At 51.4% G+C, this 57,671-nt stretch carries 53 protein-coding genes (2 of these 53 cut by a window edge); 2 read left to right on the forward strand and 51 right to left on the reverse strand.

The annotated features are described in order from the left end of the window. Positions 1–161, reverse strand: partial view of a CDP-alcohol phosphatidyltransferase family protein gene (locus tag AB4Z33_RS08255; protein WP_442049471.1) — the start only. It extends 397 nt beyond the left edge of the window; the window shows 161 of its 558 coding nt (coding positions 1–161); it begins with the start codon at positions 159–161; its stop codon lies off the left edge, out of view. A gap of 246 nt (positions 162–407) precedes the next feature. On the opposite strand from AB4Z33_RS08255, the gene AB4Z33_RS08260 reads away from it, so the two are divergent. Further along, a complete protein-coding gene (locus AB4Z33_RS08260; RefSeq protein ID WP_442049472.1) occupies positions 408–2,612 on the forward strand; it encodes an Ig-like domain-containing protein in 2,205 nt (734 codons plus the stop codon). Between the two features lie 72 nt (positions 2,613–2,684). Here AB4Z33_RS08260 and AB4Z33_RS08265 read toward each other — a convergent pair whose 3' ends face one another. The 14 genes from AB4Z33_RS08265 to AB4Z33_RS08330 form a co-directional block, all read right to left on the reverse strand. Further along, positions 2,685–3,935 (reverse strand): glycosyltransferase family 39 protein, encoded by a 1,251-nt coding sequence (locus AB4Z33_RS08265; protein ID WP_442049473.1) that lies wholly within the window; start codon positions 3,933–3,935, stop codon positions 2,685–2,687. Between the two features lie 122 nt (positions 3,936–4,057). Then, on the reverse strand, positions 4,058–4,345 hold the full coding sequence (locus tag AB4Z33_RS08270) for a DNA-directed RNA polymerase subunit beta (RefSeq protein ID WP_442049474.1): 288 nt from the start codon (positions 4,343–4,345) through the stop codon (positions 4,058–4,060). Between the two features lie 17 nt (positions 4,346–4,362). Beyond that, positions 4,363–5,202: a flagellar hook-basal body protein gene (locus tag AB4Z33_RS08275; protein WP_442049475.1), complete on the reverse strand. Its 840-nt coding sequence runs from the start codon at positions 5,200–5,202 to the stop codon at positions 4,363–4,365. Between the two features lie 31 nt (positions 5,203–5,233). Further along, complete coding sequence (locus AB4Z33_RS08280; RefSeq protein ID WP_442049476.1) at positions 5,234–6,094, reverse strand: flagellar hook-basal body protein; 861 nt, start codon at positions 6,092–6,094, stop codon at positions 5,234–5,236. Between the two features lie 167 nt (positions 6,095–6,261). After that, complete coding sequence (gene mreB / locus AB4Z33_RS08285) at positions 6,262–7,254, reverse strand: rod shape-determining protein MreB (protein WP_442049477.1); 993 nt, start codon at positions 7,252–7,254, stop codon at positions 6,262–6,264. 166 nt (positions 7,255–7,420) lie between these two features. Then, complete coding sequence (spoIIID, locus tag AB4Z33_RS08290; RefSeq protein ID WP_307204834.1) at positions 7,421–7,708, reverse strand: sporulation transcriptional regulator SpoIIID; 288 nt, start codon at positions 7,706–7,708, stop codon at positions 7,421–7,423. Positions 7,709–7,888: 180 nt separating this feature from the next. Continuing rightward, positions 7,889–8,632: a peptidoglycan DD-metalloendopeptidase family protein gene (locus AB4Z33_RS08295; RefSeq protein ID WP_442049478.1), complete on the reverse strand. Its 744-nt coding sequence runs from the start codon at positions 8,630–8,632 to the stop codon at positions 7,889–7,891. A gap of 83 nt (positions 8,633–8,715) precedes the next feature. After that, a complete protein-coding gene (gene spoIID / locus AB4Z33_RS08300; RefSeq protein ID WP_442049479.1) occupies positions 8,716–9,978 on the reverse strand; it encodes a stage II sporulation protein D in 1,263 nt (420 codons plus the stop codon). A gap of 134 nt (positions 9,979–10,112) precedes the next feature. Continuing rightward, positions 10,113–11,303: an ABC transporter permease gene (locus AB4Z33_RS08305; RefSeq protein WP_442049480.1), complete on the reverse strand. Its 1,191-nt coding sequence runs from the start codon at positions 11,301–11,303 to the stop codon at positions 10,113–10,115. Continuing rightward, positions 11,245–12,012, reverse strand: a complete 768-nt coding sequence (locus AB4Z33_RS08310; RefSeq protein WP_442049481.1) for an ABC transporter ATP-binding protein — start codon at positions 12,010–12,012, stop codon at positions 11,245–11,247. Before AB4Z33_RS08310 ends, AB4Z33_RS08305 begins: the two co-directional genes overlap by 59 nt. After that, complete coding sequence (locus AB4Z33_RS08315; RefSeq protein ID WP_442049482.1) at positions 12,009–13,607, reverse strand: efflux RND transporter periplasmic adaptor subunit; 1,599 nt, start codon at positions 13,605–13,607, stop codon at positions 12,009–12,011. Before AB4Z33_RS08315 ends, AB4Z33_RS08310 begins: the two co-directional genes overlap by 4 nt. 710 nt (positions 13,608–14,317) lie before the next feature. Then, positions 14,318–15,727, reverse strand: a complete 1,410-nt coding sequence (murA, locus tag AB4Z33_RS08320) for a UDP-N-acetylglucosamine 1-carboxyvinyltransferase (RefSeq protein ID WP_442049483.1) — start codon at positions 15,725–15,727, stop codon at positions 14,318–14,320. 293 nt (positions 15,728–16,020) lie between these two features. Next, positions 16,021–16,284: a DUF1146 family protein gene (locus tag AB4Z33_RS08325; protein WP_442049484.1), complete on the reverse strand. Its 264-nt coding sequence runs from the start codon at positions 16,282–16,284 to the stop codon at positions 16,021–16,023. Positions 16,285–16,323: 39 nt separating this feature from the next. Further along, the gene (locus AB4Z33_RS08330) at positions 16,324–19,344 is read right to left on the reverse strand and encodes a S8 family peptidase (protein ID WP_442049485.1); all 3,021 of its coding nucleotides are present in this window, start codon (positions 19,342–19,344) and stop codon (positions 16,324–16,326) included. 254 nt (positions 19,345–19,598) lie between these two features. On the opposite strand from AB4Z33_RS08330, the gene AB4Z33_RS08335 reads away from it, so the two are divergent. After that, the gene (locus AB4Z33_RS08335; protein WP_442049486.1) at positions 19,599–20,795 is read left to right on the forward strand and encodes an acyltransferase family protein; all 1,197 of its coding nucleotides are present in this window, start codon (positions 19,599–19,601) and stop codon (positions 20,793–20,795) included. Positions 20,796–21,193: 398 nt separating this feature from the next. Here the strand turns inward: AB4Z33_RS08335 and AB4Z33_RS08340 are convergent, their stop codons facing one another. The 36 genes from AB4Z33_RS08340 to AB4Z33_RS08515 all read right to left on the reverse strand — a co-directional run. Next, a complete protein-coding gene (locus AB4Z33_RS08340) occupies positions 21,194–22,756 on the reverse strand; it encodes an NADH-quinone oxidoreductase subunit N (RefSeq protein WP_442049487.1) in 1,563 nt (520 codons plus the stop codon). Between the two features lie 3 nt (positions 22,757–22,759). Continuing rightward, on the reverse strand, positions 22,760–24,394 hold the full coding sequence (locus AB4Z33_RS08345; RefSeq protein ID WP_442049488.1) for a complex I subunit 4 family protein: 1,635 nt from the start codon (positions 24,392–24,394) through the stop codon (positions 22,760–22,762). Then, on the reverse strand, positions 24,391–26,265 hold the full coding sequence (nuoL, locus tag AB4Z33_RS08350) for an NADH-quinone oxidoreductase subunit L (protein WP_442049489.1): 1,875 nt from the start codon (positions 26,263–26,265) through the stop codon (positions 24,391–24,393). Before nuoL ends, AB4Z33_RS08345 begins: the two co-directional genes overlap by 4 nt. Before the next feature lie 9 nt (positions 26,266–26,274). Continuing rightward, a complete protein-coding gene (nuoK, locus tag AB4Z33_RS08355; RefSeq protein ID WP_442049490.1) occupies positions 26,275–26,577 on the reverse strand; it encodes an NADH-quinone oxidoreductase subunit NuoK in 303 nt (100 codons plus the stop codon). Positions 26,578–26,581: 4 nt separating this feature from the next. Continuing rightward, positions 26,582–27,097 (reverse strand): NADH-quinone oxidoreductase subunit J, encoded by a 516-nt coding sequence (locus tag AB4Z33_RS08360; RefSeq protein WP_442049491.1) that lies wholly within the window; start codon positions 27,095–27,097, stop codon positions 26,582–26,584. Further along, positions 27,098–27,547 carry an NADH-quinone oxidoreductase subunit NuoI gene (gene nuoI, locus AB4Z33_RS08365; RefSeq protein ID WP_337103918.1) on the reverse strand — a complete coding sequence of 150 codons (450 nt, stop codon included), beginning with the start codon at positions 27,545–27,547 and terminating at the stop codon, positions 27,098–27,100. 15 nt (positions 27,548–27,562) lie between these two features. Next, the gene (gene nuoH, locus AB4Z33_RS08370; protein WP_442049492.1) at positions 27,563–28,579 is read right to left on the reverse strand and encodes an NADH-quinone oxidoreductase subunit NuoH; all 1,017 of its coding nucleotides are present in this window, start codon (positions 28,577–28,579) and stop codon (positions 27,563–27,565) included. Then, positions 28,579–29,679 (reverse strand): NADH-quinone oxidoreductase subunit D, encoded by a 1,101-nt coding sequence (locus AB4Z33_RS08375; protein WP_442049493.1) that lies wholly within the window; start codon positions 29,677–29,679, stop codon positions 28,579–28,581. The genes nuoH and AB4Z33_RS08375 overlap by 1 nt, the downstream gene beginning before the upstream one ends. Positions 29,680–29,685: 6 nt before the next feature. Continuing rightward, complete coding sequence (locus tag AB4Z33_RS08380) at positions 29,686–30,465, reverse strand: NADH-quinone oxidoreductase subunit C (RefSeq protein ID WP_442049494.1); 780 nt, start codon at positions 30,463–30,465, stop codon at positions 29,686–29,688. Then, positions 30,366–30,884, reverse strand: a complete 519-nt coding sequence (locus AB4Z33_RS08385) for a NuoB/complex I 20 kDa subunit family protein (protein ID WP_337103914.1) — start codon at positions 30,882–30,884, stop codon at positions 30,366–30,368. Before AB4Z33_RS08385 ends, AB4Z33_RS08380 begins: the two co-directional genes overlap by 100 nt. Continuing rightward, positions 30,869–31,291 carry an NADH-quinone oxidoreductase subunit A gene (locus tag AB4Z33_RS08390; protein WP_442049495.1) on the reverse strand — a complete coding sequence of 141 codons (423 nt, stop codon included), beginning with the start codon at positions 31,289–31,291 and terminating at the stop codon, positions 30,869–30,871. The genes AB4Z33_RS08385 and AB4Z33_RS08390 overlap by 16 nt, the downstream gene beginning before the upstream one ends. 49 nt (positions 31,292–31,340) lie before the next feature. Continuing rightward, the gene (locus tag AB4Z33_RS08395) at positions 31,341–32,582 is read right to left on the reverse strand and encodes a GerAB/ArcD/ProY family transporter (RefSeq protein WP_442049496.1); all 1,242 of its coding nucleotides are present in this window, start codon (positions 32,580–32,582) and stop codon (positions 31,341–31,343) included. A 7-nt stretch (positions 32,583–32,589) separates the two neighbouring features. Further along, positions 32,590–32,829 carry a hypothetical protein gene (locus AB4Z33_RS08400; RefSeq protein ID WP_442049497.1) on the reverse strand — a complete coding sequence of 80 codons (240 nt, stop codon included), beginning with the start codon at positions 32,827–32,829 and terminating at the stop codon, positions 32,590–32,592. Between the two features lie 9 nt (positions 32,830–32,838). Further along, positions 32,839–34,089 (reverse strand): Ger(x)C family spore germination protein, encoded by a 1,251-nt coding sequence (locus tag AB4Z33_RS08405; protein ID WP_442049498.1) that lies wholly within the window; start codon positions 34,087–34,089, stop codon positions 32,839–32,841. Then, positions 34,086–35,699: a spore germination protein gene (locus tag AB4Z33_RS08410; protein ID WP_442049499.1), complete on the reverse strand. Its 1,614-nt coding sequence runs from the start codon at positions 35,697–35,699 to the stop codon at positions 34,086–34,088. Before AB4Z33_RS08410 ends, AB4Z33_RS08405 begins: the two co-directional genes overlap by 4 nt. 257 nt (positions 35,700–35,956) lie before the next feature. Beyond that, on the reverse strand, positions 35,957–38,179 hold the full coding sequence (locus AB4Z33_RS08415; protein WP_442049500.1) for a methyl-accepting chemotaxis protein: 2,223 nt from the start codon (positions 38,177–38,179) through the stop codon (positions 35,957–35,959). 157 nt (positions 38,180–38,336) lie between these two features. Next, positions 38,337–40,358, reverse strand: a complete 2,022-nt coding sequence (gene fhuB / locus AB4Z33_RS08420) for a Fe(3+)-hydroxamate ABC transporter permease FhuB (protein WP_442049501.1) — start codon at positions 40,356–40,358, stop codon at positions 38,337–38,339. Positions 40,359–40,396: 38 nt separating this feature from the next. Further along, complete coding sequence (locus AB4Z33_RS08425) at positions 40,397–41,437, reverse strand: ABC transporter substrate-binding protein (protein WP_442049502.1); 1,041 nt, start codon at positions 41,435–41,437, stop codon at positions 40,397–40,399. A gap of 158 nt (positions 41,438–41,595) precedes the next feature. Continuing rightward, a complete protein-coding gene (locus AB4Z33_RS08430) occupies positions 41,596–41,997 on the reverse strand; it encodes a F0F1 ATP synthase subunit epsilon (protein WP_442049503.1) in 402 nt (133 codons plus the stop codon). 24 nt (positions 41,998–42,021) lie between these two features. After that, on the reverse strand, positions 42,022–43,428 hold the full coding sequence (gene atpD / locus AB4Z33_RS08435; RefSeq protein WP_442049504.1) for a F0F1 ATP synthase subunit beta: 1,407 nt from the start codon (positions 43,426–43,428) through the stop codon (positions 42,022–42,024). A gap of 85 nt (positions 43,429–43,513) precedes the next feature. Then, a complete protein-coding gene (atpG, locus tag AB4Z33_RS08440; RefSeq protein ID WP_442049505.1) occupies positions 43,514–44,374 on the reverse strand; it encodes an ATP synthase F1 subunit gamma in 861 nt (286 codons plus the stop codon). Between the two features lie 121 nt (positions 44,375–44,495). Next, a complete protein-coding gene (gene atpA / locus AB4Z33_RS08445) occupies positions 44,496–46,010 on the reverse strand; it encodes a F0F1 ATP synthase subunit alpha (protein WP_442049506.1) in 1,515 nt (504 codons plus the stop codon). 25 nt (positions 46,011–46,035) lie between these two features. Further along, positions 46,036–46,575 carry a F0F1 ATP synthase subunit delta gene (locus AB4Z33_RS08450; protein ID WP_442049507.1) on the reverse strand — a complete coding sequence of 180 codons (540 nt, stop codon included), beginning with the start codon at positions 46,573–46,575 and terminating at the stop codon, positions 46,036–46,038. Then, positions 46,572–47,054 (reverse strand): F0F1 ATP synthase subunit B, encoded by a 483-nt coding sequence (gene atpF / locus AB4Z33_RS08455; protein ID WP_442049508.1) that lies wholly within the window; start codon positions 47,052–47,054, stop codon positions 46,572–46,574. Before atpF ends, AB4Z33_RS08450 begins: the two co-directional genes overlap by 4 nt. 134 nt (positions 47,055–47,188) lie before the next feature. Continuing rightward, complete coding sequence (atpE, locus tag AB4Z33_RS08460) at positions 47,189–47,404, reverse strand: F0F1 ATP synthase subunit C (protein WP_307204792.1); 216 nt, start codon at positions 47,402–47,404, stop codon at positions 47,189–47,191. A gap of 85 nt (positions 47,405–47,489) precedes the next feature. Beyond that, the gene (atpB, locus tag AB4Z33_RS08465) at positions 47,490–48,257 is read right to left on the reverse strand and encodes a F0F1 ATP synthase subunit A (protein WP_442049509.1); all 768 of its coding nucleotides are present in this window, start codon (positions 48,255–48,257) and stop codon (positions 47,490–47,492) included. A 22-nt stretch (positions 48,258–48,279) separates the two neighbouring features. Continuing rightward, positions 48,280–48,648: an ATP synthase subunit I gene (locus AB4Z33_RS08470; RefSeq protein WP_442049510.1), complete on the reverse strand. Its 369-nt coding sequence runs from the start codon at positions 48,646–48,648 to the stop codon at positions 48,280–48,282. Then, complete coding sequence (locus AB4Z33_RS08475; RefSeq protein WP_307204789.1) at positions 48,641–48,874, reverse strand: AtpZ/AtpI family protein; 234 nt, start codon at positions 48,872–48,874, stop codon at positions 48,641–48,643. Before AB4Z33_RS08475 ends, AB4Z33_RS08470 begins: the two co-directional genes overlap by 8 nt. 190 nt (positions 48,875–49,064) lie before the next feature. Continuing rightward, on the reverse strand, positions 49,065–50,213 hold the full coding sequence (gene wecB, locus AB4Z33_RS08480; protein WP_442049511.1) for a non-hydrolyzing UDP-N-acetylglucosamine 2-epimerase: 1,149 nt from the start codon (positions 50,211–50,213) through the stop codon (positions 49,065–49,067). A gap of 37 nt (positions 50,214–50,250) precedes the next feature. Further along, positions 50,251–50,880: a uracil phosphoribosyltransferase gene (gene upp, locus AB4Z33_RS08485; protein ID WP_442049512.1), complete on the reverse strand. Its 630-nt coding sequence runs from the start codon at positions 50,878–50,880 to the stop codon at positions 50,251–50,253. 349 nt (positions 50,881–51,229) lie between these two features. Next, the gene (locus AB4Z33_RS08490) at positions 51,230–52,330 is read right to left on the reverse strand and encodes a hypothetical protein (RefSeq protein WP_442049513.1); all 1,101 of its coding nucleotides are present in this window, start codon (positions 52,328–52,330) and stop codon (positions 51,230–51,232) included. A gap of 145 nt (positions 52,331–52,475) precedes the next feature. Further along, the gene (locus tag AB4Z33_RS08495; protein WP_442049514.1) at positions 52,476–53,432 is read right to left on the reverse strand and encodes an ABC transporter ATP-binding protein; all 957 of its coding nucleotides are present in this window, start codon (positions 53,430–53,432) and stop codon (positions 52,476–52,478) included. Continuing rightward, positions 53,429–54,436 (reverse strand): ABC transporter ATP-binding protein, encoded by a 1,008-nt coding sequence (locus AB4Z33_RS08500; protein ID WP_442049517.1) that lies wholly within the window; start codon positions 54,434–54,436, stop codon positions 53,429–53,431. Before AB4Z33_RS08500 ends, AB4Z33_RS08495 begins: the two co-directional genes overlap by 4 nt. Positions 54,437–54,449: 13 nt before the next feature. Beyond that, a complete protein-coding gene (locus AB4Z33_RS08505; protein ID WP_442049515.1) occupies positions 54,450–55,385 on the reverse strand; it encodes an ABC transporter permease in 936 nt (311 codons plus the stop codon). Between the two features lie 3 nt (positions 55,386–55,388). Then, the gene (locus AB4Z33_RS08510) at positions 55,389–56,321 is read right to left on the reverse strand and encodes an ABC transporter permease (protein WP_337103890.1); all 933 of its coding nucleotides are present in this window, start codon (positions 56,319–56,321) and stop codon (positions 55,389–55,391) included. Between the two features lie 293 nt (positions 56,322–56,614). After that, positions 56,615–57,671 carry the 3' portion of a peptide ABC transporter substrate-binding protein gene (locus AB4Z33_RS08515; protein ID WP_442049516.1) on the reverse strand. The gene runs 617 nt beyond the window's last position, so 1,057 of the gene's 1,674 nt are visible here — the last part of the coding sequence; its start codon lies beyond the right edge, outside the window; the stop codon is at positions 56,615–56,617.

A 57,671-nucleotide genomic window follows, 5' to 3' on the forward strand; every position in this document is an offset into this window, starting at 1 on the left:
ACTTGTCCGCTCTTACGAGCGATGTAGCCGTCCAAAATATCGGTAATACCGGCGGCGACCATAATCAGAAAGGCTGGGATCATATAACCGCTTGAGAATACACCTATGTACACCGGAATTAACACAAAGCGTAATGAGGTTAATAGATTCGGCAGATTCAAACGGTCACACTCCTTTGCCTATTCCTGACTTTCGCCTCGGCTCCCAACTATTATACAACTACCATATGCAAATGAAAACCGCGCATGCGTCCCCCTTGGCAGAAGAATGCGCTGCATCCCCATAAATGTTGTAGTTCTCTATACCCATTTGAAATAAGTTGCCCTGTTTATCTTCATTTCCAGCCTTTTCTAACCGTTAATAGTAGAAGACACTATTATTAATGAAGCAGAAAGGAACGGGATGCAGTGAATTTACGTTTACAATGGAACTTGTCGTTCATGCAGGCGCGAAAATGGCTTGCCGCTACTCTGGCACTTATGCTTATTGCTACCTCGATGACAGGAATCGCTTATGCGGCGGAGGATACCGTAACCGGAATCGAATTCGATTATGATGCCTCGGATTTCAATAGCAGCACCAATTCCCTTGATCTAAAGGTCGAGTCGGATAAAATCAATGTCACTTTATTTGCCAATATCTCCGGGAGCACAACGAAAAAAAATGTTACTTCAAGCGCAACATGGAAGTCGTCAAGCGCCTCGATCGTAAAGGTTGAGAGCGGCGTCCTTACCGGTCTCGGTAAAGGCACGGCAACGATTACAGCAACTTATAGCGGATACACGGTCAGCATCAAAGCAACGTCTGACTATGTATACGATCAAATTGTAATCAAGGATTCCGAAGGCGGCGAAGTCGACTCTACTCAAAAGATTAAACTGGGCGAAAAGCTCGTTTATAAACTTGATGGCATCAAAACCAATGCTGAAGACGAGCTCATTACCGATGCGACCTGGTTGACTTCGAACACAGCAGTAGCGACCGTCGTTGACGGTACAATTACGCTTGTTGGTGCAGGCTCAACAACGATTACCGCGAAATACAAGGGCAAGAGCGACACGGTTGTTCTGACTGTCTCTTCGCCCTACAAGTCAATTGAGCTTAACAAGTCAGGACTTTTAGAACTTGAGATCGGTACCGACGACACAGTTTTAACAGCTACAGCAACAGAACAGGATACACTTAAAATTATTCCCGTAACGGATATCGCAAAATGGACGAGCTCTAGCACAGCTGTCGCAACAGTCGATAAAGGCTCCATTACGCCAGTTGGCGCGGGCAAAACGACGATCACCGTCTCGTATCTCGGTGTAACCACTTCCATCGAAGTCGTTGTTCGAGCAGCTTATCAATCGATCAAGCTAACGCCGGAAAAGGAATACCATATGTTCCTCCAAGATCCCAAACTTTCGATTAAGGCGGAAGTTTTAACGAACCAGAACGAAACAGATGACGCAACCCAAGATGCTACATGGACATCCTCCAACGTAATCGTTGCTACCGTTGAATACGGTGTTGTTACACCTAAAGGCGTTGGCACAACGAAAATTACGGCTTCACACAAAGGGGTAAGCCGCAGCATCGAAGTAACCGTATATGCCAGCATCAATGCGGTGAAGACGGAGTCAAAGGAAATTGACGGTTTCGTCTCCGACAGCGCCGAGCTTCCAAAAGTAACCGCTACGATCTTCGACGGCACGGAGACCGATGTCAGCAAGCTTGTGAAATGGACTTCTTCCGATGAGGAAATCGCTACGATCAAGGACGGCAAATGGACAGCGGTCGCAATCGGTGAAGCAGTACTTACGGGTACTGTGCAAGGATATAAAGTAGAAGCTAAGCTGACAGTGCACGTCAAACCGCTTAAACTCATTGCAAGCACGAAGGAAATGAGTGTTATTATCGGTAAAGAAACAGCGTTGCCGAGCGTAACCGTCGTTAATGAGGACGGCGAAGAAGAGGACGTAACGAAGTCCATCAAGTGGAAGACAACGTCCGATAATATCGTATTGAAGGCCGAGACCGTTAAAGGTCTTGAAGCTTCTACCGTTTCCCTGACCGGCACGTACTTGAATAAAACGATAACCGTAAAAGTTCGAATTGAAGAGGAGATCGTGAAGCTCGTCGTAGAGCCTACCTCTCTCGCGCTCAATCCGGGACGCTCGAAGTCGATTAAAGTAACCGGCTATTACAAAGACGGCAAAAAAATCTCACTCGGTTCCAAAATGAACTGGGAGGTCAATCCCGATACAATCGCATCCGTTAACGGCAGCTCCGTTAAAGCAATAGCAGTCGGCAGCGGCAAAGTATCCGGGTCTTACCAAGGCAAGAAGGTTGAGATCGCCCTAGTCGTTACCCCTAAGCTGAAGTCGCTCTCGGTGTCGTCTAAGACGGTATCGCTCAGCCCTGGCGCAGCGTTCGCAATAACGTTAACGGCGAACTACACAACGGGAAGCCCGGTTAATGCAACGGCCAGCGCGATATGGACGAGCTCCAAGCCAAGCGTAGCTACAGTAATCGACGGCAAGATTACAGCGGTAAGCAAAGGTACATCGACGATCAAAGCAAGCTTTGGCGGCAAAACGATTACCATACGCGTTAGCGTTAAATAGAAGCCTCTAAATGAACAAAGCCCTTTCACTTCCGGTCACGGAAGCTGAAAGGGCTTTGTTGTTAAGGTTAAGCTATGCATCAATTGAAGCGGACGCTTTACTCCGTTTGCTATATTTCAGAACGAACCAGTCGTAGAGCCGTTTCCCAGTGTCTGCCGTCAGCAACAGGATGAGCGGGATCAAGGTGAACGTATACCTCGCCTCCGCGACGTAGATAAGTCTCAGCGCGGTCATCGAGACGACCAACAGCGCGATGAAGATCAGCAGCGGCTGCGAACGTTTATACCGCAGCAGCGCATAGATCGTACCAAACGCCGCGAGCAGCATAATGACGAAGTGCAACGGCAAGCCGTTCATCGGTATAATCGTATACCATGGATCATGTCCCGTTCCCGTATAGACCGGGCCGTACAGATAGACTAGCTTGCCTACTGTATACCAGCCAAGGAAGGTCAGCGGATAATGTTTGAAGCCGTATATAATGCGCTCCTTAGCGACCTCCGTCTGTGAATCTTCCGCCTTCGCATGAATCGGAACAATCGTATTCTCATAGTTCTTGTATTCGAACGTGCCGGCGTACAACGGATTCTCCATCGTGGACAGCAAAATGAACTTATCGAACGTCACCATATTGCGAATCCACCATGGACTCATCAGCACGGCGAATACGAGCATCGTCACACCGAAGACGGTCAATACCTTCTTACGGCTTTGCTTCAGTTTCCAGCCGTAGAATACAACGAACAGCAGCGCAACTGGCAGAAATTCCGGACGCGTAAGCACGAGCGCTCCGAGCGCAGCACCTGCCGCTAGCGCCCATGGAAGCGACAGTTTCTCGTAGGAGCGCAGCTGCAGCGTAACGTACAACGCGAGCAGGAACGTCGCCAGCACCTCGGTTAGTATCGCTCCGTTCGCATAAACGAATGGCGGATAGACCGCCGCCAGCAGCAAAGCGATGAGCGCTTGCGCTCTCCCTAGCTGCCGATAGGCAAGTTGGAACAACAACGCCATCGTAGCAAGACTTAAGATAACTTGTATGTATCTGACATAAGGAAAAGGATCATGCTGCTTATAGTCAACCGCTTTATAGATCCCCGCTAGGAAGAGCGGGAAACCCGGCGTCACCTTCGCATTCGGCTGTTCTTCCTTATAGGCGTAAACGCCTTTCTCCAACAATTGTTGAACCATTAGATTGTAATACTTCGTATCATGGTTTTTCATGCTATGCGTCGACGATGCGACAAAGTCGAAGCGCAGAAAAGCGCCTACTATGAATACGACAGCRACAGCGCCCCAGTACCATTTTGCACGAGATTGGTTCATCTTCTCCACCATACCGCCTTCCCCTAAAATTCCACACACAAAAAAAGATCACGCTCAGCAGTCGCTCCTGCAAGAGCATGATCTCATATGCTTATTCGTACGAGCAAATGCGTCGTACACCCTTACGAATCGGCAAACACCAAATCGTATAGATGCTGCCAAGTCGACCAACTGAATACTTCATCCTCCGGCTGCTTGCCAAGTACGACATAACCGGCGTACAGGCCTGCAATGAGCATAATGACCATAATGACTGGCACGATGCTCTTGCGCAAAATCCATAAAGCGATATTCGCACCTTTGGAACGCTGCTTCTTAGCTTTAGCCTTCGTCTTCGAGCCGTCTCGCTTTGGGGGATCTTCTCCTTCGCCCCTATTGCTATTCTCGACTCGCTCATCGGCCATACTCATTCACCATCATCCTATCCTTATGCGCGCAAACTGTTAGCAAGCCCCATCATCGTATCACTGGACGAGAGAGCACGCGCGGCCAACTGGTAAGCGCGCTGTACACTAATAAGCTCCGTAATCTCATCCGTCATTTCGACATTGGATTGCTCCAAATAACCTTGGTTAACAGTAACGCCATTATCGCTGCCAGGCACGATAAGCTGAACGACGTCTCCTTGGTTGATTCCATCAGCAATAATGAACAGATTGTCCGCCACCGCCGTCAACGCTGCAGGACGTGTCGCTTGCAGCAGCTTCACGCTGCCAAGCTCGATCGTCTGCTCGGACGAAACGCCAAGCACAGTGCCATCCGGATTGACGCGCAGGCTGTAGCCCTGCGGTACGACGATCTGCCCGTCTACGAGAGCACCCGTCTGATCCCTGACTCTTCCGACTACAGGGTATCCGTCTTCCGTTGCCAGTATGGTATCACCGTTTGCGTTAGGCGTCAACTGGAAGGCGCCGTTGCGCGTGTACGCACGGTTGCCTGCCGCATCGACTTCGACCTCGAATAGGGCATTTCCTTCAATGGCAAGGTCAGTCTCTTTATCCGTCGCTTTAACCGGTCCTTGCGACAAATTCGGCTGCACCATCGTCATATGCGAACCCCAGCCTTGGTTGAAGTTCATCGGCGACAGCCTGCCCGGCTGATTGAACGCTTCCGGCTGTCTTCTCACGTTCGTGAGCAAATCCTCGAACGTCGCTTCCTTCTTCTTATAGCCTACCGTATTCGCGTTCGCTATATTATCGGCGAGCAAGTCGAGCTTCTGCTGCAGCCCGTTCATCGACACCATCGCATTAATCATTGAACCGTTCATGCATAGCCTCCTGACGCAATTTCGTTATCGGTTAGACGCGGCCAATCTCTGTTACCGCTTTGCCTAAGCTTTGATCGTAAAATTGAATAACCTTCTGATTCGCTTCATAAGCCCGAAGCGCAGCCATCAGATCGACCGAAGCTTGCGCGGCGTCTACGTTGGAGCGTTCGACGTAGCCTTGTCTTACTTCGATTCTCTCGCCTGCATCGATTGCGCGGGCATTGCCGTCTTCGCCTTCGAAGCGGAAGTTGCCGTTGCCGTCGCGCACAAGCTCGTTCGGATTATCTACGCGCGTGATGAGGAGCTGCCCCCGCTCAATGCCTGCGGGATCTAAGAACCGCTGATCGTCGGTCAACATCAGATTCTCAAGGCTTGTCCCGACCGGAAATTGGATAGGCTGACCGTTCGCTCCAAGTACGCTAGAGCCATCGGTCGTCATGAGGAAGCCGTCTTCCGTCAATGTGAACTTGCCTCCGCGCGTATAGCGCACTTCTCCATTCGCGTTCTGAACGGTGAAGAACGCTTGCGGCTGGAACGTCACTTGGCCGTCTTCGCTAACCGACTTGCCTGATTCATCGAACACGAGTCCAGGCACATCGATATTCGAGATAAGAGCGAAGTCAGATGCGTTATTCGTCYGCGTCAGGTCGCCTTGCAGATGAATCGATAAGCTCTCCTCCGCGAATACGCCGCTCGTTAACTTGCCGATCTTCATTTGATCCTTCGGCTCAACGCCTGTAAGCGACAAGAGCATCTCAGGAAATGCGCGCGACACCGAATTGGTCTGCTTGTAGCCCGGTGTATTGATATTCGATATATTATTCGTTACCGTATCATGTCTGCGTTGCTGTGCAATCATGCCGGCAGCTGCGGTATATAGTCCTCTTAACACGATTGTAACCTCCTCGTGGCTTTCATTCCCAGTACCTCTATATATTATCGGTTGAAAGCAAGGCAGGCTGAATAGCATGTCTATGCGACCTTTGACTCATTTGCGCCTCGGCTCGCCCCCCTATGGCTCCCTACCCGCGCAAACGATTCAAATGCCGCTAACCGGCCTTATTTTTTACCGAGCTTGTCCAAGTGATCGAGCAGAATACCCGTACCCTTCACGACGCAATGCATCGGATCCTCAGCGATCAGCACCGGTACCTTCAGTTCCTCTGCGAGCAGAGCATCGAGCCCGTCCAATAACGCGCCGCCGCCTGTCAGAATGACGCCGCGGTCGATAATATCGGCGGACAATTCCGGCGGCGTACGCTCCAGTACCGACTTGGCTGCCGATACGATCGACATCACCGGATCCCATAGCGCTTCGCGAACCTCGTTCGAGCGGATCGTAACCGTAAGCGGCAGACCCGACACCATGTCGCGTCCGCGAATATCGATCTCGTCGCGGCGTCCGTCCTCGAATACCGTGCCAATCTTAATCTTAATATCCTCGCTCGTTCTCTCGCCGATCAGAAGCTTGTACTTGCTCTTAATATATTTCATGATTGCGTCGTCGAACTTGTCCCCTGCGACTTTAATCGAAGAGGCGGTAACGACGTCGCCCATAGAAAGAACGGCTACATCCGTCGTACCCCCGCCAATGTCCACGACCATATTGCCGCTAGGCTGGAATATGTCCATTCCAGCCCCAATAGCGGCAGCCTTCGGCTCTTCTTCCAAAAAAACTTCCTTCGCGCCGCTGCGTTCCGCCGCCTCGCGAATCGCTTTCTGCTCTACCGACGTAATATTCGTTGGCGCGCAGATTAGAATGCGAGGACGGCTGAACCACTTGCGGCCTTCCACACGGTCAATAAACGCTTTCAGCATAATTTCCGTAATTTCAAAGTCTGCGATTACGCCATCTCTTAGCGGACGAATCGCAATGATGTTGCCCGGAGTACGGCCCACCATACGGTGCGCCTCCTCGCCTACGGCAAGCACGCGCTTCGTGTCGCTCTCAATTGCAACGACAGACGGCTCGTCAAGCACAACGCCTCTTCCTTTTACATGAATCGAAACATTGGCTGTTCCAAGATCAATCCCGATATCCTTGCTCAGCATAAGGCTTAAGTCCCCCAACGAATAATGTTTACATAACGTACGTTTAGTCCCTCTTGACAGAGAAACCGCTAGTGTACATTATTCGCCAAAAAGGTCGAAATTCCTCTACAAATCGATGAAAAATTTTCATGCCGTGTCAGCGCGTGTCGACTAATCTTTTATTTGATTACACCTTGCCCGCGGCAATGACTTCACGCTTCTTGGAACTCGTTTTTTTGTATTTGATTTTGGTCGCTTCGCCTCCTCTTAAATGCCTAATCGATTTGTGATACTCGAGAATGTGCTTAACCTGGTCTGCCAGGTCGGGGTTGATTTCCGGCAGTCGTTCGGTCAAATCCTTATGCACCGTACTCTTGGACACACCGAACTCTTTGGCGATCGTTCGCACCGTATGCTTCGTTTCAACGATGCAGCGGCCTATTTTAATGGTTCGCTCTTTGATGTAATCGTGCACGTTCCCGCCTCCCTACTCGAGATAGTTTGGTACATTATATGAGTCGAGCGGGTATATATTCGTTATGGCCAAGCGTGACAAGCCCGATTGCCAATAATTTTTAAATAAAAACAGAAACAGGCAGGGGAATGTCCCCTGCCTGTGCGCCGCTAGCGTAGTATTTACGCCGCTTCTAACGGTTTACTGCTCTTTGATGAAATCATTCGGATTAACCGGATCGCCGTTCACGAGCGTTTCATAATGAAGGTGGATGCCGAGATCGCGTTGGAGATCGTTGCGGCCCGCTTTTGCAATAACCGTGCCTTGCTGCACCTCGTCGCCTTCTTTAACCGCTACTTCCGATACGCTTTGGTAAACCGTCGACAGCTCTTCGCCGTGCGAGATCTCTACCGTCAGACCGTTTTTCGGATGCTGATACACCTTCGTTACTGTACCCGAGAGCGCTGCCGCTACATCGAACGTCTTGCCTGTCGGATCAACGAAGTCCATACCCGTGCTGAGTACGAATTTGTTGTCCTCGATCTCTACAATCGCGTCCTCTTGCTCCGTTGCCGGAAGCTTGTCATCGTAGAACGGCGTCTTCACAGTAAGTGTTTCTGTGTTAACCGGCCATTCCATCGATTCGTTGCCTGCGATAACAGGCAATGCGCCTTCTTCGCCTGCATTTGTTTGACCGTCACCTTGAGTCTCTTCAGTAGGATCGGATGTAACTGCTTTGTCTGTGTTCGTGTCCGCTCCCTGATAGATCCAAAGTAAGGTTACGATAATTGCTGCCGCGGCCATGAAGAGCGCTGGGGATACCCATCTCTTAGCGAATAGGCTTCTCCATCCACTGCTAGACTTGGCGGCAGACGTTCCTCCCAGAGCGTTTTTGGGAGTTTCTTCTGGTCTTTGCTTCGGTTTGTTCTGATTTTGTTCATTCATTTTTATATCACCTCACTAGCCATTGTTGCCAGAACTGCTAGGTTTATACGTGAGGTGAATACTAATTTTTGAAAGATTATAGACTATGACCTTTGGGCCAATTGCGCCGATAGCTTGGAAGCTTGTTCGACTGTCGTACTAGAGTAGTAGTGGCCGAGGATAGCGGCCACGTCCGCCCCTTCCCGAGCCATGCCGTTCGCGCCCCATTGGCTCATGCCGACACCGTGTCCGTAGCCATAGGTCGTAACCGTAATGGAATCTCCCTTAACGCTCCACGTGAATTGCGAGGAAGCCAGCTCTAGCTTCTCTCTTACCTCGCGGCCGGTAAACACTTTATCGCCTATACGAATCTTGCTAATGCGATTGCCTTCCGTTCGCTCTATGACGCGAATGGATGACTTCGCGAACCCTTTTCTCTTAACACCCAGCTTCTTATGAAACTCGGTTAGCTTAAGCTTCACCGTCTCTTTATATTTAGGCGAGATCGCCTTGTCCCACGGACTTTCCACACTGCGCAAATAAGGAATCGGCTGTGTCCAATAGTCTTCCGAGTTTTCCGTATAGCCGTTGCTCGTTGAAAAAAAAGCCGCTTCTATCGGTTCTCCCTCATACGTAATGACCAGACCTCTCGTCTCATCAATGACTTTGCCAAGCTTGGCCATATTCGCCTTGCGCTCCGCCTTCGCCCATTGCCCCTCCAGCTTCGCCAGCGGCGTATACACTTGATGCTGTACCGTATCGGTTACGTCCGCGCCATGCAGGGACATATCGGTATCATCGCCTTGTCCTTGTATCAGCCGTCTGACTATATACGTTCTGGCGGCAATCGCCTGCGCCTTAAGCGCCTCTATCTCGAAATCGATAGGCATCTCTGCCGCGACAACGCCGCGCACGTACGTTTCGAGCGGCACGTTCTCGATGCGCTTCTCTTTCGTCAGATAGATATGAATGATCAAATCATCCAGCTCGCTTGACGTTTGCGGAGCGGCAGACGTTACATCTTCTTGGTCTGAAACGTTCTGTTCCTTGCCGATATCATCATTTTTTCCGTTTGGCTCATTCTTCCGCGCAGCTGCCTCATTCTCATTGGTGCGCCGCTGCAGTTGGGCGGCTGTCTCCGTGATACGACTTGCCGCCTGTTCCTTGATTGATGATTGTTGAAATTCGGCCAGACCGGTATCAGCGTAACCTGCGGCGGACGCCGCACGAAGCTCATTCAGCGATAGCTTAATCAGCAGAATAGAAGCTCCCAACATAGCTCCAATACCGAATAGAGCTAACCATCGCTTGACCGATTGCCGGCGCAACAACGATACGACCAGCTGTGTTCTTATCTTTGGGCTCATGCGCTCTCCTTCCACCTAGGCCGGTGAGAGCGAGCATGCTGGCGTTATTGATCCTATCGCTTATGCCGCTCTCTTAAATCGACCCTGATGGTTCATTCTATGAGAACGAATAATAGGGTAGAACCTCTTGTCTCCTAATCGTAGCGAAGGGCGTCGACCGGCTTTAAGCCAGCTGCCTTATTCGCGGGCAAATAGCCGAATATAACGCCGACGAGGGCGGAGAACGCGAAGGACAGCAGTACCGTATCGCCCGGCACTTCCGTTTCCGTATGCATAACCTGGCCGATGACGAATGAAGCCACGTAGCCAAGCCCAATTCCAAGGGCGCCTCCCAAACCGCTTATGCAGACAGCTTCTACGAGAAACTGAAACAGAATATCGCGCTTCTTGGCGCCAAGCGACTTGCGTATGCCAATCTCGCGCGTCCGCTCGGTGACTGATACTAGCATAATGTTCATAATGCCTATGCCGCCAACAATAAGGGAAATAATAGCGACATAGATCAATTGCCTATTCATTGTCTCGTTAACCGAGTTCAATGTCTCCATCGCTTCCTCTTGATTGAAGACGCGGTACGCGTTTTCGTTGCCTCTGAACTTCTCATAGAGTACCGCCTCGATTGCCGTGACGGTCGCGGACATGAGATCAGTGTCGGTGACAAGCAAATTGATTGTCGTGACGCCGCTCGTTTGAAATATTTTTTGCGCTGTCGTAATCGGAATCAGTATTTTCTCGTCGTTAGAGCCCGCGATAGACGTTCCTTGCGATTCGAGCAAGCCGACAATCGTAAAGTTATAGCCGTTGATCGTTATTTTTTTGCCAACGGCCTCCGCCGGATTCTCGCCCTCTTCCTCGAATAGGTCGGTCGCCGTATCTACGCCGATCAGCGCTACTCTTGAAGCGTTATTAATATCCGGCGATGCAATGTAGCGGCCGTCCTGCACAGGAAAATCTTTAACCTGCTCATAGGCGGGCGTAATTCCCTCTACGCTAACCGATACTTGCGTCTTACCGTACTTCGCATACGCATTGCTGCTCGTTACAGGCGCAACGCCTTCGATGTTCATGACATCTCCAAGCTCGTTCGCTTCATCGACCGTTAGCGATGTTACCGTCCCGCGTCCTGTAATGGTAGCCGACAGCGAGTTCGGGCTGCCGAGTGATGACACCTGCTCGGCTACCTCGTTGGATGACGCCTTGCCCATCGCAACAAGCGCAATGACCGTCGCAACGCCGATCAATATCCCGAGCATCGAAAGTATCGTTCTAAGCTTGTTCGATAAGACGCTCTTCACGGCCATTAACAAGCCTTGCGTAAGCTTCATCGTCATTCCTCCTTCCGAGCTCCGTCAACACCCCGTCCCGGATGACGACTGTACGTCTGGCCCGCTGGGCCACCTCCATATCATGCGTGATAAGAACGATCGTCTGGCCCGCTTGGTTCAGCTCCTCCATCATGTTCAACACTTCCATGCCCGTCTTGGAATCGAGCGCGCCAGTCGGCTCATCGGCAAGCAGCATAGGCGGATTAGTCGCTAACGCACGCGCGATTGCAACCCGCTGCTGCTGTCCGCCGGACAGCTCGCTMTGCCGATGATGCAGACGGTTGCCAAGACCGACTCTCTCGAGCGCTTCCTTGGCCAGCTGCTTGCGTACCTTGCCTGACAACCCGCGATAGATGAGGGGCAGCTCGCAGTTTTCCAGCGCCGTCAGCTTCGGAAGCAAATGATAGCCTTGAAAAATAAATCCGATTTTTTTGTTTCTCATCACGGTCAGCTTATTGTCGCTTTGGCCGTTCATCTCTGAGCCTTCCAGCTTGTAGCTTCCTTCGCTTGGCGTATCTAGACACCCGATGATGTTCATAAGAGTCGATTTGCCTGACCCCGACGGACCGACGATTGCTAGAAACTCGCCATGCTCGACCCTGAGCGAGACGTTGTGCAGAACAGTCGTTTTCTCCCGTGCCATCATATAATACTTCGTTACGCCTTCCATCTCGATTAGTGGTATGCTGCCATGATCGTTTCCGCTCATCGCATGCCACCGCCGCCAGCACTGCTGCGTACGGTTCCACCGCCGCCGCCCATTTGCATTTGGAAGCCTCCACCGCCGAAGCCGCCTCCCGGGAAGCCTTGCATCTGAACATTCGTTTCTTGCTGACCGCCACCCATGCCAGCCGTTCCGGAAGCAACAGGGATAAGCACGCTGTCACCTTCATTGACTCCCGATACAATTTCAACGAAGTTTTCGTTGCTAAGACCCGTCGTCACTTCGACAAGTTGTCCGCCGAGCGTCAACGTTTCCATCATCGCTTGGCGCATATTTTGACGTTCGCTTGATCCCGCGCCGCCTCCGGTTCCCCCAGTTCCGCCAGCACCGCCCGTCATGCCTTGTCCGCCGCCGCTTGGCCGTTGACCTGTTCCTGCAGTCGCGCCACTATCACCTGACGTGCTTTGTCCGCCGCCGGAAGCCGCTCCATCGCCTGCCGGTGCTTCAGCATCAGTCGTGCCCTTCGTCGCTTCACCCTGCGTATCGCCGCTTGCCGGCGCTTGACCGCCTTCGCCTCCAGGGGACGCTCCGCCTTCTGGAGGTTGACCGCCGCCTTCACCCATTGGCCCGCCTTCGCCTGACCAATCTCCTTGTCCGCGTCCTCCCCCCGTCTGTCCACCGCCAGCCGCGGCTGCGCCATCGCCAGTCGACGGTATGCGAACGAATGATTTGCCGCCCATCTCAACAACCGCATTTACCGGCACGAGAACAATATCTTCTTTGGACTCAATCGTAATCGCGGCTTCACCCGACATGCCTGCCATAACCCCTTCAATATCGTTCAGAAGGATGCTCACCTCGAAGGAGGATGAGCCGTTGCTGGACGAGCCTTCGCGCGCAATCTCCGACACAGTCGCATCAATCGTACGGTCGGCAATCGAGCTAAGCGTAATATCAACCGCTTGGCCTACCTTAAGCGACGGAATGTCGAGCTCATCGACTGATGTAACAAACTCCAGCTTCGTATAGTCAACGATGGTTGCTATCGTCGTATTCGCTTGAACCTCGTCTCCAGCTTCAATATCGAATTCCGTAATCTCGCCTTCGATCGTTGCTGTTACCGTCTTCACCTGCTCGTTCTGTTCTTCATAAATGTCTTGCAGATCGTCATTCAGATCTGCCAATTCCGAGTTGGTGTCCTCGATGCTTTTTTGTATTTTTTTCTTCGTTTCCTCTTCGTCTTCCGTACCGATTGCTGCTTTATAATCTTCTTGATACCCTTCAATCGTATCCTGCAGCTTTTCCTTATTTTTCTCGATCGTTTCGATCTGATCTTCATAGTCGTCCGAATCCTCGAACGTTACGAGCGTTTGGCCCGCCTTTACTTTATCGCCTTTTTTCACATGCACCTCGGCGATCGTTCCGCTCTTGCCGGCGGTCAGCGTTTCGCGAGAATTCGCGGCAACCGAACCTGTCCCGCTAATTTGATTCACGATCGAGCCCTTGGTCGCCGTAACCGTCTGGGCTACAGGATCTTCTCCCGCCGCTTCCTTGTCCTTCGCAAAATAATAGTAATACGCTCCCGCTCCGGCCGCGGCAAGAATGATAACGATGCCTAGCCAAATCGTCCACTTCTTCATTTGCTTTACGCCACCCTCCATCAGACTTGATCGAATAGACTATAGCAAACGAAGATGAACGGGAAATGAACAAGCCGCATGAGACAGTTATCCTTTATCGGCGCATAAACAAGCGTAAAAAGCTTTCGCTACGCATGAATCGTTAGCTGCTTCTTTGCACCGCTCGTTTCTGTGCCGTCTTTGTCAGCATAAGCTTTCGTTTCGCGGAGAAATATAGGCATAAGGATAAGAGTGAAACTTGGCCGTGATCCGTTAAGGACCCTGGCGACACTATTAGGCCACATTCCAATCCTATTGCATGGTTGCGGACCGAGGAGACCCTATCGGTTCCCTTTCTTAACAAACTCATGCTGATTGTCTCAGATAGGGTCCGCTGAGTCCGTAATAAKAAGAAACGGAGGAGAAAATCGCAATAAGGGACTTTATGGTCCGCACTGCGACCAAAAACCTGCTTTTGCATCGATGGGGAGCAACTAGATGTCATGATACCCTTCGCACACCAACTAGGAGACCCGCTCCGCGGATCCACATTACCGAAACCTCTCTGCCTCTTCTATAACCACCGTTCGTATACAATGACGTTCGATTATTTACACGTTTAAAAAAAGAGGACATCTTGCCCGCCAGAGGTTTATTGCTTCCTCATAACGGACAAGATGTCCTCGCTTTATTTTGATTCAATTACGTTTAGTTGGTTCGACTCAAAACGCTTAAGCCCAAGTCGGCTGAACCTTAAGTACGGCAACCTCTTTCTCCCGCTTGTAGCTCGCAGCCTGTTCATGCTCCGATACAGCTGACGTAGCAACAACCGCAGTCGCTCTTGCAGCGACTGCAACCGGTGCAGGAGCTGATTGCTCGTTCTCCGATTCTACGCGGAAGATCGTAGCGCCCAGTGCGGCTAGCTTGCCTGTAATATCGACGTACCCGCGGTCCACATGATGCAGTCCCGTAAGCTCTGTCTCGCCTTCAGCGCGAAGCGCCGCGCAGATAAGCGCCGCTCCCGCGCGTAAGTCAGTCGCACATACCTTCGCGCCTTTAAGCGGCAATCCGCCGCTTACAATAGCGGTACGCCCGTCTACTTTGATCTGAGCGTTCATCTTCTGGAATTCTTCAACGTGCATGAAACGGTTCTCGAATACGGTCTCCGTCACCACGCTCGTACCTTCCGAAACGAGAAGCAGTGCCATCATAGGCGATTGCATATCGGTTGGAAAGCCTGGATGCGGCAAAGTTTTTACATCGACCGATTTCAACTCCGCACCTGCGCGAACGCGAATGCCATTGTCGCTCTCGGTAATCTCGACGCCCATCTCTTCGAGCTTGGAGATGACCGGCGTCAAATGATCGGCAATTGCGCCTTCCACGAATACGTCGCCGCCAGTTATCGCTGCTGCAATCATGTACGTGCCCGCTTCAACGCGGTCAGGGATAACATTATGCGCTGCGCCGTGCATTTTATCCACGCCTTCAATACGGATTAGACCGGTGCCGGCACCGCGCACCTTGCCGCCCATGGCGTTAATATAATTAGCCAAGTCGACGATTTCCGGTTCTTTGGCTGCATTTTCAATGGTGGTCGTTCCAACCGCTAGTGCGGCTGCCATCATAATATTCTCCGTTGCGCCCACGCTGGCAACGTCGAGGTAAATCTTCGCACCCTTAAGACGGGTCGGCGTGCTTGCTTCAATGAAGCCATGACCGAGCGTAATCTCCGCTCCCATCGCCTCAAAGCCCTTCAAATGCTGATCGATCGGACGAGTTCCAATCGCACAGCCGCCTGGCAGCGAGATACGCACTTTGCCTACGCGGGCAAGAAGCGGTCCCATGACAAGGAACGATGCACGCATTTTACGAATGAGCTCGTAAGGTGCCTCGATTGAAGTAATAGCTGGCGCTGATATGCGCATCGTTTCATTATTATAAGTTAATTGTGCGCCCAATGAAGCAAGCACCTTCTGAATCGTCATAACGTCATCGAGGAGGGGTACGTCATAGATGACGCTGTCTCCTTCTGTCGCCAATAATGAGGCCGCTAGAATGGGAAGCACGGCATTTTTTGCACCGCTAACGCGGACCGTTCCCTTCAAACGCTGACCTCCGCGGACGATAATTTTGGTCATCTTATGGTTCCCTCCGCGAACTGCAATTTCTATACCCTCTACGAGCATATAATGGAATTTCTCACTACAACTAAACTTCATCTTATCATTCATCTACATGAATCGACAAGCGCTAAATTACTTCCATTTTATTCTTATCCGTCTTTGGTCCTAGATCGGATTTTCGCCTTGCCTGCCTATCCTGCTTTACCAAAAAAAGTAATCCATTTTCACGTTGGGATCTGCTTGTGCTTCGTGCTCCCCAACTTATCTTATCGTCATTTAATACCCATTGTTGACATCTTTCGCGACTGTTATTCGACAAAGCTGCGAAGCATCGTTGTGAAGCTCCAATATTCCAAAATAAACTTGGCGAACAAGTGTCCCAAAATAACCGCAACAACCACTTGAAACATCCTTGCCTTTGCATTGCGGGGATGCTTGAAGAACGTTTCCCACTTTACCTCCTGCAGCAGCGTCCACACCAACATAATGCTGATCAGAACAACAATAATAGAGAATAACCCGGTAATGCCGGTCATCCGCTGCGCCTCATCGAATACATCATAATTTTCCATAGCTACCCCTTCGCTTCATCCCTCGATCTCTTAATCGGCTTAGTTGCTCAGCAAATGATACAGAAGTACCGAATATTCGGCCCTGCTCGCTTGCTGCTTTGGTTTGAATTGGTTATTCTCTATCCCTTTGATTGCACCGTTCCCCTTAAGCGCGATCAGCATGGGTGCTGCCCAGTGCGCTCTGCTCACATCCGCGAACGGAGCAGCGAGCGGGATTCTCGGCTGCACACCGTCCGCATAACCGATAATAATAGCCATTTCTACGCGCGTTATCGGCTGATCCGGCTTAAAGCTTCCATCGGGGAAGCCTTTTATCCAGCCCTGCTGTACCGCTTTGGCTATTTCGTCATAGGCCCAGTGCGAGGCTGTAACGTCCTTGAATCGCTTCTGGCCGTTGTTAATGCTCCCGCTCGGCTTATAAGCCTTCACAACCATTGCTGCCGCCTCAGCGCGGGTGATCGCCCGCTTCGGCTCGAAGCGATAATTGCCTGTTCCGTTTATGATGCCAAGCTGACTTAACGCGGTTATTTCTTTTTGAGCCCAATGATTTGAAATATCGCGGAAGCCTCCGACCAGCGCCTCCGACTTGATTTTGAAACGATAATATTGGCTGTCTGACGGAGCGCCTGCAGATAGCTTCACATAATAAATGCCCGGCTCAAGTATGAGCTCCGATGTCTGCAGAGAACCGCTCTGCCCGGTTGAAGACGTTGTTAGACGCGACATCCGCTTATCGTAGGCTTCCAGCTTCAAATTTATGGAGGACGGAACGCTTGAGACGGCCATCGATACGACGCTAGCCTTGCTCACACGAAATTGAAACCAATCCAAATCGGTTTTGCTGCCTATTACACCTAGATAATCCGTACCCGGATTTACCATAAATGACTCATACGATTTGTCGTTTGGTTCATTCGGATCTTCGTACTTAGGCGTATATTCCAGCTTCAGCGTATATGTACCTATGACAGGACTTGCTTCGGATGAGATTGCATTGTGGACACGAATATAATATTTCCCTAGAGCGACGGTTATGACAGGAGACTGCTCCGTTTTCCCTTCACCCTCATCATCATACAAGAGCAACTGATCACCTGCGCGCTGTATAGCGAGGCCCGGATCAATTCTTGCTGTATCCGTGCTTAATACAATCTTTAGTTTACCGCCTTGCGTAAAAGATACAACATACCAGTCGCGATCAGCGGTTTGATGAAAGTTGCCAACGACGGTTTGTGTCCGAGGTTGAAGCGTATAGGCTTCATAAGATTTATCGTTCGACTCGTAAGCATCCTGTTTTATTATAAAAGAGGAAGTCAGCATATACGGTAAATCTAAAGTACTATATTTATTCATCAACTCAACTCGAATGAGATGCGCACCCTTCTTCACATCGATATCGATCGAAGTGCTTGCCAGCTTCGTATCGTAGATCATCTGCTGCTGACCGTTAAAATATTGATAAATCCGTACAGGCTGCACCGCTTTGCCCGCTTCAACCATACCTTTGTAATCGATCTTTAGCGTTCCGTCACTCGGCATGTCAACGCGGTACCAGTCTTGGTCTTCTCCGTTCTCAAGCGAGGCGGTGATGCTCGTGCCTAGCTGGAATCGCTTCGCCGTCTTGCTCGTGTCATTCGGTTCGTATATATCCATTACGACATTCGCGTTAACCGCTTTATCGATCTGCAGCAAGCCATAACCCGACTTGCTGTCGACGCCTGCAGTACCGATATCCTTGGCCGTCTGCCGCAGAAGAGCCCTTACCCGGTAAGGCTTCAAATCTGGATTTTGAGCCCAAATAAGACCTGCAGCCGCAGCTACTTGCGGCGCCGCCATCGAGGTGCCCTCTTCCCGCTTGTAGAGCCCGCCCATGCCCGTTGTGAACACGTTCCATGGCGCCATAATATCAAGCTCAGGTCCCGGATTAGAGCGTGCGTCAACTGTTCCATTCGGTTTAATGCCGCCAACTGCGATTACAGTCGGGTAGGCGGCAGGATATTTGACAGCCGCCTTTGTGCCGTACGAAACGCCGTCATTGCCTGCCGCTGCTACGAGCAGTACGCCTTTGGATTCGGCATACTCTACGATATCGAGCATGTAAGGCGAGTAGCGGTGCAGACCAACCGATAGGACGACAATCCGAGCGCCGCTCTTAATCGCATACAAGATCGCGTCGCCAAGCTCCTCTTCCGTCCCGTCTCCGCGATTATCGAGCGCCTTGATAGGCATAATCTTCGCCTTCCATATTATGCCCGCTACGCCTTTGCCGTTATTGCTCTCGGCCGCAATAACGCCGGCCACGCTGGTGCCGTGGCCGTTGTCGTCGTTGGGCGGAAGCTTCGGATCGACCAGATTGACGCCGGGCACCAAGTTATTGATTAGGTCGGGATGATCAAGATCGACGCCCGTATCCACGATCGCTATCGTAAGCTTCGTCTGCTCGCGCATTGTCTCCCACGCTTTAACCGCGCCGATCTGAGCCAAGTAAGGCTGCTGTGCGTATTCAGGGTCGTTCACCGTCACTTTTTGCCCGGTGAACAAGGGGGGGCTGGAGGGCGCGGATAAGGCTTTCGTATCCGCGCCATCATTGCCGCTGCCTGGCGCCGGCGTCTGCGACGCCTCCGGCAGCGCAAGAGCGTGCACCCGGCTGTTCGGGTGCACATATTCGACGCCCGGCTCGCTTAGCAGCCGGGCGAGCCAAGCTTGCACGTCCTCGCCGCTGTCGCCGGCGGGACGCACGACATCGACCGCCGCCTCGCTTTGGCGGCGGAGCACCTCTGTCCCGCGCAGCTCATGCGCCAGCGCGGGGTCGCTCCACTTGAGCAGCCAGCTCTGCGGCTGCTCTTCAGCGGCGACAGCGTCGCCGTCGGCCGCGGATTGCGGCGCGGCCTCCAGCGGCGCTGCCGCCGCATGGCGAGCGAGCCCTGCGGGGGCTATGCCCCCGAGGGCGACGCTCGCAAGCAGCAGCGCGAGCAGCGATTTTCGCGCATAAGCGCGCACCGCTTTATATCTGATTGTCGCTAATTGCTTCAACGTTCGTCCATTTGGTAATATCATCATATTCTGCCTTTTTATAATATTGGCCGCATCTATTTGGCATACTGAAGCAGCATCCTTGATCAACGATACGGGGTTTCTACATATAAGGGTTACTACATAGAACATATTCGATTCCAAACCGTTAAATCCCTTGCAGATGACCGACAACGGTCCAAAAGACCTATGAAGTTCTTTACAATATCCAAGCCCCTAGCCTTGTGTTATCATTAATTAGCGCCATTAACCGCACACCGTGATTAGAGGAGGAAGAAGGTTTGAGCAATAATAATCGCATAGAATCGCTCGACTCGCTTCGAGGAATTGCTTCAATGATCGTTGTTATTTTCCACTGTTTAATTGCTTTCACCGTTTTTGAACAAGCCAATTTCAATCGTTTCGACAACGATTTTCTCAAATATTTCACAATCACGCCTTTGCATACCCTCTGGGCAGGCAGGGAAGCCGTTCTATTATTTTTTGTGTTAAGCGGCTTTGTCCTTGCAATTCCCTTTTTCGAGGGCAAAACCCAGTCCTACGGAGCGTATGCGATAAGACGATTCTGCCGCATATACATTCCTTACATCGTTCTTATGCTAGTATCGGCGCTGCTATTAACCATCTTTTTGGAACACAAAGATATTCAAGGATTAAGCGCCTCCTACGATAACCGTTGGAATCATCCCGTTACCCTTAAAGCGATCGCCTCTTACTTTCTGATGGAGAACTACGATACGACGAATGTGAACGGAGTCGTGTGGACGTTGTTCCATGAGATGAGAATATCGTTAATTTTACCGCTCTTCCTTCTAATAATAAGGAGATTCAATTTCCTCAGCGCCGCCATCCTGTCGCTAGGCTTAAATGTGCTTGTCTATTTGGCGTTGGATAACTGGGCCGCCGTTCTGGATGAAGGTCGTCTATTAATTATGGTAAAAGCCGTTAGATGGAGCATGTATTACTGCACCTGCTTCATACTAGGAGCGCTGCTATCTAAATATCGGAATAAACTGCCTAGACTGAAAACCATTTATACGGCTATTCTTGTGGCAGTCTCGCTCGTATTGATCAATTGCCGCTGGATGGTTGTCGTCTTCCAAGTGAAAGATCAGAAAATAACGGACGTTATAACCATTGCCGGCATCCTGCTGCTGTTCGCGGCCGTTCTTTCTTCGGACCGCCTAAATGCCTTCCTTTCCATAAAGCCTTTAACATGGCTCGGTAAAATTTCGTTCAGCCTGTATTTGGTTCATATTCCGGTTATGATGATGATCACCATTTTGCTGGGCAAAATTATACCGATTGAAGCGGCTTTCATTCTCGTTCCGATCGTAAGCCTTCCTGTCGCCCACTTCACGTACAAATTCGTGGAGCTGCCGAGCAACAAGCTGGGAAGGTCAATTGCGAAAGTAATCGATCGAAATCGAAATTCATCTCGTAAGCAGGCATCCGGCGATATTGCAGAGTCAATATAATCACGTCAGCCATTTAGATTCCACCTCGCGATGGACACCCTTGCCTTAGGCTATGGATGGCTACTACTGCCTTCTCCATTTAGATATTCAGATCGCACATAATAAACAGAGGCTGCCCCGGTCCAAAACCGGTATACAGCCTCTGTTTTTTCTGCGACTTGAACAAATTAACGGGAATTTCTCCCGTTACTTCGGGGTTCCCCGCCTACTTTCGAACAAATAGATGGAATTCCTCCTGTTAATATCACCGCTTTTCAGCCAGATGGGTACTTTCGCTGAAATTAACGTGAGAAACTCCCGTTATTCCACATTTCCGCTTGATACTCTGCGAAATAACGGGAGGAATTCCCGTTATTCCAACAGTAACCAGACTAATGTGTGACGTTGATTGAGCTTCTTTATTCCAATGGAATAAGCAGATCCACCTTCAAAGAAATTACCGACTCGATCCCTTCCATCACCACTCCTGGGAATAAGCCTAACACCAGCGTAGCCGCCACGCACATCCAGATCACAATGCCCGTAGTTGCAGGCACCTTGATTTCATCCTCCTCGCTCGAGCTGCGCATGAACATTTGCCGGATGAAGCCAAAGTAGAAGTAGTAGGAAATGACGCTGCTCACTACCATTATCGCTACGAGCCAATAAGCCTTTGCATTAGCTGCCCCGATCAGGATGAACAGCTTGCCGAAGAAGCCACCCGATATGGGCAGTCCCGCCAACGATAACAGAAGCACGACCATCGCGACAGCCGTCCACGGCGCCCGGTAGTACATCCCAGCAAAATCTTTCATTTCTCCTTCGCCYGGGGTACGGCTTACTGCCGTCAACACGGCGAAGGCGCCGACCGTCATGAACAGATACGCGATCAAGTAATAGATAAATTCGGAGAAGTTACTTCTATGTACGATGGTAATCGAGAGGCCGATCGGCACGAGCAAATATCCGGCATTGGCTACGCCGGACAAAGCAAGCAGCCGCTTCACCTGCTTCTGGCGCAGCGCCGCCGTTGTGCCTACAAGCATACCGGCAGCCGCCAGCACAAGCAGCGCAAAAAATACGTCCTTCGTTATATACGCATCAAGCCCCGTCGTCGCAAAGTAAGCCGTATTATACATGATGCGGAAGACTGCGGCCAACGCCGCACCTTTGGAGACGACAGCGAGGAAAGCGGCCACTGGCGTCGGCGCCCCTTGATAGACATCCGGCGCCCATGCGTGGAACGGCGCTGTCGCGATTTTCAACCCGAAGCCTGCAAGGATGAAGAAGAAGCCTACATACAGCAGCGCCTTGAAGTCTTCTATCGCCTCTGGAATCGCCGCACCTATCTGTCCCAGATCGACCGATCCCGTTACCCCGTACAAATAAGACATTCCGAACAAAATGAAAGCAGACGAGATGCCTCCCGTTACGAGATATTTGAAAGCCGCCTCTGCCGATTTGGACGACTTTTTCCGCATGGCAACCAATATATAACTCGTAATGCTCAACAGTTCAAGTCCAATATACAGGGAAATAAGATTGCCGGAAGAGGCCATCGCCATCGCGCCTACGACCGCAGGCAGCAGCAAGTAAAAATATTCCGCCCGATCCGTAATCGCGTCGTCGTCCTTAGTAGAGCCGATAGCGAGCAGCACGATAAGCGCAGCACCCGCTAGAAACACAAGCTTGAGCAGACTGCTAAAGTCGTCTATGCGGTAGCTGTTCGCAAGCAGCTCAATCGTCTCCGCCGCTGCGTCCCCTCCGCTATTGCGATCAAGCAGCTGCCAAATCACAAGCCCCAGCGATAGAAGCAGCGAGCCTAACGTCAGCCAGCCTCCAATCCATATCCGATTCATCCGCTTCGGCAGAAGGAGATCCAGCAGCACGATCATAACGAATAAGGCGGATAACGATAATTCAGGGGCAAGATGGAGCATATCCGCCCATGTCAGCGGTACTAAAGAATCAGCTTCATGCATCGTCTATCCCCCCGCCCTTGTTGCAAGTAATCGTGCGAATAAATCACCCATGCTGTATTGCACCGTGTCAGTCAATATGGACGGGTAGCAGCCGAGCAACAGGATGAACGCAAGCAATACGATCATCGGTACGGCTTCGATCAGCCGCGCATCCTTAAGCGCAGCATAGGAGTCCGACATTGGACCGAACGTTATCTTTAGAACGCTTCTTAATACGTATACCGCTGTCAAAATAATGCCGAGAACGGCGGCCGCCGCAAGCCACCTCATCGATTCGAACAGCCCGAGCAGCGCCAGCAGCTCGCCCACAAACCCTGATAGACCGGGCAAACCAAGCGACGCAAGTCCCGCAGCCAACAGCACTCCGCTCATGAACGGCAGTGACCTTGCCAGTCCTCCCAGCTCCGAGAGCTCCGTCGTTCCCGTTCGTTCATATAAGCTTCCTACAAGAAGAAATAACAATGCCGATATAAGTCCATGCGATACAAGCTGGAATACCGCGCCTTGCAGTCCAATTTCGTTGAACGCTGCAAAACCTAAAAGTACAATGCCCATATGACTGATCGAGGAGTACGCCAATACAAGCTTCAGCTCCGTCTGTCTGAATGCAAGCACCGCTCCGTACAAAATATTAATGACTCCTAACACGGCGAGTACAGTCGCCCATGCTTTCGCTTGTTCAGGGAAGAGAAGCAAACCAAAGCGCAGCAAGCCGTACGCGCCCATCTTGAGCAATATGCCCGAGTGAATCATAACGACAGACGGCGGCGCTTCCGTATGCACCTTGAGCATCCAAGTATGGAACGGGAAGATCGGCAGCTTAATGCCGAAAGCAACGAGCAGCATAATAAATAACGTCCATTGCATTCCATCCGTCATCGCAAAAGGATTAATCGTCCCCATCATGCTAACGGCCGGTTGATTAACCATCGCTTCTGTATCGGTCATGTTGCGGATGATATCCGCATAGCTGCCGCTGTAGATATATTGTACCTGCTCACCGATTGCCTCCACACGGAAGCCCGCCGTATTCACGAGTATAACAAAGGCTATTAGCATAATCGCCGAGCCAAGCCCATTGTAGATCAAGAACTGGTTCGCAGCCTTTTCCCTGTTGAAGTACCCCCAAATACCGATTAAGAAATACATAGCCACGAGCGTCAGCTCGAAGAATACGAAAAATAAGAACACGTCGCGGGCGAGAAAGACGCCCAGCATTCCGAACTCCAGCAGCAGAAACCAAATGAAGAACGACTTCCATCGTTTCTTCACATGGAAGGCTGCAAGTGCAGCCATGGCAGTAACAAGACTAGTGAGCAAAACAAGCGGCAATGATAGTCCGTCTACGCCCAGCTCATATTGAAGTCTGAACGTAAATGCGCTAACGCTCGGATGCAGCTCCTTATTGAGCGGCATTTCAATCCAGTCCAGCTGCTCCTCATAAACAGCGCCGCTCTGCTGCTTGTCATAATCGGCATACAGCCAGAAGGTGAGGGCAAGCGGGATCAACGTCGTAATGACGGCCGCTATCTTCAATAGACTTCCACGATGCTTAGGGAGGAACAATAGGACAAGCAGCCCTAGCAGCGGTGACAGCAATATGAAGGAAAGAATCGGGATATCGGGCAGGATGCTCATGACCAGAACCTCCTTCCGACAATAGCGAGAACAATGATAACGAGACCTAGGACGGCTGCAATGCCGTACGTTTGTACTTGGCCGCTCTGCAGTCTTACTGCTGCTTTGCCAGCCGAATCGGCAGCTGCTGATACGAGACGGACAGCCCCGCCGATCACATATTCATCAAGAGCCGTAAGGAGTGTGCCGAGACTCTTGAACGGCTTTACAATGATACGCTCATAGCTTTCATCGATATAGTACTTGCGTTCAAGCAGCTTTACCAATCCTGGCGCTTTCTCAGCAACAATGCCGCGGCTCACGCTGCCCTTCACATAGATCAGCCAGCCGAGGTAGATGCCTAATACGCCAACGGCAATAGAAGCAATAATCGCAATGCCGCTGCTATGCGCTTCCTCTACATCCCCTTCGCTTAGCCATGAGCCTAATGTACCGTTCCAAGGCGTCTCCACGAATCCGGATACGACTGCAAGCACTGCGAGCACGATTAGCGGAATCGTCATGACGGATGGCGACTCATGCGCTCCTCCTAATGATGTCCGCGGTTTACCCATAAATACGAGGAAGAACAGTCTCGCCATATATAGAGCCGTGCAGAACGCGGTCAACAGGCCGACAACGAACAGCAGTTTGTTCTCTTCCAGCGCTACCGATAGAATAAGATCCTTCGACCAAAAGCCGGATAACGGCGGAATACCGGAGAGAGCAAGTGCGCCGATGCCAAATGTCCACGCGGTTGTTCGCATCCTTGAGCCCAAGCCGCCCATTTCTTGAATGTTCTGCGTATGTACCGCATGAATAATGCTGCCCGCTCCAAGAAACAGCAGCGCTTTGAAGAATGCATGCGTGAACAGGTGGAAGATGCCGCCCGTAAGCGAACCGAGCCCAAGCGCCATCATCATATAGCCAAGTTGGCTCACGGTTGAATAAGCTAATATGCGCTTAATATCATTTTGCGCCAGCGCAATACTCGCCGCGAAGATAGCCGTGAAGCCTCCAATATAGGCGACGGTTTGCATCGCTGCCGCCGAATCGAGGAAAATATCATACGTCCTCGCAATGAGGAAGACGCCCGCCGCCACCATCGTAGCCGCATGGATCAAGGCGCTGATCGGCGTCGGACCTTCCATCGCATCAGGAAGCCAGACATGGAGCGGAAATTGGCCGGACTTACCGACCGCCCCTAAGAAAATGAGCAACGCGATTAACGTAGACAGCTCCGTCGTTATTGCGCCAGGCTGTCCGTCGAAAACGCTCTGGATCATCGTAAACTCCAGCCGATGATCCGGCATGTACCAGAAGAGCAGCAGAATAGCGACTAGCAGCCCGGCATCACCGATCCTTGTCACGATGAACGCCTTCTTGGCGGCCGCTTTCGCTGCTGGCTTCGCATACCAGAAGCCGATGAGCAGGAAGGAACATACGCCTACCAGCTCCCAAAATATATAAAGCGATAACAAATTATCGGATAAGACAAGTCCAAGCATCGAGAACGTGAACAAGGACACATAACCATAGTAAACGGTAATCCGCTCATCGTTCTTCATATATCCGGCTGAATAAATACTAACGAGCAGACTGACGAGCGTCACGACGACGAGCATCAGCGAGGTTAAATTCGTCACTTCGAAGCCGATACGCAGCGTGTATTCGCCGATCTTAATCCAATCGAATGATTTGTTATAATCGACCGCATTATCGCCAAGCCTGCCGATCAGCACGAGCAGCGACAGCAGAAACGCCGCCAATGCGCCTGCAGAGCCGATCGCTATTCCCGCACGCCGGTAGCTTCTGCCAAGCGCCGTAAGAAGGAGGAACGCCGCCAGCGGAAGCAGCGGAATAAGCCATGCCGCCTTTGTATACATCTCCATTTGCTAACGTCACCTCTTCATTTCGTCGTATTCGTCCACATTCACCGTTCCTCGTGAGCGGAACAGAGCGATCAAGATCGCAACACCTACAGCCGCTTCCGCAGCTGCCACCGTTATCGTAAATAAAGAGAAGATCTGACCGGTAAGCGCCGGTACGACACCGTATTTCGAGAACGCGACCAAGTTCAGGTTGACCGCATTCAGCATTAGCTCAATCGACAGCAAAACGATGACCGCGTTCCGCTTCACCAAAGCTCCGTACAGCCCGATGCAGAACAAAATAGCAGCCATCGTCAAGTAGGATGGAAGCATCGTATTAATCCGCCTCCTTCTTGGCCAGGACAATCGCGCCGATGAAGGCTACCGTCAGCAGCACCGAGAGCAGCTCGAACGGAATGATATAGCCTGTATACAGCGTCATGCCAATAGCCATTGTATTGTCTTCGCCCGCTTGGAAAGGCGCAGGCTCCGGGAAGGTCGTCATGCGAATGGCATAGAACAGTATCCCGAACAGACTGAGCGCGCCGATAATCGCAAGCGCCTCCTTAAGCGGCTTCACTGGCTCCTGCTCCGCAGACTGATGCTTCGTCATCATAATGCCGAAAATCATCAGAATCGAAATTGCGCCAGCATAGATTAGTACTTGCACGAAAGCGACGAACTCCGCCTCGAGCAGGACGAACATGCCGGCGAGACCGAGGAAGACGGCCGCCATCGAGACGACCATATGAACGACCTTCTCCAGCGTAATCATCAGCACCGCGCCGCAAATCATAATCGCGGAGAATATAAAAAAGGCGGCGTACTCTCCCGTAAAATCAATATTGAACAATTATTTGGCGCCCCCTTTGGCCGGCGCTCCGATATTGTTGTTATCTTCGCGAACGAGCGTGTTGTTATCGGTCAGCCACTCTACGTCCTTGAACAGATCGTCGCGGCTGAACGTCGACAGTTCGAAGTGATTCGTCATCACAATCGCTTCCGTCGGACATACCTCCGTGCATAAGTCGCACAAGATGCATATTTCGAAATTCAAGTCGAACGTATCAATCACTTTGCCCTTTTTCTCCGGGTCGGGATTCGGCTTGCCCGTCAGCGTAATGCAATCCGTCGGACAGATGCGCGCGCATTGGTTGCAGACGATGCACAGATCCGGGATGAAATGCTGAATGCCGCGGAAGCGATCGGGCATCAGAATCGGCACGTCCGGATAAGAGGTCGTAACTTTTGGAGCTGTCATCGATTTAAGCGTAACGCCAAGGCCCTTCAGCATACCGTTCATTGCCTATTCCCCCTCTTAATTTTTGATGAACAGCTCCAAGTAGACAGCGGTCGCAAACACGTTAAGCAACGACACCGGCAGCAGCACCTTCCAACCGAGTCCCATCAGTTGATCGACTCGTATCCGCGGAAACGTCGCCCGAATCCAGAACAAGAAGAAGACGATGCAGACGAACTTGAGCAGAAACCATAGGATGCCAGGCACAAAATCGAGGAAAGGCGCAGGCGCATGCCAGCCGCCGAGGAACAGCACCGTCGTTAGCGCAGCAATGGCATACACGTACACATACTCCGACAGCATGAAAAAGGCGAAGCGGAAGCCGCTGTACTCGACATGATAGCCGGCCACCAGCTCGGATTCCGCCTCCGGCAAATCGAAGGGCGTCCGGTTCAGTTCGGAGACGGCCGCGATAATAAAGACGACGAAGCCGATAAGCTGAGGAAGGAAATTCCAATTCCAAAACCAGCCGCCCGATTGGGCTTCTACAATGTCGCGAAGATTAAGACTGCCGCTCAGTAGAATGACTCCGACTACCGAAATGACGAGCGGCACCTCGTAGCTAATCATTTGAGCGGCGGAGCGCATGCCCCCAAGCAGCGCATACTTGTTATTGGAAGCCCAGCCGCCAATTACGATGGCAAGCGTCGATATGCCCGACAACGCCACATAATAGAGTAAACCGACGTTCAGATCGGCGAAATATAGGTTTTGCGTATAAGGCAGCACGACAAGTACAGCGAATGCGGGCACATAAGCTAGCGCCGGCGCAAGAATGAACAGCAGCCGGTCCGCCTTTCGCGGGATTGTATCTTCTTTAATCAGAAGCTTGAAGATATCGGCTACCGTCTGCAGCAAGCCGAACGGGCCAACGCGATTCGGACCGATGCGAAGCTGCATCCAGCCGATGACTTTGCGCTCGAAGTATATGGCATACGTGACGAAGCCAAGCACGATGACTAAGAATACGACACCCCATAGGAACATCATGAGGGCGCTGCCCCAAGTGAGCGGCTCGCTTAACCATGCTCCCATTAGCAATCGACCTCCCCGACGACAATATCGACGCCGCCCAATATCGTAATGAGATTGGTCATTGTTTCTCCGACAAGCAGCTTAGGAAGCAATTGCAGATTAACGAAGGAAGGCCGGCGGAACTTAAGACGATACGGCTCCGCTTTACCCTTGGAGACGATATGGCAGCCGATCTCGCCGCGCGGCGATTCAATGCGCACATACACCTCGCCGGCAGGCGGTCTTATCGCGCGAGGCACCTTGCCCATTGTCTCGCCGCCTTGCGGGAATTGCTCTACGGCTTGCTTCAAGATACGCAGACTTTGCTTAATTTCCTCTAGACGGATCCGGTAGCGTTCATAGCAATCGCCCCGCGTGCCGAGCGGCACGTCGAATTCGAAACGGTCGTACAAGCTGTAAGGCTCCGCCTTGCGCAGATCCCAATCAACCCCCGTGCAGCGCAGATTCGCTCCGGAAAGTCCATAATCAATCGCCGTTGCCGCATCGTATTGCCCGATGCCCTTAATTCGCGCGAGGAAGATTTCGTTGCCGCTGACAAGCTTATCGTATTCCTCCAGCTTCTTCTCCATATAAGGGAGGAAGTCGCGCACTTTATCCATCCAGCCCGGAGGCGCATCCCACTTCACTCCGCCTACGCGCATATAGTTGTAAGTCAGCCTCGCCCCGCACAGCTCATTGAACAAATCGATAATGATTTCACGATCGCGAAACGCATAAAGAAACGGACTCATCGCCCCAATATCGAGCAGGTACGTACCCCACCATACGAGGTGGCTTGCTACTCGCTGCAATTCCATCACGATGAGCCGCAGAAACTCCGCACGAAGCGGAATTTCCAGTCCCATCATCGTCTCGACCGCATGAACGAGCACATAGTTGTTCGTCATGGCCGATACGTAGTCCATTCGATCCGTATAAGGAATAATCTGTGTAAAATTCAAGTTTTCCGCGATTTTCTCCGTGCCGCGATGCAAGTAGCCCATGACCGGCGTCGCTTCCGTAATGACCTCGCCGTCAAGCTTGACGATAATTCGGAATACGCCATGCGTGCTTGGATGCTGCGGACCAACGTTCAATAACAGCTCTTCTGTACGAATCACAGGCGGCTACACCTCCGAATCCAGCGGCTCATAATCTTTGCGAAGCGGGTGTCCAACCCAATCATCGGGCATCATAATGCGCCGCAGGTCGGGATGACCCGGGAAGTCGATACCCAGCAAATCGTAAATTTCACGTTCGTTCCAATTCGCCGTCGCCCAGACCGGCGTAGCGGATTGCACCGATGCAGCATCCCGATCGGTCCGCACCTTGATCGCCGCTTCCAGCTTGCTGTCCAGCCCGATCATATGATACACAACTTCCATATGCGTCTCGTAATCGACGCCGGATACGTTGCGCAAGTAATTGAAGCGCAGCTCGTCATGCCCCTTCAGCATCGATGCTATGCTCCGCCAATGCTTATTATGTATAACGAGCGTCGGCATATCGCCATTCAGCTCGTTCAAGTACGACTCGACGATAGCTTCTTCGTCCTCTGTCTCTTGCTTCACGAGAGCGACGAGCAGATCGAGATGCGGCTGCTTCGGCGATGGCGGCTTAGGCTCGGCAGGAGCGGCCTCCGCCGCTTCCGCATCCGCCTTCTCCTTCGCCGCCGCGCGAGCAGCCCGCGCTTCCGCCGCTGCCTTCAGCTTCGCCTCGCGCTCCGGATCTACCGCCGGCGCCGGCGGCTTCGCTGCATCGCTAGACTCCGCAGCCTCCGGTTTATCCTGCTTATCCTGCTCCTCGCTCATCGGCCCGTCACCCGCTTCCCGGTCTTCGCCTCGTAGCGGATCTTCTCCTGCAGCCGATTGATGCCGTAGATCAGCGCCGCCGGATTCGGCGGACATCCCGGGATGTACACATCGACGGGAACGATCTGATCGACGCCCTTAATGACCGAATACGACTTCACATACGGTCCGCCTGCCGTTGCGCAGGAGCCCATTGCAATGACCCACTTCGGCTCCGGCATTTGGTCGTATAGACGCCGAAGCAGCGGTCCCATCTTCTTCGTGACCGTTCCTGCGACGATCATAACGTCAGACTGGCGAGGCGATGTACGAAACATAACCCCGAAGCGGTCCAAATCGTAATGCGATGCGCCCGTTCCCATCATTTCGATTGCGCAGCATGCAAGGCCGAACGTAAGCGGCCATAACGAATTGCTCCGCGCCCATGCTTTCAGCTGCTCCAAGGTTCCCATAAATACGTTGCGTTCCAGCTCTTTGCGCTCATCAAGTGAAATTGACTCTAGACTGAATTCCATTTCAGCACCTTCTTTTTCCAGGCATATAGAAGTCCAACAAGCAGCATTCCCGCAAATATGATCATTTCCACCAGCACAAAGAGGCCGAGCTTATTATAAGCAACGGCCCATGGATATAAGAAAACGGTTTCGACATCGAAGATGACAAACATCAATGCAAATAAATAATAACGGATATTGAATCTAACCTGACCAACACCTACCGGTTCGTTACCGCTTTCGTACGTCGTTTTCTTAAGCTCCGTCGGCTTATGAGGCCGAAGCAGCCTGCCGATAGTCAAAGCCGCAACCGGGAGCAAAATGCCCAGTACGATGAAAATTGCCACCATGACATAGTTGTTGGCGTAGTTTTCCACTCGGGTCGCCTCCGTCTGTTGGTTTGGCGCGGACTCGTGCCGCTTGGTCATTTTTTCATCACAATTATAACAAATGCTTCCACAGCCGTCTATGACGGAGTTAACCGTCATCCCCGCCTGCTTGCGGCGCGGATTGCGCTCCCATAGCGGATTGTGACGATTCCTGCTGCTTAGGCTCCGTCCGCTGCTCCTCTTGCCCTTGCTGATCGGTGGCGAACTTTCCGTCAGTCGAATCCCGCTTACCGGTTATGACCGCGATAAGGAGCAATAGGAGCGGGATAATAATACCCTGCAGCGATGAATATAAGGTCCATACCCCCATCGCAACCTCCTTCGTATGGGCGATATTACGATAGACGAGCATGGACAGCGGAACAATAATAAATGCGTAAGGCAGGACTAGCGGTCTATAGGTTTGGAGGCCGACGACCTGCGCCGTTGTAACGGTGAGCGCATATACACATAAGACAAGTTTCATAAAAACCGTTCCAATCCAGACAATCGCCACTAAAATTTCAACCCTAACCAATATTTCCTCGATATTAATATACTTAGCCATATCGTATACCGAGAAAGGGCTTCGGGTCACTTCGCTTACCCCCATGACGCCAATAAGGTAGAAGGTCAATATCGTACTCGAAGTGGTAAGGACGATCATCGCCAGCTTTAGCGCCTTGCGCAGCTTCGGCTTGCTTTGTTTTTGCACGAGCGGCAATATGGAAGTGAAGAATACAAACTCGGCAATCGGGAAGCCGAGAATCGGATAGACCCCCTTAATCGGCCGCAGCAATCCCTTATACAGAATGGGCTCAAAATTGTGGAAGTTGAATTGGTTGGTGAGCGATACGAGAATGACGATAATGATCAGCATCCCCCAGGTGAAAAGAATTTCACCTGTACGCGCTATAGTTTCTATCCCTAAGTACACGCCATACACCACAACGATCATAAACGTGCTGTTTATGAACCATCCTGGCGTCTGCGGCAATACGGACAAGCCTAGGAAATCGGATATATTCCTTAGTACGAGCGAGCTCAATATTAGAAAAAATATAATATAGGTTATGCTGAGAAGCTTGCCTGCCCAGACACCGATCAGCTTCTGTGCATATTGCGCCAGTGACATATTGGGAAAGCGCTCGGCAAGCGCCAAATAAATCATGAGCACGAAATAATTAATAGGCCCCGCAAGCAGCATCGACACCCAGCTGTCCTGCTTGGCGATGACCGTGACGGCTGTTGGAAGAATGAGCGTCGAGCTTCCCATCGCGAACATGAAAACCATTTTCGCTGATTGCCCCGGCGTCACCAATGAGTTGTTCAACCCGACTGTTTTACTCAAATTCCATTCACCCCTTCTCGATCCAAATGATTAGCGGTTTGTATACAGGCTTAAATAGAGCCATAATCATATCCAGCGGATTCGGCACTGGAAGTCCAAGCAACATAGAAGCGATAAGCGCAGCCGCTATCGTTAATATAAACATAGCCCAGCCGCGCTCCTTGTACTGTCCGCGATTACCGCCGAGAACCCAAATAAGAACACCGACACTTGCCACAATAAGCATGGCTGCTATCAAAGAAAGCATCCCGACCACTCATTCCACGATAGATTCGCTTCTTATGCCTGAACTGAGAATATTCGTTTTGCAATTGATGTTGGACTTTATGAGCGGAAAATCTTCGTCCCAGCTTGCTTCCTTCCGCTTCCAAATCGACGGCTTGCGCATATATATTTCTTTGCCCCAACCTAACGCATCCGAATTCATATCCATCTGCAGAACATGAATCGCATCTTCGGCTTCCGCCTTAACCGTATCGCTCGTTAACTTACCTATTTGCACCAAGACGCTCTCCTCCATCACCTTAATGCCCGGGCACATAATTTCCTGTATGCCTCCCGTAAGCAGAAGATCTGCTTCAATGATCGGATTGCCGTCCTTTCCCTGCTTCACGTGGTATAAGCGCTTCGCATCATGTATTTCTACCGTCAAGAAGCCTTTCGACTCCGGACAAGCAAGCTTGACAACCGTACTCTTCACCTTGCCCTTCAAAAAAGCGAGACCGCGAGACTGCTTAGGTGTCAGAAAGCCGACCAGCTTTCCGTCCTTAAGTACGCCCATCGATGCAAGGGATGGGAATGCTTCCGGAGGAATGGTTGTTATGTTGTCCATCTTATTCCCTGCTGACTTATCTCCATCGATTCGTAAGGACGGGATAACGCCTTGTTCTCTGCCTTTACCCGCCAACCGAGTAATGTCCTTAACGAATATCGCATAATTGGTCCCATACGCTTGCTCGTTTACCTCGATCATGGAATGAAACTGATTGACCGGGATCGACTCCGTCTGCGTCGTCGTCTGCAGAAGCTTGCGAGCGCTCGTTCCCCGCGCCAATGCAATCTGCATATCCGTTCGGATATCGGGGTTGCGTTCGATAAGATCAACAAGCGGATAAACGCCGCGCCTCGCCATGCTCTCGCTGATGATCAACATTTGCGTATGGGAGAAAAAAAGTCTGCGCGACGTCTTCGTCGTCATTTTGCGTATCGCCTCGAATACGGTGTCTCCAGTCTCCGTAAATGACGTCACACTCGGTCCTCCGCCTCCGCCTTTGCTCTCTGATGCCACATTCTGCGGCAGGACGACTTGTACGGTAAGCTGCAGCTCTTGCTTGCCTGACGGATCGGGATCGATGCCAATTGCGAATACGACGCCAAGCGTGTCTAGATAGCGCAAGTCCCAGCAGCCGCTCAGCAGCAGCAGCACGCCGACTGCCCCGATAACCCGTGCAGGCCGGCCAGCCGCTCTTGCTCCCCGCAGCCAAGCCCGGATTCGCTTCACGGTCATTGCCCCGGCTCCTTCCTAGGCTCTGGGTCTACCTGCTGTCTTACTTTATTGTTAGACTTGATGCGTTGCGGGCGCTCCTTCATCAACCACAATGGAACGCGAATGAAAGTATCCTTCAGATCGGCCATCACCATCGGCGCGAACGGTGTCATATACGGCACGCCAAACGATCTAATATTGCAGAGATGCAGCAGTATAAACAGTGTAACGAGCGCGATACCATAGAAACCCAGCGTTGATGCGGCCAGCAACAGGAAGAAACGCAGCAGCCGAGCGGTGATGCCGAGACTGTAGTTCGGCGAGACGAAACTGGCTATCGCTGTGAACGAAACGACGATCACGACCGCCGGGGATACGATTCCCGCTTCTACGACCGATTGCCCGATAACGAGACCGCCAACAATGGATATCGTATTGCCGGCCGCACTAGGCATACGTACGACCGCTTCGCGCAATATCTCGAACACAAGCTCCATAATGAATGCTTCCAAATACGCAGGAAACGGAACGCCCTCCCGCTGTGCAGCAAGCTTCAGCAGCAACTGCGTTGGAATCATCTCTTGATGGTAGCCTATAATCGCGACATAGATCGACGGCATCAACAGCGCAATCATAAAAGAAGCGAAGCGAAGCAATCTCAGGAACGTTGCAATATCGAACCGTTGGTAATAATCCTCCGCCGCTTGGAAAAATACGTTGAGCGTAGCCGGAATAATAAGCACGAACGGCGTACCGTCAATGAGAATAGCGATTCTTCCTTCGAGCAGATTGCCGGCAACCACATCCGGACGTTCATTGCTCATTATCGTCGGGAAAGGGGACCATCTCTGATCGCCTATCAGCTCTTCGATGTAACCTGATTCCAACACGCCGTCAATCTTGATTTGATTAAGCCGTTCCCGAAGATCCTCGATCATCTCTTCACCGGCAAGCCCTTTAATGTACATGAAGCAAACCGGTGTTTGCGTGACTTCACCTATCGTCATTTGTTCCATCCACAGCTTCGGACTGCGAATCTTTCTTCGCAGCATCGCTGTATTGGCGCGGATCGATTCCGTGAACCCTTCGCGCGGGCCGCGAATAACCATCTCCGTCTTCGGCTCTTCGACTCCGCGACGAGCGCCCCCGACAACGTTTGTGGCAATCGCTTGCGTCTCGCCCTCCGCCATAACGATGCAATAGCCCAAGAACAGCTTTTGGAATACCATCTTCCAATCCTTCACTTCCATTGCCAGACCGGTCGAAAGAAGCCTCTTCTCCATCCACTTAAGCAACGTCAATTCTTGCTGTTGTGTCTCTGCGTCATAATGGTCCCGATGCAGGGGCTGAATGACGAATTCATTCATTCGATCATCCTCGATCATCCCTTGGACATAAATAAGCAGAATCGGTGTATGGTTAGAGTCGTTTAACTCTATTTCGCGGTAAATAATATCCGGGCTTTCGCCAAGCTCATTCTTGCACGTCTCCATATTTTTCTTCAACGAGGCAGTAAGGGGCATGTCCGCAATACGGTTCATTTGCTCCGATTCATGCTTGACCGCCTTGGTCAGCCTCTTCTCGTCTGTTGCGCCGCCCTTGCGCCTGCCTTGCACTATACGTCCCGACATATGCTCCCGCTCCCTTACAGCCGAATAGTCTGCACTCATACTTATTAGGGATAGGATGCCTCTTGCATTCCATTATTATGTACATGCTAGTTTTTGGCGCACAAGGTGAAACGGCTGTCGCCGTCCTTTGGCGGCGCTGCGCGTTTCATTCCGGAGAAATATAGGCAGAAGGATTAGAGTGAAACTTATACTTTCCTATATTTAAAAAAAGGCCGCAAGCCCGTTATAAAATAACGGTGCCTGCGGCCCTTTCTCATTTACCTGATTCTCGTATCGGTCAGCTTGAACTGTCCTACCAATTGCTGCAACAGTGTCGTAATCGATTCTACGCTTTGCGATGTCTGCCGGACATTGCTCATCTCGCCGATCAATTCTTTCACTTTGCCCTCAACATCGGATGAAACCTTTCGATTCTCTCGGCTGACAAGCGCGATCTTCTCCATCAGCTCGACAACCTCGTCAACGACCTGGGTTTTGCGCACATCCTCGGCATGTGCGGCAGCCAGTGTGCTTGCGGCAGTAGCTACAAGCTCTGTCCCTTCCTCCACGACCCGAGTTCCTTCATCCATGGAAGCATAGGCTTGCTTCGCTTCCTCATAGATATGCTGCGTAATCGTGTGAACCTCTTCCGTTGATTTTTTCGTCATATCGGCAAGCTTGCGAATTTCGGCTGCAACTACCGCGAAACCTCTGCCTTGCTCGCCTACGCGAGCCGCCTCGATCGACGCATTCAGCGCCAGCAAATTCGTCTGTGCCGATATTTCTTCTATAACTTGCAGCACGCCTCTAATCTCCTGCACAGTGGACATGAATTTATGAATCGTCTCATTTGTCTGTCCGACCTTCGCCGATATATGGAACATCTTATCGCCGATTCGGTCAACCTCGGACTTCGCTACCGCTATTTGCGCCGCAGCCTGGTCTTCAAGCAGCCTTAGTGTAGCTCGCATATCATCGGCTGTATCCTTCGCCGTATCGATATCCTTAAGCTGCAATCTAATGCTGCCGATCATATCGCTGACTTTGCCGCTCACCCGCTCGGTCGATTGCGCCGTTACAGCGGCAGACTCATTGAGCACATGCTGGCTGGACAACACGTCCGCAGCGGCCAGCTTCACTTGCAGCATAATGCCTTCGAGAGAGTCGATCATATTGTTGATCCACTTCGCCAGCTCCTTCGATTCGTCGTTGTCGAACTCCGACAGTTGAAGACGCTGCGTCAAGTCGCCCTTCCCTTCCGCATTCATACGAATAAAGGAATTCACCTTGCGCAAATGACCAACAACTCTGCTCGCTTCCTTGCGCTGGATCGTTCCGGCGATGAACACGCCGAAGATTAATGTGAATGCGAACACAGCGGCTGCCGCAACCCAAGGAGATACTGCTGAAGCGATAAGCCCAACAAGGAGTGCCGACAGCATACTAAGAACAAGCATGGAACCCCATTGAATTTTGCGCTGTCTCCAGCCGATACTGCGAATCCGGTACACTTCCTCCAGATCGCCCTCGCACATCATGCCCCACTTGTCAGGGCAATGCGGCAGCTGGAACGTTACCCCTTTGCCGATTACAGAAATATGCCGGTAATCCGAATACCCCGGGAATTGAACGAATAGATTGCTTCCGTTCCTGATCGTATTCGCTACACCTGGATGAAGCTGCCCTGTCGCCGGATCGGTGAACATTAGCTCGAGCTCCGTATGCTCCTTGATCGATACCGTGCCCCAGTCGGTTGTAACGCCATCCTTCAAGTTCTCGCCGTGCGTGAACGTTCGATCCTCGAATCGGCTGCGCGACAAAGCCGTTCCCGGAGCGATCTGGCGATTAAGGCCCGGTTCGGCCATAAAGATGTAGTTGTCGCCCGAGTCGGGATAGACGTGGCCCGATTCCCGTTGAATCAGGTCGCCAATGACATCATTCGGCACACGCGCGCAAACCGCAGCCCAAGCACCGCTCTCCGTCTTGAACGGGCAGATGAATAATAACGTCATTTTATCGTGGAAGGAGGAAGAACGTGCGCCTAGCTTCAACGTAATCGGATCGCTATAAGGTCCGAACAAGCATTTGCGCAAGCTGCCTTCTTGCGTCGCATAGACCAAACCGTTATAGATGGCGCTGCCCGAACGATACGATTGTCCGATATGATCGGCAAACGTAGAGTAGATAACGGTATGCTGCTCATCCATAATGAAGAGCTCCGTCACGTCAATTGCGCGTGCATATGTACGTTCAAGCAATCGTTCGATCGAAGGCTGATCTGCTGCGGATAGCTTAGACCCGATTCCGGTAAATGCAGGTTTCAATTGCCCCGCCAGTTGATCGAGCTGGTCCCAGTTCTCCATCGCCCACGATGAGAGCAGCTCCTTGCGCGTATCCGCGATCCCCTCGAAGCTCTGCTCAACATCGTCCTTCAAATCTTTGTTTAATTGCCAAGAAATCCAGAGTGGAAACCCAACCTTCATCCCTAACCAATCGAACATGTCGCACTCCTCCTGCTCTTCTCTATCTACTAATGTTAATTATATTAACATAGGTTGATGGATATTTCATGCAGAAGTTTTATTATTTTGTCGAAAACCGTCCTTGTTTGACGTGAATCTCATAAAAAGTGGCCATAAACACGAATAATACCTGACATCATCTGCTTTTCTTTCGGTTTGCCTGCCACATCAGCCACATGAAATAGGGGGCTCCAATCAGAGCCGCAATCAAGCCCGACGGAATTTCCTTCGGCGCTAGAGCCGAGCGACCGATCATATCGGCGAGCACAAGCAGCACAGCACCAAGAAGGGCAGTTAGGGGAACAAGTCTGCGATAATGCGGCCCTACGAGCATTCTCGTTATATGTGGAGCAATCAGACCGATAAATCCGATCGAACCGACTACAGATACTGCCGCGGCGGCAAGCGCCACGCCTAGGCCGCCAATCAGCAGCCTCGCACGATCTGCCTTCAAGCCCAGATTGGTCACCGTCGTATCTGAAAATTGTAAAATATCAATTCGTCGAGCCAGTACCCACGCGATTGGCAGCAAAATAAGCGGCCAGTAGATCAACTGCCAGAAGTCGTCCCAGGTCCGCGCATAAGTCGTTCCTGCAAGCCAGACGAGCGCCGATGCAACGGTCATCTTCATGCGAAGGACCAGGATTTGCACGATCGCGCTTCCCGCGGCGGATACGCCCAGTCCAAGCAAGGCAACGACAGCGGGTTGAAAACCGCTTTTCCTGCCCAAAAGGAATACAAGAGATGACGCAGCCACCGCTCCGATGAACGCTCCGGCAGGAAGCCATTGAACGGACAATCCAGTGAATACGGCCATCAGCAGCATAGCCCCTACGCTTGCGCCAGCTGTCACGCCAATAATAGAAGGATCGGCGAGCGGGTTGCGTACGATGCCTTGCAGAAGCAAGCCGCTGACCGCCAGCGTAGCGCCTGCAAGAGCGGCAACCAAGGTACGAGGCAGCCTCATATCGATAGCCAAACGTTTCACCTGCTCATCGCCATTGCCGAATAAAGCGGATATCACATCGCCGACTGGAATACGCAAGCTTCCGAATGCCAAGCTCGCGACAATCGCTGCCGCCAGCAGGAGGAACGCTCCTGCAACCCATATGCCATACGGAACGCGCGCAAGCTTAACCGAAGAAGCGGAAGTAGCCTGAGGCGTTCCTTCACGCTTCGCTTTAACCGTCCGCAGGACAAGCCATACGAGCCACGGTCCGCCGATCAGGGCAGTTATCGCTCCAGCCGGCAGCGGTCCAAGCGAATGCCTAAACTGCATCGCGACCGTATCGGAAGCGATCACGATAACCGCACCCCAGATGAACGACGTAGGCAGCAGCGCAATATGTCTCTTGGCGCCAAGCATACGCATCAGATGCGGTGCGATGAGTCCGACGAAACCGATCGGGCCAACGACACTGACAGCGATAGCAGCGAGCACAACAGCTATCGCGATTCCCGAGAAGCGCAGCTTCCATGCCTTCTGACCAAGGGAAGTAATCGTATCCTCGTCCATCTCCATAAGGTCCCATTTGCCGGCTAACAAGCAAGCTAGAACGACACCGCCGATGATCCATGGCCATGCGTGCTGCACGCCGCCCCAGCCGTTTTGCACCAAAGAGCCTGAGCCCCACAAGAACAGTCCCATCGTTTTCTGCTCGAAGAACAGCTGCAAGGCAGCTACTCCCGAGCTGAGCGCCATTGTAACGATCATACCTGACAGAGCAAGTCTAACCGGTGAAGCCTTCGCCCCGCCAGCCATCGTAAACGCAAGCAGCGCTGCGGCAGCACCTCCGGCGCAAGTTAATAGAAACGGATAAGAGTGAGCCATCACCGGGAAAAAGATCGTACAGATCGTTAAGGCAAAGAATGCCCCTGCGTTAATGCCAAGCGTAGCGGCAGACGCAAGCGGATTGCGCGTTGCGTTCTGCAGCAGAGCACCCGCGACGGCCAAAGCGCCGCCGACAAGGATGCCAATAAGAGTCCGAGGCAATCTCAGCGTCCATAATATCTGATGCTCCATCTGCGGCTCTGCAGAGAATAAGGCGGTAATCGTAGTCTTGAGCGGGAGATCGGCTTCTCCCTGCGTCAGATGAAGGGCTGACAGCACAGCAAGCAGAAGGAGCCCGGCTGCGGCTAGCAGCACAGGGCTCTTCATCGTTTGTTGCGTATGCTTCTTGCTAACAGCTTTTAGACTCATTTCGTAAGCAGGTCAGTTACTTTATTTGCTAGAAGTTCCGCGGACAGCGGGCCGCCGAATGGCCAGATGCCGTCAAGGTTGTAAAGGCGGTTTTCCTTTACGAACGGAAGATTGTTGTATACATCGTTCTTCGGAAGCAATTCGCTAAACACGGTGTCGTCAGGGCTAATCGTGTAAAGCAAGCTTGCTTGCTTCGTTTCATCCTTTGTCAAAGCTTCCAGCGAACCTTCCGAGTAACCGTACATTTGGAAGGCTTCGTCTTTGTGCGCGTTTTTCAAACCGATCTTGCTTAGAATGGACATCGCCATCGAGTTGTCCGTGAACAGGCGGAATGTCGCAACGCCCTCCGCGCTCCAAGCTTGCGTCATGACGATCGATTGTCCTTCTTTACCGGCAGCGGCTAGCTTGCCCTTCGAATCTTCGTATGAAGCGTGCAAATCAGTCAATACTTTCTCTGCATCGGCTTTCTTGTTTACAGCGTCGCCGATTGCGAGGAACGTTTCTTCCATTTCGCTATATTGGTCAAGTCCGCCTTCTTCTGGATACGGATTGAAGATCAACGTCGGCGCGATTGCTTTCAGTTGATCGTATATCGCTTCATGACGGAATTTAACGCCGATAATGAGATCAGGTGCAAGACTCGTAATCGTCTCCAAGCTCGGTTCTTGACGCGTTCCAAGCTCAACAACGTCCGCGTTCAGCTTTTGCTCCAAATAACCGTACCATACGTTGTAGTTCTCGATATCCGTTACGCCAGCCGGTTGAACGCCAAGCGCGAGCAGATCCTCTGCATACGTCCATTCCAGTACGACAACTTTCTTCGGAGTACCCTTAATTTCCGTCTCGCCCATAGCATGCTTGATCGTACGGACGGAATCGTCCTCTGCAGCAGGAGCATTTGTAGCTGTATTGTTAGCTTGTTCCGTATTAGCTGTGCCTTCATTGTTCGTGTTCCCGCTGTTCGCGTTGCCGCCGCATGCAGCTAGAAACACCACCATCGCTGCCAACATCAAGCTCATTAGTTTCAAACGTTTCATTTCTTTCATTCCCCCATATTGATAATCTCTCTCACCACTTCCACTATGATAAGGATTCTYATTTTCAATGTCAACCTTTTCTACAATATTATTTTAAATATAACAAAAAGAGCACTGCCCAGGCCGAGTGGCTTAGGCAGTGCTCTTGGTGCATTGGATTACTTCTGCTTAATGTTCAGACGGTTCATTGCGCGTTGCAGAGCAAGCTCTGCGCGGCGGTAGTCAACCTCATCACGCTTAGCATTCAAACGTTGTTGCGCACGCTGCTTGGCAGCTTCCGCACGTTCAAGGTTAATATCGGTAGCGAGTTCAGCGCTTTCGGCAAGAATAACGATCTTGTCCTTGCGTACTTCGATGAAACCGCCGTTAACGGCTACGATATCAACTTTATTGCCATCGCGTTTGATCGTTACGGGAGCGATGCGCAGCGGCGTTACAAGCGGAATGTGATTCGGCAAAATACCGAGCTCGCCTTCTACGCCTGTTACGCTAACCATATTCGCAGTCTCCGCGTATACTTTACGCTCCGGAGTTACTATTTCGACCAAAAAGGTACTCATGTGGATTCCTCCCGCCCTTCGCTACTATTGCAGCGTTTTGGCTTTCTCGACGGCCTCTTCGATTACACCTACGTAACGGAAGGCTTCTTCCGGAAGGTCATCATGTTTGCCTTCGAGAATTTCTTTGAAGCTGCGAACGGATTCTTTAACAGGAACGTATTTACCAGGCGTGCCTGTGAACGGCTCTGCAACGTGGAACGGTTGGGACAGGAAGAGTTGAATTCTACGTGCGCGAGCAACGGTTAATTTGTCCTCTTCGCTCAGCTCGTCCATACCGAGGATTGCGATAATATCTTGAAGCTCTTTGTAGCGTTGAAGAATTTTCTTAACGCCTTGAGCAACGTTGTAATGCTCTTCGCCCAATACGCCAGGGCTAAGGATACGGGAAGACGACGCGAGCGGATCAACCGCCGGGAAGATACCCATCTCGGAGATTTTACGCTCCAAGTTCGTCGTAGCGTCCAAGTGGGCAAACGTCGTTGCAGGAGCCGGATCCGTGTAGTCATCGGCAGGTACGTAGATCGCTTGGATCGAAGTAACCGAACCTTTTTTCGTCGACGTGATACGCTCTTGCAATTGACCCATTTCAGTTGCCAGCGTTGGCTGGTAACCTACCGCGGAAGGCATACGGCCTAGAAGGGCCGAAACCTCGGAGCCTGCTTGCGTGAAACGGAAGATGTTGTCGACGAACAGAAGAACGTCTTTACCTTCTTCATCACGGAAATACTCAGCCATTGTCAAACCAGTCAAAGCTACACGTTGACGTGCGCCAGGAGGCTCGTTCATTTGACCGAATACCATCGCTGTTTTRCTAAGTACGCCGGAATCCTTCATCTCATGGTACAAGTCGTTACCCTCACGAGTACGTTCACCTACACCTGCGAATACGGAGATACCGCCATGCTCTTGCGCGATGTTGTTGATCAATTCTTGGATCGTAACCGTTTTACCTACGCCCGCGCCGCCGAAGAGGCCGATTTTACCGCCTTTTGCGTATGGTGCGAGAAGGTCGATTACTTTAATGCCTGTTTCAAGAATTTCCGCTTGCGTGGACAATTCGTCGAAAGCAGGTGCCGGACGGTGAATTGGCAAGTTGATTGCCGATGTTACATCGCCAGCTTCGTCAATTGGTTGGCCAAGTACGTTGAATACACGGCCAAGCGTTGCCGCCCCAACCGGGATTGTGATTGCTGCGCCTGTATCAACAGCAACCATACCGCGTACTAGACCGTCAGTCGTACTCATAGCTACGGCACGTACCTTATTGTCACCGAGGTGAACAGCTACTTCAAGCGTCAGATTAATATCGATGCCGCCTGCTTCGCCCTTTTGCTCGATTTTGACAGCGTTCAAAATTTCCGGCAGACTGCCGCGTTCGAACTCTAAGTCTACGACCGGACCCATGACGGATACAACATGTCCTTTTTTCATGGTTTTCCCTCCTGGTTCCTTCTTGTTACTGCACCCGGGCTGGCGCTTATCGCAAGCGTCCCGCGGTAACAGTGCAAATCTATAGTTACGATTGAGCGTTCGCTCCGGCAACGATCTCCGAAATTTCTTGCGTGATCGCCGCTTGACGCGCACGGTTGTACGTAAGAGTCAATTGGTTAATCATTTTGTTCGCGTTTTTCGTCGCGCTGCCCATTGCCGTCATACGAGCGCCGAACTCACTCGCTTTGCCGTCCAATACCGCGCTGTAAATAAGCGTTTCCGCGTATTTAGGCAACAGCACTTCAAGCACGCCTTCAGCTGATGGCTCGTATTCATACGATGCAACAGAACCTTTGCCGCTCACATCTTCCAGCGGCAGCAAGCGTACTGCTGTCGGAATTTGAGTAATCGCATTGACGAATTCATTGTAGTACAGGTGAAGCTCGTCGTACGTACCTTCAGCGAAGTTCTTCACTGCGGAGTACGCGACCGACTTGATGTCTGCGAAAGTAGGGGCATCGGGCAAACCGATAACCTCTTCCACGATCGGCATATTGCGGCGGCGGAAGAAATCCCGGCCTTTGCGTCCGATAACGAACAATACATATTCGTCGGTGGATTTATGATTTTCGCGAATCGTTTGCGTTACTTTACGAAGAATGTTGGAGTTGTAGCCGCCTGCAAGACCGCGGTCCGAAGTAATAACGAGGTAACCCGTTTTCTTAATCGGACGCGTTTCCAGCATCGGATGCTTCACATCCTTCGTGCCGGCTGCGATGCTAGCCACAACTTCCTTCAGCTTATCCGCGTAAGGACGGGACGCTGTCGCTGCTTCCTGTGCTTTTCTCAGCTTGGAAGCCGCAACCATCTCCATCGCTTTCGTGATCTGCTTCGTATTTTGTTTGCTCTTAATCTCGCGTTTAATATCGCGCATACCTTTTGCCATTTGTTTCACCCGCCTTTGTTGCCTTGCGCATACAGCTTACGCAGCATGCTCAAAGCCTGGTGTTGGAGGAGTAAGGAAGCTGCGCCCGGACTGAAGTAGGACGGGCGCAGACGATATATTTCTAAGCCGTTACGGCAAAGCTTTTCTTGAATTTGTTGATTGCGTCAACGAGAGCTTTCTCGTTGTCGCCAGCGAGGTCCTTCGTATCGCGGATCGATTGGCCGATTTCCGGGCTGTTCGAATCCAGGTACGCATGGAACTCCTTCTCGAAGCGAAGAATGTCGCCAACTGGAATTTCATCCAAGTGACCTCTAACAGCGGAGTAGATCGAGATAACTTGCTTCTCAACCGGCATCGGCATGTTAACGTCTTGCTTAAGAATTTCCATCGTGCGCGCACCGCGGTTAAGGCGGGCAAGCGTCGATTTGTCGAGGTCGGAGCCGAATTGCGAGAACGCTTGAAGCTCGCGGTATGCCGCAAGGTCAAGACGGAGCGTACCGGCTACCTTCTTCATCGCTTTAATTTGAGCGGAACCGCCGACACGGGATACGGAGATACCAACGTTAACCGCTGGACGTTGACCCGAGTAGAACAGATCGGCTTCAAGGAAGATTTGACCGTCCGTGATCGAGATTACGTTGGTAGGAATGTAAGCCGATACGTCGGATGCTTGCGTCTCGATGAATGGCAATGCAGTCAAAGAACCGCCGCCTCTTGCGTCGCTAAGCTTCGCAGCGCGCTCCAACAAACGGGAGTGCAGGTAGAATACGTCACCAGGGTAAGCTTCCCGACCCGGTGGGCGACGGAGCAAGAGCGAAAGCTCACGGTATGCTGCCGCTTGTTTCGACAAGTCATCATAGATAACGAGAACGTGCTCGCCTTTGTACATGAAGTATTCACCCATCGAGCAGCCTGCATAAGGAGCCAGGAAGAGCAATGGAGCTGGTTCGGAAGCGCCAGCCGTTACAACGATTGTGTAGTCAAGCGCGCCATGGCGGCGAAGCGTTTCTACTACGTTAGCAACAGTGGATTGTTTTTGACCAACCGCAACGTAGATACATTTCACGCCGTTGCCTTTTTGGTTGATGATCGCATCGATAGCGATCGCTGTTTTACCTGTTTGACGGTCGCCGATGATAAGCTCACGTTGGCCGCGGCCAACCGGTACCATTGCGTCGATCGCTTTGATGCCTGTTTGCATAGGCTCATGAACCGATTTACGGTCGATAACGCCTGGTGCAGGCGATTCAATTGCACGGAATTGAGTCGTGTTGATTGGTCCTTTGCCGTCAAGCGGCTGACCAAGCGGGTTAACTACGCGGCCAAGAAGCTCTTCGCCGACTGGTACTTCCATGATACGGCCCGTACGTTTCACTTGGTCGCCTTCGCGGATGTCCGTGTATGGTCCGAGGATTACGACACCGACATTGCTTTCTTCCAAGTTCAAGGCCATGCCTACAACACCGTTAGCGAATTCGAGCAGTTCCCCCTGCATCGCGTTTTCCAAGCCGTGTACGCGGGCAATACCGTCACCGACATTGATTACGGTGCCGACGTCAACAACTTGAATTTCGGATTTATAGTTTTCGATCTGTTGTTTAATCAGCGTGCTGATTTCATCAGGTCTAATACTCAATTCGTTCACCCCTATCTACCATGCATTAGATTTTAAACGATTTTTGTAAACGATCCAGCTTGCCGGACAAGCTTCCGTCGTACAGACGGTCGCCGATGCGCACTTGTACGCCGCCGAGCAGGGAAGGATCCACGATTTGCTGCGCAATAATTTTTTTGCCGGTCAATTGCCCGAATTGAGCTGCTACGTTAGCAAGCTCCTCGCCGCTGAGCGATTGCGCGGAATATACCGTTGCATGCGCTTGACCAAGCGCTTCTCCCGCGATTTTCGTATACGCTGCGTACACGTCGACAAGAATATCTTGCCGTCTGCGCGAAATAAGAATTTCGATTGTATTTAGAACGAGCGCGGAGATGCTGTCGCCGAAGGCCGCTTTAACTGCCGCAACTTTTTTGCTTGGGTCAATGTTAGGCAAAGAAAGAAATTTTTGAACGTCCGCGTCCTGTTCCACAGCAGTGGCAATCAGTTTCAGTTCAGCTTCCACTTCAGCAACGATTTGCTGTGAAGCGGCAACTTCGAACAACGCTTTAGCGTAGCGCTTCGCTACGACCGTATCGCGGCTCATTTGCTTCCAACTTCTTTCAGGTATTGATCAACCAACTGCTCCTGTGCCTTCTCATCCACTTGCTTCTCGATAATTTTCGATGCGATCTTAACGGAGATGCCGCCAACTTCGGAACGAAGAGCTGCAATCGCTTTGTTTTTCTCGCTTTCGATATCCTTGAGAGCGTCGTCTTTCAGGCGGGAAGCTTCGGATTTTGCCGTTTGCACGATATCGTCCGCTTGCTTCGAGCTTGTCGTTCTCGCTTGCTCGATAATTTCGTAGGCTTCCTTGCGCGCTTGTTGCAGCGCTGCCTTCTGCTCTTCCATTTGCTGTTCAGCAGCTTTACGGCTGGAATCCGCTGTATTCATCTGTTCGAGCACCAACTGTCTGCGCTTCTCCATTACACCGAACAATGGACCGAACGCGTACTTGTTCAGAAACCAGTACAAAATGCCGAACGAAATAATCGCTATTAACATCGATTCCCAACTCAAACTCATTGAAGCCACTCCTTTCTTACTGCAGTAGTGTCCAAGCGTAAACGGCTGTGGCCGTCCGCTGTTTGATTAAAGCGTATTTGCATAACGAAGGCGAAGAGGGCTAGGCCTTCCCCGCCAATCATGACTGTTTTCAATTAAGCGCTGAAGAACGCCAAGAAACCGATAACTACGCCGATGATAGGCACAACTTCGACGATACCTACACCGATAAACATTGTTGTTTGAAGCTTGGATTGAAGTTCCGGTTGACGAGCGATACCTTCAACTGTTTTGCTGACGATCATACCGTTACCTACGCCTGCGCCAACTGCGCCCAAACCTACTGCCAATGCTGCTGCCAAGATTTCCATTTTTAAAATCCTCCTCGAGATATGTTGTTTTTAGTTGTATAACCAACCCGGAGCTTCATGAGCTTGTCCGAGTCTAAAGCGTTATTTAATGATGTTCATCGGCTTCGTCATGGATGGCAGCTTGCGAAATATATACCATCGTCAGAATCGTGAACAGGAAAGCCTGAATACCGCCTACGAATAAACTGAAGCCTTGCCATGCGATCAGGAACGGGATACCGTACCAGTTGAGCATCAGAATCGTAGAGATAAGAACCTCGCCCGCATAAATGTTAGCGTACAACCGAAGCGCCAGCGTTACCGGCTTTGCGATGGTCTCGATTAGGTTGACCGGCAAGAAAATCGGGAACGGATGGAAGTAATGCTTCAGATAGTGCTTTCTGTTCTGCTTGAGGCCAAGGTAGTGGACAATCACGAATACGATAATCGCAAGACCAGCCGTGACGTTAATGTCAGCGGTAGGCGATTTCCAGAAGGAAACGTGCGCTTCGCCGTGATGCTCGTCCAACAATTCTTGCGTGATGCCAAGCGCGTTATTGACGTGATGCGCCTCGAAAGTAACACCGAATGGCAAACCGAGCAAGTTGGAGATGAAAATGAACATAATAAGCGTCAATCCTAGCGATAGGAAAGGCTTAACCCGATTGAGCGGCATTGCACTGGCAATGACTCCGTGTACGAATTCAACGACCCACTCCAGGAAGTTTTGCATTTTGCCTGGATTAGTCACCGACAGATTGCGAACTGCCAATCTTGCCACAATCATCGTAATGACAACGGATACGAATAATGCGATAACGGTCGAGAGATCAATGTTGAGCGGCCCAAGATGCACTATGGGAAATTCATGCATGTAAAATTTTCACCCCTTTCCGCTAAGACTGTCGTTTGTTATGAATATAAGCTGCTGCCAAAAGAATAAACGGCATAACCATACAGCCGATTAACGCGGCCGGCATGCTGAACTTCTCCGGGAAACGATAGGCGATCATGGCTACCAAAAGCACGGTCGCGATCCGGCTTCCGAGTCCGAGACCCATCTTGCGCGGCCCAGTTCCCGCTGCACCATGTGTAACCATCTCCACGCGGCGTCTCAATAAAAACGCATTCATGGAACTTGCCGCCAATCCTAGAAGAAGGCCGAGTGTGACAATACGCCATTCCGGAGCGAGAGCCCATACCAGCAGACAAGCTGCCAGCAGATACAGGAGCACCCGAACTGCCGTCTTCATAATGTTATCCATCGGAATCCTCCAGAACCCTCTTTACAATCAGAATGGCTGAAAGAATGCCGACAGCCAGACCAACAAGCAGACCTGACATCTTCCAAGCCATCTCGCCGCCGAAGCGGTCCGCGCCCAAAGAGCCGATCCAGTACCCCAAGAAAATACAAACTGCGACATTGATTCCGAGAGCGCCTACAAGACCGGCAGCCAGCAGCGGATTGTCCCTTTTGTTATTTCTATTCATGGCATGTACCCCTGTCAATCCTCATATATTTTATCGAAGCAGCGCTGGTTTTGTCAATTGATATAACTGCAAACATTTAGTGAACAAGATGTACAAAACCCTTGATTCTACTAGTGTTCCGAGCGATCAAAACCGTACAGTACTACTGTATGCTGTACATTAACCTTACAGTAGGCTGTACGCATGTAAACTATGAACGTTGTGTGAACGATTCAGGGCGCGACTTTCTTCTGCCAAAATGATGCAAGATCGCCTCTACAATGCGCTCTGACGCTTTGCCGTCGCCATACGGATTGGCCGCTCTGCTCATTCTTCCGTACAGTTCCGAATCGTTCAGCAGCGCCTTCGCTCTGCTGTATACCGCTTCTTCATCCGTGCCCACGAGCTCAAGCGTTCCAGCTTCAATTCCTTCCGGGCGCTCCGTCGTATCGCGAAGAACAAGGGTTGGCACGCCGAACGACGGCGCCTCCTCCTGCATACCCCCTGAATCGGTCATAATCATGTACGTATGCGGGTAGAAATTATGGAACTGGAACACATCTAGCGGTTCGATCAGTTGGATACGCGGGTGATTGCCGAGAATCTCGTTCGCCGGCTCTCTTACCGCAGGATTCAGATGGACTGCATACACGACAACGACGTCTTCATGCTCGTCCGCAATACGCTTCACCGCGCGGAAGATGTTTCGGTGCGGCTCGCCTAGCGATTCGCGGCGATGCGCCGTCATCAGAATCATCCGTTTGCCCTTAGCCCAATCCAGCACAGGATGCATGAACGATTCATCCACCGTATATTGGAATACGTCAGTTGCCGTATTGCCAGTTACATAGATCGATTCCTCGGACTTGTTCTCCTTGCGCAAATTGTTCGCCGACCACTCCGTAGGAGCGAAATGCACATCCGATAGAACGCCTGCAAGCTGCCGATTCATCTCTTCCGGATAAGGGGACAGCTTATTCCACGTCCGTAGTCCCGCCTCAACATGGCCTACCTTAATTTGTTTAAGGAACGCCGCGTAGCTGGCTAGAAACGTCGTTTGGGTATCTCCGTGCACGAGCACGATGTCTGGCCTCGCTTGCTGCAGCACCGGATCGAGGCCTTCAAGCACCCGTACGGTCGTTTCTGTCAGCGTCTGGCGATCCTTCATTACATTCAAATCATAATTCGGCTCAATCTCGAAGAAGTCGAGCACCTGATCCAGCATCTGACGATGCTGGGCCGTCACGCATACGATTGATTCGATCTGATCGTCATGCTTCTGCAGTTCAAGAACAAGCGGTGCCATCTTGACTGCTTCCGGACGCGTACCGAAAATGGTCATTACCTTCAGTTTGGTCAAAAGATTCCACTCCTATTAAAAGTTGCCTTCTGAGGCTCTAATTAGTCCCGAACATGCGGTCTCCCGCGTCACCAAGACCTGGTACGATATAGCCCTTCTCATTCAGGCGCTCGTCCAATGCGGCGATATAAATATCTACGTCCGGGTGCACTTCCTGAACAGCCTTCACGCCTTCAGGTGCAGCAATCAGACACATCAATTTGATCTGGTCGCAATTGTGGTTCTTAAGCGAGGAGATAGCGGCAATAGCCGAACCGCCCGTTGCCAGCATCGGATCGATCACGATCAGCAAACGATTAGGGGCATCTGTCGGCAAATTAATGTAATATTCCTTCGGCTGCAGCGTCTCATGATCGCGAGCGAGTCCGATATGTCCGACCTTAGCGGATGGAATAAGCTTCAGTATGCCGTCGACCATACCTAGTCCGGCGCGTAGAATCGGCACCAGTCCAAGCATGCGGCCCGATACGACTTTGGCGTCTGTTACAGCGACAGGCGTTTCCACTTTAATCGTGTCCAGCGGAATGTCTCTCGTAATTTCATAAGCCATCAATGTGGCTACTTCGTCAACCAATTCCCGAAAATCTTTCGTATTCGTTTCTTTATTCCGAATAAAAGTCAGCTTATGCTGAATTAAAGGATGGTCGCAAATGATTAGTTTGCTCATGGAGCGTAATTCCTCCTGTATATAGTTGTAGGCTTGACACAATCCCAACTATTATAGCATTGTAAACCCCGTGATGCATCTTGAGTTTTTTACTATTTCAGTATGTCCAAGCCTGTACGGCTAATGCTGTTGCTTGTCGATAAATGCAGAAACGCGAACCAGCGAGATTACCGAGCCTCCTCGACCGCACCGTAAGAGTGCATACGCCCTTACAGACGTTAACACACCATACCGCTCGCTGTAAGAGCATCTATGCTCTTATTGCAGGTGCTGCAGCACATGAAACAACCCGTATCCATCTTCAGAGGACGCGGGTTGTTTCATTCTTACGCATCTTACACACTTACCACTAGCTTCCACCCCCGCAGCCGCCACCGCCTCCGCAGGAAGAGCCGCCGCCACCATCGCCTCCGCCGCTGCCGCAGGAGGAATCGCCGCCATGACCGCCGCCCGAATGACCGTCATGGCCTCCGTCATGTCTGCCGTCATGCGAAGAGCCGCTGCATGCGTATGTTGAATCGCCGCTCGAATTCGATTTGCGCTCTTCATCCGTCTGCAAATTGTCCATCTGCCTTGCGAAATCATTGGAGTGATGAAGAGAGTTGAAAATGAGCATACCGGATAGGAAGGTGATCCCATCCAGAGATGGATTATGCGCGCCGTTCGTGAACGAGCGGCTATGCCGGCTGCGGGCTTGATTGCCTCTAGCGGCTCCAAGCTGTTCCTTCAACCGGCCAATCAAATGATCGATTATACCGCCAATATCGGCGTGCTTGAGCGGCGTTTTGCCGTTGAACCATTCTTGCTTCAAACGATCCTCGCCCCATCTTTCAACCTCATCGAGCTTCGACTGCGGCAGCGGCGTGCGGTAGAACGTCCCCCACACCCTTCCGCTCGCCGGCGTGCGCTCGAACAGTTCGCCGTATACCCAGTCGAACCACGCCCGCTCGCCCGGCTCGGGCTGTACACCCGCTGCATGAGGAGCATGATGAATAAGGTCGCCACTGAATTTAGCGCAGAATTGCTCGTATTCCCGCGTGAACATTAACATCTCATGCCAGATCGCATCCGCCGAACGGCTGTACATCGGCACGCTTCTCATCGTCGCGCACATCAGAAAGTAACGCTTCAGCTCAAACCATGTCCATTTCCACTCGTTATCGGTCAGACGAGGCTGCTCCTTCAGCACACGATCCTTGATGCGAGCCTCGAAATCAAGACCGAGCGCCGATTCAAGCCTCTCCGCTGCGGATCTGGCTGGATGCCCGTACGGCACGCCAAGCGCCTGAGGCGGCTCCTCTGCCGGCCATGAAGCATAATAGCGTTTCATACTACCGGGGCCTCTGCCAGAGTATGATTGCCGACTAGACTTCGCTATGTTGATAACAACGATTACGACAACAATAATGACGACTAGAAAAACGAACATTCCGGGTACAAATTGATTCATTGCTTCCGTCCTCTCCATCCATCTGTATTACCCATATTCTAACACAGGAAGGGACATTAGGCTCTAAATTGCTTAACCTCACACTTACCAAAAAGAGCCGCACGGCAGCCGGTAATCGGCCAGCCATACGGCTACTCTTCGTTCATTATGCGTAGTGACACGCGGCGAAATGTCCTTTTCTTGTTTCGACAAGAGCAGGCTCGTCCACCTTGCAGCGATCGGTAGCGATTGGGCAGCGCGTATGGAACTGGCAGCCCTTCGGCGGGTTGATCGGGCTCGGCAAATCGCCAGTCAGCACAATCCTATCCCGCGTCGCTTCAACCTCAGGATCGGCAATCGGGATCGCCGACATAAGCGCTCGCGTATACGGATGCGCAGGCGTCGCATACAAGTCGTCACTGGAAGCAAGCTCTACAATTTTACCCAAATACATAACGGCAACGCGGTTGCTAATATGCTTAACCATCGACAGGTCATGCGCGATAAACAGATAAGTCAGACCCATCTTGCGCTGCAAATCCTGCATCAAGTTAACGACTTGAGCTTGAATGGATACGTCAAGCGCGGAGATCGGCTCATCGGCAATGATGAACCTCGGATCGACCGCAAGCGCCCTAGCAATGCCGATACGCTGGCGTTGACCGCCGGAGAACTCATGCGGATAACGTGTCGCATGGCTCGGATTAAGACCGACCAAATCGAGCAAATTCTCGACTTTTTTCCGACGTTCCTTGCCCCCGCTGGCGAGGTTATGAATATCGAGCGGCTCCCCGATAATGTCCATGACCGTCATACGAGGGTTAAGCGATGCGTACGGATCTTGAAAAATCATTTGCATATCGCGGCGAAGCGCCTTCAGCTTCGAGCCCTTCAGACCATAAATATCTTTGCCTTCGAAGGCAACCGAACCGCTCGTCGGCTCATAAAGACGCATAATCGTACGGCCGGCCGTCGACTTGCCGCAGCCCGACTCTCCAACGACGCCGACAGTCTCGCCCTTCTGAATCGACAAGCTAATATCGTTAACCGCTTGTAGTGTCGTACCGCCTCCGAGATTGAAAAATTTGCGCAAGTTTTTCACTTCAATCAACGACTGGCTCATACCGACACCTCCCGTTTTGCCGGTTGCGCATAAGGATGCGCCATCCAGCATGCCGAAGCATGCGACTCGCTGTCGCCTACTTTAAGCAATTCAGGATCGTTATCGATGCAGACGCGCATCGCTTCGTCGCAGCGCGCACAGAAGCTGCAGCCTACAGGCGGCTTGATCAAATCCGGCGGCATGCCGTAAATCGGAACGAGCGGCTCGTCCTTCTTCTGATCGAGACGCGGCACGGAGCGCAGCAGCCCCTTCGTATATGGATGCTTCGGATTTTTGAATATTTCCCACTTCGTTCCCGTTTCCACGACTTTGCCTGCATACATGACAATAACGCGATCGCACACATCGGCCACAACGCCAAGGTCATGCGTAATAAGAATAATAGAAGTGCCAAGCTTATGCTGCAAATCTTTCATCACTTGCATAATTTGCGCTTGAATCGTAACGTCAAGCGCCGTTGTCGGCTCATCCGCTATAAGCAGGGACGGATTGCTCGCAAGCGCGATCGCAATCATCGCCCGCTGGCGCATGCCGCCGGAGAATTGATGCGGATATTGTTTCACGCGCGAAGCCGGATTCGGAATGCCTACGAGCTCCAGCATCTCAATGGCTTTAGCGCGAGCTTTCTCGCCGCTTAAGCCTTGATGCTTCACAAGTCCTTCCGTAATCTGACGGCCGATCGTCAGCGTCGGGTTCAGCGAGGTCATCGGGTCTTGGAAGATCATGCCCATTTCCTTGCCGCGCACGTCCTCCATCTGCCGGTCGGTCAGCTTCAATATATCTTTGCCTGCGAATTGAATCGAGCCTGTCGTCTTCGCCGGCGGGGACGGAACGAGCCGCATAAGAGATTGCGCCGTGACGCTCTTGCCGCAGCCGGACTCGCCGACAATCGCTACCGCCTCGCCTTTATTCACATGAAAGTTGACGCCGCGCACCGCTTGCACGATGCCGCCGCGAACTTTAAAATCAACGCGAAGGTCTTTGACTTCAAGCAATCTTTCCATCATGGTCCACCTCCTACTTCTTCATCTTCGGATCAAGCGCATCCCGCAGACCATCACCGAAAATATTGAAACAAAGCATCATCAAACTAATAATTACAGCCGGGAACCACATTCTCCACGGATATAGCGTCCATGCCTTAATCGCATCGTTAATCATTGTACCAAGCGATGCTGCCGGCGATTGCACGCCGAGACCCAGGAAGCTGAGGAACGCCTCCGCGAAGATCGCACTCGGTACGGTCAATGTCAGCGTTACGATAATCGGCCCCATTGCGTTCGGGATTAGATGGCGGAACAGAATACGCGGCGTGCTTGCGCCAAGCGCTTGCGCAGCCATGACGTACTCCTGGTTTTTGAGTTGCATGATCTGACCCCRGACAAGCCAAGCCATATTGACCCATCCGGTTATACTGAGCGCAAGTACAATCGTGAACATACTAGGCTCCATAATAACGATGAGCAAAATAATAATTAGCATGCTTGGTATGGAATATATAATCTCGCAAAAGCGGTTAAGAATTTCATCGACACGGCCGCCGAAATAACCCATAATACCGCCCATAATGACACCGACGACAAGATCGGCAAGTGCCGCATACAAGCCGACCTGCAACGAAATTCCCGTTCCCATCCACGTACGGGCGAACATGTCCCGACCGAGATTATCGGTGCCGAACCAGTAGGTTCCGTTCGGAGCAGTGTTCTTTTCCGTCAAATGGTTAGTCGAGAAGTCATGGCCTGCAAGCTTGGAAATCCAAGGGCCTGCAATCGCCATAATCACAATAGCGATAAGAAGCGCAAGGCATATCATCGCCATCTTGTTCGCTTTCAGTCTGAGCCATGCATCCTTCCAAGCTGAAATACTTTCGCGAACGACCGTCTCTGTTTTCTTCTCTTCCTTAGTTAGCTTGACAAAGTCATCAGGGGTCAACATTTTATCCGTTGCCATGATTTAGCCCCCCTTCCCTTTGCTTAACTTAATTCTCGGATCAACGAAGCCGTATGCAACGTCAGTTAAGAACCGCGCAGCCATCAGAATAATGCCGTAGAACAACGTAAGGCCCATAATAAGCGTATAGTCGCGGTTCGTGATACTTTGAACGAAAAACTTGCCAATGCCGCCGATGCCGAATATTTGTTCAACAACGACAGAGCCTGTAATAATATTCGCMGTCATCGGACCGATGTAGGTCACGACAGGCAGGATCGCATTGCGAAGGGCGTGACGAACGAGAATGATACGTCCGCTAAGCCCTTTGGAGCGAGCCGTCTTAATATAGTCAGCGGATAGAACCTCGAGCATTGTCGAGCGAGTCAGGCGCGCAATGAATGCAGCGGGTAAGAACGACAGTGCAAGCACCGGCATAATGTAGTCGCTCCAGTCATTCAGACCGGATACGTCAAGCCAGCGGAGCTTCAGGCCAAAAACGTATTGCAACGCCGACGCCGCAAGGAAGTTCGGAATAGAAACCCCAAGCACGGCAACGACAATCGTAAGGCTATCCAATAATTTTCGATGGTTTAGCGCGGCAATAATGCCTAGAATCAAGCCTGCGGCAACAGAAACAATAATTGCCAGCACGCCGATTTGCGCGGAATACTTAAAGCTATCGTTAATAATGCGTGTAACGGACATATACTGCTGCTTCATCGACATACCTAAGTCTCCATGAAGCAAGTTGTTCAAATACATCAGATATTGCTTCCATACCGGTTGATCTAAACCGTACATGGCAAACAAATGTTCTTTGATCTTCTCGGGAATCGCTTTCTCACGCAGGAACGGATCGCCTGGAATGAGCTTCATCAAGAAGAAGGTTGCCGACGCGAGAACGAACAACGACACAATCATCGACAGAAACTTTTTGGATACGTATTTTAACAATGCAACGGACACCTCCTTACCAAGCGTAAACGGCTGTCGCTACGCACGAACCATTAGTTGCGTCTTTGCGCAGCTCGGTTCTGTGCCGTCCTTTGGCGGCAACAGCTAACGTTTCGCGGAGAAATATAAGCATAGTATAAGCAGCAAAATTTATACTTTCTTATATTTGAATCAAACAAGACGGCCTGCGTCTCGCATTAACGAAATAAGTGAAACTTTGACTCTCTCCTATTTCAAAAGAAAGGGATATATGCTGCTCGCATATATCCCCGACTTCAAGCGTTGGACTCACACTATTTTGCTACGTAGTAGCCGCGAGTGTACTCAATGTCGCCTTTGTAGTCCAGGTATATATTTTCGAATCCTGGTTTCAGCAAATATACGCTGCTGTAGTAATAGAGCGGCAAGATAGGTAATTGCTCCATCAAGATTTGTTCTGCTTCTTTCATTGCATCAATGCGTTCTTGTTGGTCGCTGCTTGCATATGCTTTTTTGATCAGAGCGTCGTATTCAGGAGATGCAAAACCAGTGTTGTTTTGTCCGCCTTTCGTTACGAACATGTCCATGTAAGTCATTGGATCGTTATAGTCCGCTCCCCAGCCGGAACGTTGAATGTCATAGTTCATGGCATTTCTGTTCTCAAGGAATACAGCCCACTCTTCAGCTGCAGTCGTAATCGTTGTAATGCCCAGCTCTTTCTTCCACATATCAACAATTGCGTCAGCAATTGCTTTGTGCGTGTCGTTCGTGTTATACGTCAGCTTCACTTCCGGGAACGAAGTAAGGCCAAGCTCCGACAAACCTTCAGCAAGCAATTTCTTAGCTTCTTCGATATCTTCTTTGAAGAAGTCGTCCTTCACTTCGTCGCGGTAGTTGCCGTTCACGCCAACGATGCCCGGAGGTACGAAGCCGAATGCAGGAAGTTCGCCCGCTTGCGTAATGTTCTCAACAATCAGTTGACGATCGATCGCCATCGCCAGTGCCTTACGTACCTTCACGTTGCTGAATGGCGCTTTCTCTGTGTTGAACATGTAGTAGTACGAGCTAGCCGTACCGATTTGGTTGAACTCGTCTTTCTTCGATTCAGCAAGAACAGGGATTTGCTCAGCCGGAATCTCGCCAGTCGGTTTGCCTGTGTAATCAAGTTGATCCGTTTCGTAGTTTGCAAGCTCAGTTGCGGAGTCAGCAATCATCGTAAAGTCAACGCTAGTGAACTTTACTTCGTCCTTCGCATAATAGTTCTCGTTCGGAACGAGCTTCATGGACGTATTGTGCTGCCATTCGCTAATTTTGAAAGGACCGTTGCCGATGATCGTTGCAGCGTCAGCTGCCCAAGCAGCATTGTCTTTA

This window comes from Paenibacillus sp. 2TAB19, from assembly GCF_052115185.1.
Classification (GTDB): domain Bacteria; phylum Bacillota; class Bacilli; order Paenibacillales; family Paenibacillaceae; genus Pristimantibacillus.

Bases quoted from the DNA above. Each gene is read 5' to 3' on its own strand.
- AB4Z33_RS08270 (WP_442049474.1), bottom strand. From the start codon at position 4,345: ATGAGTATGGCCGATGAGCGAGTCGAGAATAGCAATAGGGGCGAAGGA.
- AB4Z33_RS08275 (WP_442049475.1), bottom strand. From the start codon at position 5,202: ATGAACGGTTCAATGATTAATGCGATGGTGTCGATGAACGGGCTGCAG.
- mreB (WP_442049477.1), bottom strand. From the start codon at position 7,254: ATGCTGAGCAAGGATATCGGGATTGATCTTGGAACAGCCAATGTTTCG.
- AB4Z33_RS08295 (WP_442049478.1), bottom strand. From the start codon at position 8,632: ATGAATGAACAAAATCAGAACAAACCGAAGCAAAGACCAGAAGAAACT.
- spoIID (WP_442049479.1), bottom strand. From the start codon at position 9,978: ATGAGCCCAAAGATAAGAACACAGCTGGTCGTATCGTTGTTGCGCCGG.
- AB4Z33_RS08305 (WP_442049480.1), bottom strand. From the start codon at position 11,303: ATGAAGCTTACGCAAGGCTTGTTAATGGCCGTGAAGAGCGTCTTATCG.
- AB4Z33_RS08315 (WP_442049482.1), bottom strand. From the start codon at position 13,607: ATGAAGAAGTGGACGATTTGGCTAGGCATCGTTATCATTCTTGCCGCG.
- murA (WP_442049483.1), bottom strand. From the start codon at position 15,727: ATGACCAAAATTATCGTCCGCGGAGGTCAGCGTTTGAAGGGAACGGTC.
- AB4Z33_RS08325 (WP_442049484.1), bottom strand. From the start codon at position 16,284: ATGGAAAATTATGATGTATTCGATGAGGCGCAGCGGATGACCGGCATT.
- AB4Z33_RS08330 (WP_442049485.1), bottom strand. From the start codon at position 19,344: ATGATGATATTACCAAATGGACGAACGTTGAAGCAATTAGCGACAATC.
- AB4Z33_RS08345 (WP_442049488.1), bottom strand. From the start codon at position 24,394: ATGAGCATCCTGCCCGATATCCCGATTCTTTCCTTCATATTGCTGTCA.
- nuoL (WP_442049489.1), bottom strand. From the start codon at position 26,265: ATGGAGATGTATACAAAGGCGGCATGGCTTATTCCGCTGCTTCCGCTG.
- nuoK (WP_442049490.1), bottom strand. From the start codon at position 26,577: ATGCTTCCATCCTACTTGACGATGGCTGCTATTTTGTTCTGCATCGGG.
- nuoI (WP_337103918.1), bottom strand. From the start codon at position 27,547: ATGAACGGTATGCTGAAGGGCCTTGGCGTTACGCTTAAATCGATGACA.
- nuoH (WP_442049492.1), bottom strand. From the start codon at position 28,579: ATGGGAGCATGGTTAAGCGAGCCGCTCACTTGGGGCAGCGCCCTCATG.
- AB4Z33_RS08380 (WP_442049494.1), bottom strand. From the start codon at position 30,465: ATGTCCGCCGAATCCGGCGGCGCTGATCTACGGCATCAATCGGCTGCA.
- AB4Z33_RS08385 (WP_337103914.1), bottom strand. From the start codon at position 30,884: ATGGAATTCAGTCTAGAGTCAATTTCACTTGATGAGCGCAAAGAGCTG.
- AB4Z33_RS08390 (WP_442049495.1), bottom strand. From the start codon at position 31,291: ATGACCAAGCGGCACGAGTCCGCGCCAAACCAACAGACGGAGGCGACC.
- AB4Z33_RS08400 (WP_442049497.1), bottom strand. From the start codon at position 32,829: ATGCTTTCTTTGATAGCAGCCATGCTTATTGTGGCAAGTGTCGGTGTT.
- AB4Z33_RS08405 (WP_442049498.1), bottom strand. From the start codon at position 34,089: ATGACCGTGAAGCGAATCCGGGCTTGGCTGCGGGGAGCAAGAGCGGCT.
- AB4Z33_RS08410 (WP_442049499.1), bottom strand. From the start codon at position 35,699: ATGTCGGGACGTATAGTGCAAGGCAGGCGCAAGGGCGGCGCAACAGAC.
- AB4Z33_RS08415 (WP_442049500.1), bottom strand. From the start codon at position 38,179: ATGTTCGATTGGTTAGGGATGAAGGTTGGGTTTCCACTCTGGATTTCT.
- fhuB (WP_442049501.1), bottom strand. From the start codon at position 40,358: ATGAAGAGCCCTGTGCTGCTAGCCGCAGCCGGGCTCCTTCTGCTTGCT.
- AB4Z33_RS08425 (WP_442049502.1), bottom strand. From the start codon at position 41,437: ATGAAACGTTTGAAACTAATGAGCTTGATGTTGGCAGCGATGGTGGTG.
- AB4Z33_RS08430 (WP_442049503.1), bottom strand. From the start codon at position 41,997: ATGAGTACCTTTTTGGTCGAAATAGTAACTCCGGAGCGTAAAGTATAC.
- atpG (WP_442049505.1), bottom strand. From the start codon at position 44,374: ATGGCAAAAGGTATGCGCGATATTAAACGCGAGATTAAGAGCAAACAA.
- AB4Z33_RS08450 (WP_442049507.1), bottom strand. From the start codon at position 46,575: ATGAGCCGCGATACGGTCGTAGCGAAGCGCTACGCTAAAGCGTTGTTC.
- atpF (WP_442049508.1), bottom strand. From the start codon at position 47,054: ATGAGTTTGAGTTGGGAATCGATGTTAATAGCGATTATTTCGTTCGGC.
- atpE (WP_307204792.1), bottom strand. From the start codon at position 47,404: ATGGAAATCTTGGCAGCAGCATTGGCAGTAGGTTTGGGCGCAGTTGGC.
- atpB (WP_442049509.1), bottom strand. From the start codon at position 48,257: ATGCATGAATTTCCCATAGTGCATCTTGGGCCGCTCAACATTGATCTC.
- AB4Z33_RS08470 (WP_442049510.1), bottom strand. From the start codon at position 48,648: ATGGATAACATTATGAAGACGGCAGTTCGGGTGCTCCTGTATCTGCTG.
- AB4Z33_RS08475 (WP_307204789.1), bottom strand. From the start codon at position 48,874: ATGAATAGAAATAACAAAAGGGACAATCCGCTGCTGGCTGCCGGTCTT.
- upp (WP_442049512.1), bottom strand. From the start codon at position 50,880: ATGAGCAAACTAATCATTTGCGACCATCCTTTAATTCAGCATAAGCTG.
- AB4Z33_RS08490 (WP_442049513.1), bottom strand. From the start codon at position 52,330: ATGAATCAATTTGTACCCGGAATGTTCGTTTTTCTAGTCGTCATTATT.
- AB4Z33_RS08495 (WP_442049514.1), bottom strand. From the start codon at position 53,432: ATGAGCCAGTCGTTGATTGAAGTGAAAAACTTGCGCAAATTTTTCAAT.
- AB4Z33_RS08500 (WP_442049517.1), bottom strand. From the start codon at position 54,436: ATGGAAAGATTGCTTGAAGTCAAAGACCTTCGCGTTGATTTTAAAGTT.